Below are 57,671 nucleotides of genomic sequence, written 5' to 3'. Positions count from 1 at the left end.
AGGAGGATTGACTTACGGATTAGGTGTTCGTTATTTAGGAATGTCATTAGGTAATTCAATCACTTTAGGATTTTGTTCTGCTTTTGGAGCTTTGATTCCGCCAATTTACTATAATTTCAGTCCAACAGAAGGGAAGGAGTCAATTAGTGACATGTTTGCAAATACAGGTGGACAAATGGTTCTGGTTGGTGTACTTATATGTATTATCGGGATTGCCATTTTAGGAAAGGCTGGAATGCTGAAAGAAAAAGATTTTGCAACAGGACACGAAGATAAAGACAAAGACTTCAGCTTAGTAAAAGGTTTGATTATTGCTATCGTATCAGGTATTTTAAGTTCATTCTTTAATTTCGGAATTGAAGCAGGAAAACCAATGGCAGATGTAGCTAATGAAGCATGGAAAACATTAAATCCAAATCAGGGCGAATTCTTATTCCAAAACAACGTTACCTATATAGTTATACTTTGGGGCGGATTAACGACCAACTTTATATGGTGTATTTACCTTAATTTTAGAAATAAAACTTTTGGAAACTACACAGACACCAAAACACCGATTTCAAAAAATATACTTTTCTCAGCTATTGCAGGTACCATGTGGTTCCTTCAGTTTTTCTTCTATGGAATGGGTGAAAGTAAATTAGGAAACGGAGCAAGTTCATGGATTTTACACATGTCAACTATTATACTTACTGCCAACTTCTGGGGATTCTATTTAAAAGAATGGAAAGGTGTGGCTAAAGTAACGTTCAACACATTTTTGCTGGGCATCGGACTTATCATGTTATCTATTGTGGTAGTCGGAATTGGGAACTCTTTATAATAATCAATTAATATATTAAAATGTCAAATATAAACACAAAAAACATGACTTTTCAGCACGTAAGCTACCTTTGGGATGACGCTAAAGCTGCAGCATTAGCAGGAGATGAAGTAGCTCTTTTTATCTATCGCTCTAATTTATTGGGAGCAGATTTAAGACTTACAAACTATGGAGGAGGAAATACTTCGGTTAAAATTACTGATAAAGACCCATTGACAGGCGAAAGCTCTGAAGTAATGTGGATTAAAGGTTCTGGTGGAGATATCGGAACATTGACAAAATCAGGGTGTGCTGCTCTTTACTTAGACAGATTACGCAATCTTGAAAATGTATACAGAGGAATTGAATTTGAAGATGAAATGGTTGAATTATTTAACCACTGTATTTTTGATTTAGCTTCTAAAGCACCTTCTATTGATACGCCATTACACGGTTTCCTACCGTTTAAACATATTGATCACCTGCACCCTGATGCCGCTATTGCAATTGCAGCTGCTAAAGACGGAGCAAAAATCACAGAAGAATTATTCGACGGAGAAATCGGTTGGGTAGGATGGCAGCGTCCAGGTTTCGACTTAGGGCTTCAGTTAAGAAGCTGTCTGGAAGAAGCTGAGAAAAAAGGAAAAAAATTGCGTGGTATCATGTTAGGTTCTCATGGTTTGTTTACATGGGGAGATACTGCTTACGAAAGTTATATCAACACACTTGAAGTAATTGAGAAATGTGCTGAATACTTAGAAAGCAACTACGGAAAAAAACGTCCTGTTTTTGGAGGTAAAAAAATAGACAGCCTTCCGGAAGCGGATCGTAAATTAAAAGCAGCAAAAGTAGCTCCAATTTTAAGAGGTTTCTGTTCATCAGAGCGTCAGATGATTGGTCATTATACTGATGATGCAAGAGTTTTGGAATTCATCAATTCTAATGATTTGTCAAAATTAGCTCCGTTAGGAACTTCTTGCCCTGATCACTTTTTGCGTACAAAAATCAGTCCTTTGGTTTTAGAATTAGATCCAAATGAAGATTTATCAGACGTAGATGCAATCAAAGCAAAATTGACTCCTGCTTTTGAAGCTTACAGAGCAATGTACAAAGACTATTACAATGCTTGTAAAAAATCTAATTCGCCTGCAATGCGTGACCCGAACCCAGTTGTAATTTTATATCCTGGAGTTGGTATGTTTACGTTTGCCAAAGATAAAACAATGGCTCGTTTAGCATCTGAGTACTATATCAATGCAGTAAATGTAATGAAAGGCGCTGAAGCGGTTTCTGAATACACTTCTTTACCACATCAGGAAGCTTTTGATATCGAATACTGGTTGTTGGAAGAAGCAAAATTACAGCGTATGCCAAAACCAAAAGCACTTTCAGGAAGAGTTGCTTTAGTTACCGGTTCTGCTGGTGGAATTGGAAAAGCTATCGCTAAAAGATTTGCTGAAGAAGGAGCTTGTGTGGTAATCAACGATATCAATGAAGAGCGTTTAGAAGGTGCAAAAGCAGAATTCATCAAAACATTCGGTAGAGATGCTGTTTCAAGTACATTATTAAACGTTACTGACGATGTAAGTACAGAAAAAGCTTTAGATGCTGCTTGTTTAGCATTTGGTGGTGCTGATATTATCATCAACAATGCAGGTATCAGTATTTCAAAATCAATCGCTGAACATACTTTTGAAGAGTGGGACAGATTATATGATATTTTGGTGAAAGGACAATTTATTGTTTCTAAAGCCGGAATCGAAGTAATGCGTAAACAAGGTTTTGGTGGAGATATCGTAAACATTGTTTCTAAAAATGCTGTAGTGGCTGGTCCAAACAATCCTGGATACGGTTCTGCAAAAGCAGCTCAGGCACATTTAACACGCTTGATGGCTGCAGAATTAGGTGCTGATAAAATTCGTGTAAACACAGTTAATCCTGATGCTGTAATCTCAGATTCTAACATCTGGTCTGGTGGATGGGCTGAAGGTCGTGCAAAAGCTTACGGAATTACCGTTGAAGAATTGCCTGCTTACTACGCGAAACGCACATTATTAAATGAAATTATATTGCCTGATGATATTGCAAACGCATGTTTCGCATTCGTAGGAGGACTGTTGAATAAATCAACAGGAAATGCCCTGAATGTAGACGGCGGAGTAACAATGGGCTTTTACAGATAAGTTGTTTAGTTTTTTTTAAGTTTATTTAACAAAGTGGTTTTTGTTTTCTAACGTTCGATTTCGGTCGGACGTTAGATTTTTTATGACAATTCTATTTTATAAATAAATTTCCTAAACACATTAAAAACAAACAAAAAAACACAAAAAAGTAACGTATAACAAGGGTTTGGTTTATAGAAATAGCCTTATATTGTAAACCCTATTTAAAAATAAATAAGTATGTTAATTCAATCAAACATTATCGCATCTCATAATGATGGTTTATTAAAAAAACATCAGAATAAATTGGTTTTTACAGCTTCAGAAATTGCAGAAAGTGAAGCTATCATTCAAAAATTAATCGATTTTCAAATCGCAATTCCATCCTGGGCTTTAGGAACAGGAGGAACAAGATTTGGACGTTTTGCAGGTGGAGGAGAACCTCGCTCATTAGAAGAAAAAATCGAAGATGTAGGTTTGCTTCATAAATTAAACAATGCTTCAGGAGCGATTTCTTTACATATTCCGTGGGATATCCCGACAGATTATAATGCTATCAGATCTCTTGCCGCACAACACGGATTGAAGTTTGATGCTATGAATTCAAACACTTTTCAGGATCAGGCAAATGCTGAGCATACTTACAAATACGGTTCTTTGCAAAACGTAAATAAAGCAGTTCGTAAACAGGCGATTGCTCACAATATTGAAGTTATTAAGCACGGAATTGAATTAGGATCTGATTCTCTTACTGTTTGGTTAGCAGATGGTTCTAACTTCCCTGGGCAATTAAACTTCCGTAAAGCATACCAAAATACATTAGAAAGTTTAGAAGAAATCTATGATGCATTACCTTCAAACTGGAAATTGTTTTTAGAATACAAATGTGCTGAACCAAACTTTTACTCTACAACTGTAGCAGATTGGGGACAGTCTTATTCATACGTTCAAAAATTAGGTGATAAAGCCAAAACTCTTGTTGACTTAGGACACCATTTACCAAACGCAAATATTGAGCAGATTGTTTCTATTTTATTGATGGATAATAAATTAGGTGGTTTCCACTTTAATGATTCAAAATATGGTGATGACGATTTAACTGCAGGAGCATTAAAACCGTATCAGTTATTCTTGATTTTCAACGAATTGGTTGAAGGAATGGACGCTCGTGGAATGAACCATGCTAAAGATTTAGGATGGATGATTGATGCATCTCATAACGTAAAAGATCCTTTAGAAGATTTATTGCAATCTGTTGAAGCAATTATGATTGCTTATGCTCAGGCTCTTTCTGTTGACAGAAAAGCATTAGAAATTGCTCAGGAAGAAAATGATGTGGTAAAAGCACAGGAAATTCTTCAAAATGCTTTCCGTACAGATGTTCGTGCTTTGGTTGCTGAGGCTCGTTTGCGTTCAGGTGCAGCGTTAAACCCGGTTGAATTGTACCGTAGTCTTGACGTTAGAGGAAATCTAATTGGCGAAAGAGGATTAAAAACCGTAGCTACAGGATTATAATAATTATGAGTTATGAATTATGTGTTATAAGTTTAAAAGACAAAAGACTTTGCTTCATAACCATGAATTTTTCGAATAGAAATTAACTCATAATTTATAACTCAAAACTCAGAACTAAAGAAATGAACGTAGTTGCAATTTTTGATATTGGTAAAACCAACAAAAAGGTATTTTTATTTGATGAAAATTATAAAATCGTTTGGGAAAAATCAGTAAATCTGGACGAAACCGTTGATGAAGATGGTTTTCCCTGCGAAAATATTGATGTACTAAGAAACTGGATTCTCGAACGATTATCAGAAATAAAAGAACTAAACAATTATGTTCTGAAAGCTATTAATTTCAGTACTTACGGAGCTAGTTTTGTTTATATTGATGAAGAGGGAAATTCATTGACACCTTTATACAATTATTTAAAAGATTATCCGGAAGAACTGAAAAACGGTTTTTACAAAAAATATAAAGGAGAAGAAGTTTTTGCAGTAAAAACAGCTTCTCCTGTTTTAGGAAGCCTGAATTCCGGAATGCAGATTTACAGGTTAAAAGAAGAAAAACCGGAATTATTTGAAAAAGTAAAATATTGCCTGCACTTGCCGCAATATCTAAGTTTTCTGTTAACCGGTGAAGCTTATACAGACATTACAAGCATTGGTTGCCATACAAATCTTTGGAATTTTAAAAAGATGAAGTACCACAAATGGCTTAAAAATGAGGGTATAAAGGATAAATTGGCACCACTTCATTATGGCAAAGATGTTATAAAGAAAGAAGATGATTTGGCTATCGGAATTGGTTTGCACGACAGTTCATCGGCAATTATTCCTTATACGATAAACTTTACAGAGCCTTTTGTTTTATTGTCAACCGGAACATGGAGTATTTCCCTGAATCCTTTTAACAATAAACCTTTAACGTTTGAGGAGCTTAAAAACGACTGTCTGTGTTACATGCAATATACAGAAAAACCTGTAAAAGCAGCCCGTTTGTTTTCAGGGAACGAACATGAAGTGCAGGCAAAAAGACTGGCAGAGCATTTCAACGTGCCGTTTGATACTTTTAAAGAAGTATATTTTGATAAAAAAATAGTATCGAATTTGAGAGCGGTAAATTTTCAGATTGTATACCCGAAAAAGTACGATTTTGATATTCTTAAGGAATGTCCTTTTCAAAAGAGGGATCTTTCTACTTTCAAAACCTACGAAATTGCTTATCATCAATTAATGTTGGATCTCGTTGAACAACAGGTTTTTTCAACTAATTTAGTGATTCATAACAGCCCTGTAAAGAAAATTTTTGTGGATGGAGGTTTTAGTAAAAATTCAATTTTCATGAATTTACTGGCCGAAGCTTTCCCGGATATAGAGGTTTATGCAGCGTCAATGGCACAGGCAAGTGCTTTGGGAGCAGCATTAGCAATTCATCAAAACTGGAATCCTAAACCTATCCAGAACGATTTAATTGATCTGAAGTTTTATAAACATTAAGATAAATTAGCAGATTAAAGGATTAGAAAAAAAATCTCCTAAATCTGCAAAATCTGCGGGAGTATTTTGTTTCTCGCAGATTTTGCGGATCAAGCAGATTTAATTTTAAAATAAACTGCGTAAAAAAAGATTACCGCAGAAAAAATATAGATTTTGTTTGACACTGATTCTGCAAATTATAGCAAATTAATTTTAAAATAATATATGTAAATCAGCTCAAATCTTTTTAAAAATCTGCGTGAAAAAATTATAATTACCAAGAATATGAAAATTGGATTATTCATACCCTGCTACGTCGACCAATTTTATCCTAAAGTAGGAATTGCAACTTATGAACTATTAATGAAACTGGGATGCGATGTCCGTTTTCCGATGAAACAGACTTGCTGCGGTCAGCCAATGGCTAACAGCGGTTATGCACATTTAACCAAAGGCTGTGATGCGAACTTTATAGCTAATTTTTCAGAATTTGATTATATCGTTTGCCCTTCAGGAAGTTGTGTTTTGCATGTAAAAGATCATTTGCATGATGAAAAACAGGAAGAACTGGCGGCAGAAATGCGCAAAAAAGTTTTTGAATTAACAGAATTTATTACTGATGTACTTAAAGTAGATCACATCGAAGGAAATTTTCCGCACAAAGTAGGGATACATCAAAGCTGCCATGGACAACGCGGGCTTAAGCTTTCGCAGATGACCGAATTGAACGCACCATATTTCTCTAAACCTGAACAATTACTGAACAATATTAAAGGTCTGGATTTGGTTTCATTAAGCAGAAAAGACGAATGTTGTGGTTTTGGAGGTACATTTTGCGTAACTGAAGAAGCGGTTTCTGTAAAAATGGGTCAGGACCGAATCAAAGATCATGAAAAGCACGATGTTGATTATATTACAGGAGGAGATATGTCTTGTCTGATGCATTTGGAAGGAATTTTGAAAAGGCAAAAAAGCCATATAAAAACGATTCATATTGCTGAAATATTAAACTCTGGAATAGAATAGTTTAATAAAATAGGACAAAAATTTAAACACATAGAAACATCGTTAAATTAAGATTGAATAAATGACAAATCATTTACACATAGCTATGTGTTTTTTAGCAAAGTAAAACGCCTTTTTAAAGCTTTAAAATCTATGTCTCTATGTGTTAAAATAGCTTACTTATGAAAAAATTGACGCTCGGTTTTGTATTAATACTTTCGATTATTTTTTTATCGTTTAAAAAAGATCCGTCTTTGGTAACGTTAAAAGAAGTAGTGGTAAAAGCGCCTTTTGAAATGCCGGTTATAAAAATTCCGGATTTTAGTAAGTGTAAAGAATTTTCGATTGTTGATTTTGGAGCTGTTAAGGGAAATAAAGACAAAACTTCTGATGCTATAAATAAAGCAATCGCCAAAGCAAGCAAGGCAGGTGGAGGAATTGTGGTTATCCCCGAAGGCGATTGGCTGACAAAGAAATTTCACTTTAAAAGCAATGTGAACCTTCACTTGAATAAAGGAGCTGTTTTACTTTTTTCAGAAGATCCAAATGATTATCTACCAGCAGTAAACTCAACCTGGGAAGGATATGAATGCTTCAATTATTCACCATTAATTTATGCCTATAAGTGTAAAAACATTGCCATTACAGGAGAAGGTGAACTGAAAGCCAAAATGGATATCTGGAAACAATGGTTTACACGTCCAAAATCACATATGGAAAGCCTGAAAAAATTGTATAATCTGGCTTCCTACAATAAACCGATGAAAGAAAGACAAATGGCAAATGATACTGCCCGTTTTCGTCCTCAGTTCATTCAGTTTAACCGTTGCGAAAATATTTTGATGGACGGTGTTTCGATTACAAACAGTCCTTTCTGGACGATTCATCCCTTTTTATCTAAACATGTAGTGCTCAGAAATCTTAAAGTTTATGCACACGGACATAATAATGATGGAGTTGATCCTGAAATGAGTCAAAACGTATTAATTGAAAATTGTGTTTTTGATCAGGGAGATGATGCCATTGCCATAAAATCAGGTTGCGGAAAAAATGCATGGTTATTAAATACACCTTCAAAAAATATTGTTATTCGTAATTGTATCGTAAAAAATGGTCATCAGCTAGTAGCCATCGGAAGCGAATTATCCGGTGGAATTGAAAATGTTTTTATTGATAATTGTACGGTTGTCGATGGTGCAAAACTGAATCATCTTCTTTTCATAAAAACAAATGAACGCAGAGGAGGGTTTGTAAACAATATTTATATGAGTAATATTGTTTCTGGTAAAATTGATGCAGGAATACTTGGTATAGATACAGATGTTTTGTATCAATGGCGTACTTTAGTTCCGACTATTGAGCGTAGACTTACGCCAATAAAAAATGTATATCTGGATAATGTTAAAGCAACAAATGTAAAATTTATTTCGAAAATTTCAGGACAGAAAGAACTTCCGGTGGAGAATATATTTCTGAAAAATGTTGCTGCTGATGCTGTTCAGGAAAACCAGAACATTCATGAAAATGTTTTGAATTTTGTAAATAAAAATTGATTCTAAATTGACCCCAACGGGTTTGTTTTAAAATAATAAAAAATGTCTTCAGAAAAAACAATACCACATAGCGAAGCGGCTACACGTTTTAACAAAGATGTTGAACGTGTAAATTGGCATGATGAAACACTTTGGTTTGTTCGTGAAAAACGTGACAGGGCTGCACATAACATTCCGGATTGGGAATTGCTTAGGGAAACGGCTTCACAAATTAAGCATAATGTGCTCTCCAATATTCATGATTATTTAATTGAATTTGAAGAAAATGCACAAAAAAACGGAATTACTGTTCACTGGGCAGCCGATGCAAAAGAACATAATGAGATTGTACATTCGATAATGGCGAAGCATGATGTAAAGCAAATGGTAAAGTCAAAGTCAATGCTTACTGAAGAATGCCATTTAAACGATTATTTGGCAGAAAAAGGTATTGAAGTTATTGATTCCGATTTAGGTGAATACATCGTACAGCTGCGTAAAGAACCGCCAAGCCATATTGTTTTACCTGCTATTCACCTTAAAAAAGAAGATGTAAGTGAAACGTTCCACGAACATTTGGGTACTGAAAAAGGAAATTTTAATCCTCAATATTTAACAGAATCTGCACGCCAAAGTTTAAGAAATACTTTTTTAACCCGAAAAGTTGCTTTAACAGGGGTAAATTTTGCTGTTGCAGAGACTGGAGAATTTGTAGTATGCACGAATGAAGGAAATGCAGATATGGGCGCACATCTCGCAGACGTACACATTGCCTGTATGGGATTCGAAAAACTTGTTCCACAGCGTAAACATCTGGGAGTTTTCCTCAGATTGTTGGCCAGAAGTGCTACCGGACAGCCAATTACTACTTTTTCAAGTCATTTTAAAAAGCCAAGAGAAGGTCAGGAGATGCATATCGTTATTGTGGATAACGGAAGAAGCAAACAATTAGGAAGAGAAGAATTTAGAAACTCGTTAAAATGTATTCGTTGTGGTGCCTGTATGAATACATGCCCGGTTTACAGACGAAGCGGTGGACATAGTTATCATAATGCAGTTGCTGGGCCAATTGGTTCTATTTTGGCTCCAAATCTGGATATGAGTAAAAATGCCGACTTGCCTTTTGCCAGTACGCTTTGTGGATCTTGTACCAATGTTTGTCCTGTAAAAATTGATATTCACGATCAATTGTACAAATGGCGTCAGGTATTGGTTAAAGAAGGCCATACGCCAACAGCAAAAACAATAGCCATGAAAACTATGGCAACTGTTTTGGCTAATCCAACGATATTCAATATTGCAGGAAAATCAGGAAGATTTATGATGAAAAACGTTCCTGCAGCAGTAAATAATAAAATGAACAAATGGTATGATCAACGTGAAATGCCGGCCGTTCCTGAAGAATCTTTTAGAGAATGGTACAAGAAAAATTCACGTGAATCTAAAGCGAAGGATAATGAGCAGTAAAGCTGAAATATTAAAGAAAATAAAACAAAATCAGCCTGATTTTGTGACTGATTTACCCGATTTAGAGGTTTTGGGATCAGAAAACCCGAATGTTTTGGAAACCTATAAAACAGTTTTGAAAAATATTGGTGGAGAGAGTGTTGAAGTGGCAAATTATAGTGAAATTTTAGATTTTATCAGAAATAATTATGCACTTGACAGAAGAATCATAACTACAATTCCTGAGCTTTCTGAAGTGGCATCATTAGATTGGAAAAATGATGATCCGCATACGCTTCAGGATGTGGAATTAGCGATAGTAAAAGGTCATTTTGGTGTTGCCGAAAATAGCGCCATCTGGGTAACTGATGATATATTAGGACAGCGTGTAGCTCCTTTTATCGCACAATATTTAGCAATTATCGTCAATAAAAATGATATATTACCAATGATGCATCAGGCTTACAAAAGAATTGGAAATCTGGAGTACGGTTTTGGGACTTTTATTGCAGGACCTTCAAAAACAGCAGATATTGAGCAATCTTTAGTGTTGGGCGCACACGGCGCAAGAGGATTAATTGTATTTTTACTGGATTAAAAAAACTAAAAACTAAAAAATTGAAAACAGATTTTACATTAGAAGGAAAAGTAATAATTGTTACAGGAGCTACCGGAGTTTTAGGTGAAGCCTTTGTTAACGGTATCGCTGCTGCTGGCGGTATAGTTGGTGTTTTGGGAAGAAATGAAAAAGTTGCCAACGAAAGAGCGGAATTAATTATCAAAAATGGAGGACAAGCAATAGCCTTAATTGCGGATGTAACCATCGAAAGTGATTTGATAAAAGCACGTGACCTTGTTCTATCAAAATACGGAAAAATTGATGGTTTGGTAAACGCTGCCGGAGGAAATATGCCAGAGGCTGTAATTCAGTCAGATCAGGATATTTTTAAATTAAACATGGATGCTTTGCAAAAAGTGATGAACCTGAATTTATTCGGGACACTTTTGCCAACTCAGGTTTTTGGTGAAGTAATAAAAAACAATGAAAGCGTTGGAAGCATCGTAAATATTTCATCTGTAGCAACTGAACAGGCAATCACAAAAGTTTTAGGATACAGTCTGGCAAAATCAGCTATTGACTCTTACACCAAATGGTTTTCTGTTGAATTGGCAAAACGATATGGAGATAAAATCAGAATGAATTCGATCGTTCCAGGGTTTTTCTTAACAGAACAAAACCGTACTTTATTAACGAATCCTGATGGAAGTTTGACTGAAAGAGGTAATTTAATCATAGCAAATACACCTTACAAACGTTTTGGAAATCCGGACGAATTAATTGGAGCTTTGGTTTGGTTACTAAGCGATGCTTCAAAATTTGCTACAGGTTCAAAAGTGACTATAGATGGTGGTTTTACAATCTTTAGCGGTGTATAATTTTTAAGAAAAGAACAATATGAACAGAATGATACAAACCTGGAGATGGTTCGGACCAAATGATCCGGTAAGTTTACAGCATATCAAACAAACCGGTGCTACCGGAATTGTAACAGCCCTGCACCACGTTCCTCACGGAGATGTATGGACAGTTGAAGAAATCAATAAGAGAAAAGCCGAAGTTGAAGCATATGGTCTGACATGGGACGTTGTAGAAAGTATTACGGTTCACGAAGACATTAAAACAAAATCCGGAGATTATCAGCTTTATATCGAAAAATACAAAGAAAGCATCCGTAATGTTGCGGCATGCGGAATCAAAATTATTACCTATAATTTCATGCCGGTTAATGACTGGACAAGAACGCAATTGGATTACGTAATGCCTGACGGCTCTGAGGCTTTGTATTTTAACTGGGTAGATCTGGCTATTTTTGATATTTATATCTTAAAGAGAGAGAATGCAGAAAGCAGTTTTCCTGAAAGCATTGCAGCTAAAGCAAAAGAACGTTTTAACACATTAAACGAAGAACAATTGCAAGCATTATCAGATGTTGTAATGTTTGGAATTCCGGGAGAAAAAAAGATGACTGTTGCCGATATGCAGGCAAAATTGAAACCGTATAAAAATATTGACAGAGCAGCTTTAAGAGAAAATCTGAGCTACTTTTTGAATGAAATTTGCCCGGTTGCAGATGAAGTTGGAGTAAAATTAGCTATTCATCCGGATGATCCTCCTTTTGATATTTTAGGATTGCCTCGTATCGTAAATTCAATGGAAGATTATGATTTTATTCTTTCAAAAGCACCTTATAAATCAAACGGAATTTGTTTCTGCACTGGTTCTCTTGGAGCATCAGAAAAGAATGATTTACCTGAAATAGCAAAAGCTTTAGGCGACAAAATACATTTTATTCATTTGAGGAATGTACGAAGAGACGAAGAAGGTAATTTTTTTGAAGCAGATCACTTAGACGGAAATGTTGATATGTATGCAGTAGTTAAAGAATTATTGTTGATTCAAAAAAATAATAATCTTTCTATTCCGTTCAGACCTGATCACGGACACCAAATGCTGGATGATTTAGGAAAAGTAAACAATCCGGGCTATTCTGCTATTGGAAGATTAAGAGGTTTAGCTGAATTAAGAGGACTTGAAGAAGGGATTATTCGATCACTGTAATTGGTTTATCTTCAAATAAATAATTGGGAAATAATAAACTTTCATTAAAGTAGAAAATCTTCATTTAGTGTAGATTTTAGAATAAATAAGTCATATAAGTACATTTAAAAATAGATGAACTTATATGACTTATTCATATGTACAAGATTGTAATTAAAAGATAAAAACATGAAAATTAAAAAAATACACCCTGTTTTAATGATGACTATTTTGGCTTTAAGCATCATTAATCCTGTTCAGGCACAAAAAGGCAATATCAAAAATGATGTTTTTTGGAATACAAAAGACGGAAAGCCACTAAACAGTCAGGGGGGAGGTATTTTTAAATTTTCAAAACCCGTTGCAGGAGTACAAAAATATTACTGGTATGGTGTTCAATATGAAGAAGCGGATATCTACAGAAATGCTCCACATATCACTTTGCCGAATGCTACATTTAAATCGGTTACCTGTTATAGTTCTACAGATTTAGTTAACTGGACATTTGAAGGAGATGTTGTAACCAAAGACGATGTGAATAAGTCAGGTAAAACATGGGTAGGGCGTTTAGGAGTAGCGTACATAAAAGAACTGAATAAGTATGCCATGTTTGTGCAGCATGGTAGTGAAGTACTGATTATGCTTGCAGATTCTCCAACAGGACAATTTAGCTGGCATCAGAAAATCAATATGGAGAAAATGATTGGAACCAGTAATACCGGAGATCAGACTGTATTTACTGACGAAGATACCGGAAAATCGTATTTAATTTATTCTTACGGAAAAGGAAGGAATAAAATATATGTTTCAGAAATTGGTATTAAAGAGGGTAAAGTAAATCTTTTAGACTGTACTCAGATTTTCAAAGGCGAGAGTCGTGAAGGAAACTGCATGTTCAAGTACCAAAACAAATATTATATGTATGCATCTAATATTTATGGCTGGGATGCTTCGTTTGCCTATTATTTAGTTGCCGATGATATCAGGGGACCTTATCTGCCTACAAATGAAATGCTGATTACAAACGGGGCTTCAGATGATTTTGCACACGTATCTCAAACCGGTTTTTTCTTTTCTGTAAAAGGAAGCAAGCAGGAAACCATATTATATTGCGGAGACCGATGGGCTGATTTTGCGGGCAATGGTTTAGGTTATAATCAATGGTGTCCAATGTCTTTCGATGGAAAAACACCTTATTTTAATTCACTTAGTTCGTGGAATATTGATGCTAAAACAGGTGAGTGGAATGTAGCCAACGATAATAATTATGTAAAAAATGGAAGTTTTGAAGCAGATCGAAGACATATTCCAAGTCCTGTAAAACCAATACAAACAGAATTAACAGGCTGGACTAATGAAGTTATTGAAGGTAATAAAATAAGTTTGGATACTTTAACTTCTCCAGTAATCAATTATTTCAATACACAAGATGACAGAGAAGTTGTAATAGGCGAAAAAAGTTTAAATATTCAAGATAAAGTTGGTTTTAGAAGAAAAATTTTTCAAAACATTACTTCATCACCTTACGTAAAATTAGAAGACGGATTTTACATTCTTACCGCTAAAATAAAGAACACTAAAGGTTTTAAAAACTTAGAAATGTATGCTTTAAGTAAAGGCATAAAACTACAATATAAGATTGAAGACGAAAATTCAGACTGGAAAACAATTTCGATAAAAAACATACCTGTAAAGGATGGCAAAGTTGAAATTGGTTTTCAGTGTGATGGTGAGGCAAATGCTTCCTGTCAGGTTGATGATATTTCGCTGGTTAGAAAATAATGTAACCTTTGGGTGAAATTAAAAATGAGTGTCAGGCTGAGTCCATTCGACTTCGCTCAGGATAAACTTAGTCGAAGCCCTTTCGTATTCAAAAGCCTTCGCTTACTAAAATTCATTAAACTTTGATAAAATACTATTAATTCCGGTGCTTTTAAAAAAGTATATTTATAAACTTTACACAACCATCAAATTAACCGGAATTATTTATGAAATCTATTGCTATTAATCGATTTTTCTTCTGTTTTGTTTTTTTTGTATCTTTTTGTATTTCAGCACAAAATCAGGCTGAAAGAGACCAGATTTTAATTGATAAAGACTGGCGTTTTTCATTTGGTCATTTATACGATACCCAGAAAGATTTTAATCATGCAACAGGATATTTTTCCTATTTAACTAAAACCGGATTTGGAGACGGACCAGCAGCTCAAAATTTTGATGACCGTGCATGGCGAAAATTAGATCTCCCGCATGATTGGGCGGTTGAACAGTTGTTTAGCGAAAAAGGCAGTTTCAGCCATGGATTTAAAACAGCCGGAAAAGGCTTTCCTGAAAAAAGTATCGGCTGGTACCGAAAAAAAATCACTATTCCCGAGAGTGACAAAGGCCGAATTATTTCACTAAAATTTGATGGTGTTTTTAGAAATTCGAAAGTGTTTTTCAATGGCTATTTTCTCGGAACAGAAGAAAGTGGCTATAACGGATTTGAATATGATGTTACTGCTTATGTAAATTACGGAGGAGAAAATACGATTGTGGTGCGTGCAGATGCTTCGATGGAAGAAGGCTGGTTTTATGAAGGAGCCGGAATTTACAGACATGTGTACCTAAAGAAAACAAATCCAATTCATGTAATTGCAAACGGAACTTATGTAACCTCCGAAATAAAAGAAAACAATGCTGAAGTCACCGCGGGAGTTTTTGTTGAAAATAAAGGCAATTATAAAGGTCAAATTGAAATTCTCCAAAGTATTTTAGATGCTGAAGGAAAGCAAATTGCAACGGTTTCTCAAAATGTTATTGCTCCTGATTTTTATAAAACATCTAATTACAGTTCGAAGTTACAAGTCAGTAATCCATTATTGTGGGATATTGAAAATCCTAATTTGTATCGTTTGATTACTGAAATTAAACAGGAAGGAAAAACAATTGACCGTTATGAAACTTCTTTCGGAATCAGAACGATAAAATTTGATGCAGAGCAAGGTTTTTTTCTTAACGGAAAATCGCTAAAATTAAAAGGAACCAATAATCATCAGGATCATGCCGGAATTGGAACAGCTTTACCGGATGAACTGCAATATTATCGAATCAAAAAGCTGAAAGAGATGGGTTCGAATGCCTATCGCTGTTCACATCACCCGCCTACACCAGAATTACTCGATGTCTGTGACAAACTCGGAATGCTGGTTATTGATGAGACCCGTTTGATGGGAATTAACGACTATCACCTCAATGATTTAAAACGAATGATCGAACGTGACCGAAATCATCCAAGTATTTTTTGCTGGTCGGTTGGAAATGAAGAATGGAATATCGAAGGTGGTATAGTTGGCGAACGTGTTACGAATGTGATGCAGGGATTCACAAAAAGTATTGATCCTACAAGACCAGTAACTGTTGGAATAAGCAGTGGTTTTAAAAGCGGTATTTCGTCTGTAGTCGAAATTATGGGCTATAATTATCTGGGTAACGGAGATATTGATGCACACCGAAATCAATTTAAACAACAGCCGGGAATGGGAACGGAAGAAGGTTCTACGTTTGCAACACGCGGTATTTATTTTGATGATGAAGCCAAACATTATAAAAGTGCTTATGATAAAAAACCACGTCCAACATTTTACAGTATCGAAGAAGGATGGAAGTTTTATGCCGAAAGACCTTATTTAGCAGGAATGTTTATCTGGACAGGTTTTGATTATCGAGGCGAACCTACACCTTATGGCTGGCCATCGGTTACGTCATATTTCGGAATGATGGATGTTTGCGGTTTCCCGAAAGACAATGTATTTTACCTGAAATCATGGTGGGGAAAAGAACCGGTTTTGCATATTATGCCACACTGGAACTGGAGTGGAATGGAAGGGAAAGAAATTGATGTCTGGGTACATTCAAATTGTGAAGAAGTGGAACTGTTTCTGAACAAAAAGAGTCTTGGCAAAAAGAAAATGACACAAAATAGTCATTTAGAATGGAAAGTAAACTATGCACCAGGAACTCTTGAAGCAATTGGATATAAAAACGGCAAAAAAGTACTTTCTGAAATTCAAAAAACTACTGAGATTGCCCAAAATATAAAACTTTCTGCAGACAAAGAAAATCAGCCTAACGGAAATGTTGTAGTTGTGACTGTGGAAACTACAGACAAAAAGGGATTACATGTGCCAACTTCGAATCATGAAATTGCATTTTCTGTAAAAGGAGGAAAGATTCTGGGTATTGGAAACGGTAATCCAACTTCATTAGAAAAAGATCAGTTTATAGATAATATAGAACTTGTACCGATTACCAATTTTGAAGAAAAGAAATTAGCCTCGGCAAATACTTCAAACCAAGTATCTTCTGATGATAATAACTGGAAAGAAGCCTTCAAAGACCGTGATTATAAAAAGCAGGCTCCGTCGTATGTGTATCGTGGTAAATTTGAATTGAGTAGCAATTTAAGTACAAATTCAGTTAATTTCTTTTATAAAAAAATAGGTACAGATGCGGTTGTTTTTGTAAACGGAAATAAAATTACTGCCAGTACAGAAGATGATCAAAAGTATGTTTTGAATAGCAGTGTTTTAAAGGAGGGAACAAACACCATTCAGATCATTGCGCCGCCTTTGCAGAAAGTAAAGGATTGGGACGTAATGAATACTGATCCAGGAATCATTCAGGTGATTACACCCGCAGAGCCATGGAAAAGAAAGCTTTTTAACGGATATGCTCAGATTATCATTCAAAAAGAAGAAAACGTTACAGAAGTAGTTTTATCAGCTACAGCCAATGGTTTAAATGCAGGTGCTTTAGTTCTGAAAAAGTAGTTTTGAATTTCTGGTTTTTGTAGTGTAAATAACTTGAAACCTGAAACAAAAGAAACCTGAAACAAGTAAATTTTGTTTGTTTGATTTTCATAACTTTGCAAAATGAATAATCAGGCAGAAACTCAGAATTGTGATTTTAATACTTCAGATTTAAAGCTAAAAGGTTTTAAAGTTTATGAAGTTGGTGGTGACGTAAGCAAAATACCAACTTATAACAGAAGGGATTTTTATAAAATATGTATAAATACGAGTAAAAGTCTTATTCATTATGCTGATCGCGGAATAGAAACTGACGGAACTATTTTGTTTTTTGGCAATCCGATTATTCCGTATTCATGGGAAATAGTTTCTCCTGAATATGAAGGTTATGCCTGCGTTTTTACCGAAGAATTTTTAAAAGTAAAAGACCGCTCAGAAACGCTTCATGAATCACCTTTGTTTAAAATAGGTGGAACCCCAATTTTTACATTAACACCTGAACAAAAGGTTTTTATCGATTCTTTGTTTCAGAAAATGATCGAGGAACAAGAAACGGATTATGTTTTTAAAGATGATTTAATGCGCAATTATATCAACCTGATTATTCATGAATCAATGAAAATGCAGCCTTCGGAGAACTTTTTTAAACATAAAAATGCCTCTTCAAGAATTACTTCTTTATTTTTAGAGTTATTAGAAAGACAATTTCCAATAGAAACCAAAGACGAACCGCTGGCTTTAAAAACGCCTCAGGATTATGCGCAGAGTCTTGCTGTTCATGTAAATCATTTAAACCGTTCGGTAAAAGAAATTACAGGAAGACCGACTACAGCACATATTACTGAAAGAATTATCAACGAAGCTAAAGCTTTACTACAGCATACCGATTGGAGTATTTCAGACATTGGTTATTCGCTTGGATTTGAATACCCGAGTTATTTTAATAATTATTTTAAAAGACTTACAGGAACAGTTCCGAAATCACTTCGAATGTAAATTGTTTCAATTTCATAATTTTTTGTTTGAATATTGTTATTTTTAAGAAGCATTCCTGATCTAATTTTGCTTCTGAAATTACAGTATTAATACTTTATCAGTTTTTAACAGACTAAATAATACTTCATAAAGCGATTTCTGGCTTTCTCAAAATTTAGTTTTCTGATTCTGATAATTCCAAAACTAGAAATTTATGAAAACATCAGATAATAGATATAATGAAGCCATTTTTCCTAAAGGAGATTTAGCACCGTCGGAATATTTTACAGGAAAAGCCTGGGTTGAAATGCTTGTTCCTAATGATCCTGTTTTGAATACTGCAGTTGGAAATGTTGTTTTTGAAGCAGGAGCCAGAAATAACTGGCATACACATCCAGGCGGACAAATTTTAATAGTTACCCACGGAACAGGATATTATCAGGAAATCGGCAAACCAATTCAATTACTGCAAGTTGGTGACGTTGTTAACATTCAACCCGGAATAAAACACTGGCACGGAGCCACTCCTGAAAGTGAATTTACTCATATTGCTATCAGTACCAATACAGAAAAAGGAATTGTAGATTGGTTAGAACCTGTTAGTAATGAGGAGTATAATAGTTTTAAATAAAATCGAACTTAAAAAATAACTAAATTTATGTCAACAAATTATTCAGCCGTTATCGAAGAAGGAAAAGTCCCGAATACTTATATGACGGGTGATGTTTCCTATAAAAAACAAACTAGTGACATTCATCCGGAAAATACTGTTATAAAGGAAGTTACTTTTGAACCTTGTGCGAGAAGTAATTGGCATAGCAATGCAGGTCTGCACATGCTGATTGCAAAAGAAGGAATGGGATATTATCAGGAAAGAGGAAGAGCCGTTCGAAAACTTCAAAAAGACGAAGTAGTGACAATTTTACCAGGAGTAGAGCATTGGTATGGAGCAACTCCTTTTGATAAATTCTCCTACGTTGCCATTATTACCGAAGTAGATAAGGGGCACGGAGTATGGTTAGAAAAAGTAACAGACGGAGAATATTTTCTGTTAAGCAGCAGATAAGTTTTCTAGAACTTGAACTTGAAACAAAGAAAACCTGAAACAAAACAAACAAAAAACGATATGGAAACAAAAAACATAAAAGCTTTTGGTACAGAAGCTGCCGAAGCACCATTGCAAACATTAGATATTAAACGCCGTGAAGTACAGGCACACGATGTAGAAATTGAAATTTTGTATTGCGGAATCTGTCACTCAGATCTTCATTCGGCAAGAAACGAATGGCATGGAACAATTTACCCGATAGTTCCGGGACACGAAATTGTTGGACGAGTTGTAAAAGTGGGGGATCACGTTAAGAATTTCAAAGTAGGTCAGTTAGCAGGAGTAGGCTGTATGGTTGATTCATGCAGGGAATGTGAACATTGTAAAAGCGATCTGGAGCAGTTTTGCGATGAAGGAAGTATATTAACATTTAACTCTCCTGACAAACATTTAGGTACACAAACTTTTGGCGGCTACTCGGAAAGTATTGTAGTTGATGAGAATTATGTATTACATATTTCAGATAAACTTGATCTTGCCGGAGTTGCTCCTTTGCTTTGTGCAGGAATTACAACTTATTCTCCTTTGAAACACTGGAAAGTTGGTCCCGGTCAAAAAGTAGGGGTTGTAGGTATTGGCGGTTTAGGACATATGGGAATAAAATTAGCGAAAGCAATGGGAGCTCATGTGGTAGTTTTTACAACTTCATTGTCTAAAACCGAAGATGCTAAACGTTTGGGAGCAGATGAAGTAGTTCTGTCTACTGATGCGGAACAGATGGCACAGCATACCAGAAGCCTGCATTTTATTTTAGATTGCGTATCGGCAGAACATAGTATTGATTCTTATCTGAATTTATTAAAAGTAGATGGAAATCTGGTTTTAGTTGGCGCTCCAATGGAACCGCTTCCTGTAACATCTTTTAGTCTTATATTAGGAAGAAGAAGCTTTGCAGGCTCTGCTATTGGTGGTATTGCAGAAACTCAGGAGATGCTTGATTTTTGCGCTGAACACAATATTACAGCCGATATTGAATTGATTGGCGTGAACGATGTTAATGATGCTTATGAAAGGTTATTAAAAGGTGATATCAAATATCGTTTTGTAATTGATATGGCTTCTTTGAAAAGTTAAACTATAAAATACCTGTTTTAAAAAAAGCTGCATTTTTAAAGATGATTAATGCAGCTTTTTTTTATAATTATTAAAATCACTATGTTTTTAAAAGCATATTAATTCTAAAAGTTCCTATTGAAAAAACCCCTGTGTCTTTGAATTTTTTACTTAATTCTTCTCTATTTTTAGTTTTTTGTGAGTAAAATACAATTTTTGTTGTTTCATTTTATAAAATGAAACAACTTGAAACCCTAAAAAATAGGAGTATTACTTCTGTATTTTTAAATTTGCTTTAAAAGGATAAGAATATTCCTGTTTCAAATTTGTTACATTTTTTGGCATTTATCAAATAAATTATTCTAACTTTGAATGTATTGTGTTGTAATATAGATATTTATGTTTTGTTTAATAAATATTTAATACTATTTAACCTTCATTTTTATTGTTCATAATTTTAATAATTTCTCGTTAAAACTAAATTTAATTACTAATTTAATAAATAACAAAAGATGAATATTAAAAGAAAGAATCTTCGTACAATTACAGTGTTTTTATTGGGTTTGTTTTTCAGCTGTTCTCCAACAGTAAATGTCACAAAAGATTATGATCACGCAATCAACTTTAGTGAATTCAAAACTTTTGCAGTTTTTGATTTAAAAGCTCAGGAAGGTCAGGTAAACCAATTAAATGTTGATCGTGTAGCAAAAGCAATTCGTGCCGAAATGACCGCAAAAGGTTTTACAGAATCTACAAGTAACCCAGATTTAAAAGTAAATGCGGTTTCTATCTTAAAAAACAAAACTTCGGTTTCAGCTAATTCAAATTATTATGGCTACGGAGGTATGTATCGCCCATACGGATATTGGGGCGGTGGTGGTATGATGGCCAGCGGTACTACAACATTCAATACTTATGATTATGTTGATGGCTCGCTGATTATTGATATTGTTTCTACTAAAACAGATAAATTGGTTTGGCAGGGAATCGGTAATGCCGAAATTGACAGTAAGCCTGATAATCCTGAAGAATTTATAAATGGTGCTATCAAAAAAATTCTGGAAGGTTTTCCTCCGGGAGCAGAAAAAAAATAGCTTATTAGTTTAGTACATAAATAAAATGCACAAGGTATTTATACTTATTTGTGCTTTCAGAAATAAGTATAAAGCCTTTGATAGTTCAGGTTTCTCAAATTTTAAATAGAGAAATATATTGTAAAATCAAGATTAAAAGATTATGCTGGATATTGTACTTTCTCTTTTCTTTTTTATAGCAGCAATTGTTGGATTTGCTACATCATTTATGGTTCTTTTTTCGAAAAAAAACTATTCCAAAAGCTTTTTTTTAGGTCTGTTTCTATTTAGTCTTGCTGTTGTAAGTGTTTATAATTTTTACTTATGGGCTAATATCTTTAAAAAGTTTCCAGATCTGTTAATGATTACAAAATCTTTTATTTTTTTAGTAGCGCCTTCTGCTTTCTTATATGTCAGAAGTGTTTTATTTTCAGACAGGATATTTAGAAAATATGACTGGCTGCATATTTTACCGTTTATATTCTATTTTAGTCTCACATTCATTGTTTGGGCTTGCAATTATATTGATGTTCCTGGTATAGAATATTTATCGGTTAAAATAAATAATCCTTTTTCTGTCTTAAGTATTAGTATTTGGCTAATTTATGCCTTTTGCCAGACTATGATGATTTTAAATTATGACTTGAAAAGTTTTAAATCAAATCAGTTTAACAGAATAAAAGTCTTCAGGTGGATAAAGCTTTATAATTTGATAATATTGTTTTTGTTTTCTACACTTTTTGTTCATTATTTTTTGATTAGTAAAATTAAAGGAGGGGATTTTGTATGCTATATTTTGATATCATCTGTTTTGGTTTTTACTGTAGGATGGCTCTATTTTAAGCCACAAATTTTTCACAATGATTCATTGGAAAACTTAGATATGATAAAAGATGATTCCCATGATAATAAAACAGATGAAAACATAAATACTCTTTCATTAGTTAAAGAATTAACACCAGAAAAAAAAGAAGAGTATCTAATAAAACTGGATAATGTTTTTAGAAACAAAAAACTCTTTTTAAAAAAGGATTTTGTAATTCGTGATTTGTCTGATGAAACCGGAATCACAGTGCACCATCTTTCAAATCTAATTAATTCAGAATTCAATCTTCACTTTCAGGATTACGTAAATCTTAAAAGAATAGAATATTTTAATGAGAGAATTAATGACCCGGAATGGAAAGATTTATCTCTGGAAGGAATGGCTTGGGGTGCAGGATTTAAATCAAGGACTACTTGTTTCAGAGCTTTTATAAAGCATACCGGAAAATCTCCATCAGAATATTTTAAACTGATAAGAGGAAATACCGATAAAGCAAATAACGCTATAGCTTAAAAAATAAATTTGCTATAAATAATCTTATTGTTTTCAAATGAATGGATGTGAAATGTTAAGATTCTATGTATGAAAAAAACAAAGCGTTTTCAAAAAATAGCTACCCTAACAAGTATTTTTTTTCTTTTGTCATTAAATGTGATGTTGGGACAAAAAGACGAGCGTGTTAGCTTAAAAGATTCTCTTGATGGCGCATTTGATTTAAGTGATTACATTATATATGCACATGGTTTTATTGTAGTACCTACTATTATAACAGAACCGGCAGTAGGAGGTTTTGGAGGAGCAGTCGTTCCTGTCTTTCTTAAAAAACATGCTCCGGTAATTGATGAAAACGGAAAAAAAAGATTCATAAATCCTGATATTACTGGTGGAATAGGAATGTATACAGCAAACAAAAGCTGGATGGCTGGTGCTTTTCGTTCCGCTACTTTGATAAAACCGAGAATATTATATCGTGTTATGGCAGGTTATGGCAATATGAACTTATCATTTTATGCAAATAATTTACCAAATAAAAACGACGAGGAATTTAAACTCAATTTTAAAACATTTATATTTTATACCCAATGGTTGAAGCAATTTAATAATGCAAAATGGAGTGCAGGGCCTCAATATCTTTTTTTAAATTCTAAAATCAATTTGCCAAATATAAATATTCCTCCACCTTTCGTACAGCCGGAAGATATAAAAAGTACTGTAAGTCAGCTTGGAGGAGCGATTCAGTTTGACGGGCGGGATAATATTTTTACACCTGATAAAGGAATAAGGATACAATCAGATTTTTTCTGGTCAGATAATGCAATCGGAAGTGATTATGATGCCTGGAGGGTAAATTTTTCAGCAATCGGATATTATCCGATTACAAAAAAGTTAATAGGTGGTTTGAGGATTGAAGGAGAGCGGGCCTTTGGGAGTCCTCCTTTTTATCTTTTGCCAGGAATTAATTTAAGAGGGGTTCCTGCGGCCAGATATATGGGAAAAACAAGCTTAGTTACCGAAACAGAATTTAGATGGGATTTATACAGAAGATGGAGTCTTATGGGATTTGGCGGTGTAGCCAGCGCATTTAATGATTGGGACAAAGCGTTTGCTAAACCTGTAGTCTACAATTATGGAACAGGTTTCAGGTATTTAATAGCCCGTAAATTCAAATTAAGAATGGGTATAGATGTTGCTAAAGGTCCTGAAGAATGGGCTTACTATATTGTTTTTGGAAGTAATTGGATGCGATAAGATTTATAATAAATTTTGTTGTTTTTTGATGTTAAAAGCTACCGCTCAGTAAAATATTATTTTCCAATTATTTTTCTTCTTCCGGCAGAATCACTTTTTCTAAAGCTTCTTTTTCTGCTCGTTTTTTTGCAGCTTTTCCTTTTCCTATTGGTATTCCTGCTGTTATATAAAAAGATCTGTTGTATTGGTTTGGACTTGAATCTCCTTTCATCAAAGGAACTAAGCCATAATAATATTGAGCAGTTATGTTTAAGCCATTTCCAACATTCAGATGATATCCGGTGCCAATGGCAATACCGGCATCTATGACATGTATTTTATCTCGTATGTTGTTTTTATAAGTTACATCATCACCATCTACTTCTTTCCTAAATTCATCAAAGGCTTTGGCTAATAAACCAAATTGCGGACCGGCTTTCAAATAAATATTATTTCTAAACTGGTATTTAATTAAGATGGGAACATTAAAATAACGAATTTCCCGATCAATACTTCCGCCATCAAATGTATTGTCTAAATCTTCATTATCTAAAGAATATACAGGAATACCTTTAGCTCCCATTGGTGATTTAACAATTACCCCTGTATTGATCATCCAGGCTGGGTTCTTTTTGGATTTAAAATCGAAATAAAAGCCAAGGTTAAAACCGACATTAGTTCCGGAAGTTTCCTGATTTGAAATAGTTGAAAAATTAGCTCCGCCTTCTAAACCGAATTCCAAAAAAGGAGAATTAAGTTTATCTCCAAAAAGTAAGGAAATCAAAACCTGTGATTGTGCCGAAGCAAAACAAAAGAAAGTAAAAGTGATTAGCAAAACCTTTTTCATATGACTGAATTAAAGTCCAAAACGGTATTGTAAACTTCCTAATACCTGAGTACGGCTGCCTAAGAAACCACATTCTGCACGAAACATAAAATGTTTATTGTATTGGTATTGAGAGCCTACAATAAAATTCCACATATCTTTTGGTCTTTTTTGAAGTGAGTATTGTACAGATGAAGTTTCAACCGTACTCAAAGCTCCGTCTAAAGAAGTCAAAATATTTCCTGCACTTTCTAAAGCTCTGTTTGCTGTATTGTGTTTGGCAACATTGACCGGATTTTTTTGCTCTGCAGGGGTTAAGCCATCCCACCAGTTATCTACTTTTGTTTGGTTTTCGGCCACTTTTGCAAAACCGTCATCCACTTTTTGCTGGGCATTATCCAGATTTATAAAATCTGATAAAGGCAAGTCTCCATTTGTATCTCCTGATATATGTACTCTGAAACCGCCAACCCAAACGGCAATATTTTGTTCAGGTTTATTAAATTTAAAAGTCTTACCCAACCTTGGTCCAAAAATGTATGAAAAAGCAGGTTTGTCCAGAGAACTAATATCCGTCCATGCCATATTCATATCGAGAGCAAACCACCCTCCGCCAATGCCAATTGTGGGAGTCATACCAAGACCAAAAGTTGTAGCATTGAAGTTTGCCTGGGTATTAAAACTTGTAATTTTCGACCAGTTATTATCTGCATCAGGCACCCAGATTCCGGCACTAATTTTAGTAGAGGTGTTAGCTTTTCCAAAAATTCCGTAAATATTTAAAAAAGGAAGCAGCCAAATGTCAGGTCTTATGGTTAGTGCGCTTGCTTCAACATAAGATTTTTCAAATCGAACAATTTCATCCAGATTATATTTTGTTCCGCCATTAAAACCTACGTCAAGATTATTAATAACAATTTCAGATTTCTGCCAAAACCAGTTCACAGAAACTCCTGCAGAATAAGGAAGTTTATAGCCTTTTTGTGCTACTTTTTCTCCCCAGATAGGTAAAGCATATGGATAATCTTCAACTTTTAAGCTGTCAATAAGCTCCTCATTTTTTTTACCAACTATTTTGTCAGTATAAACTTGGGCAAAGGATTGAAAAGTTAAAACGAAAAAAACGAAAAACATCAATTTACTTACTTTCATAGGTTCTTTTTTTAAAATGAATATTCTACAAAGGGCGGGTAATCTGAAAAAGTGTAATCTTCTTATTTTTAGAATGTTAAAAACATATGCGATCTGTATATGCTAAAATTACGTTAAAAAATCTGATTAAAAAAAAAGTTTTTTCAGTTTTCTTAAGAATTCATTATAAAAGTTTTTTTTGAAGTAAGTATCTGTAATAAAGGTTGTTGTATTTTTTTGTTTTATTCCTGAGATTCGCTTGTATCGGTTTCAATTTTTTTAATTTCAACCTTTTCTTTTTTAATAGTCTGTCTTAATAAAGCAAAAAAACTCATGTAAATATTTGCCAAAAATACAAGCGAAAATCCAGCTATAATATAGCCCCTCCAATCTGGTATCAGAAGCCTGAAGTTGCAAAAAAGAATAAAAAACAGAGTAATGTAGTGACTGAAACAATATTCACAGGTAAAGAGATAAAAAAACTTCCTGTTTAAATATTTCCTGTTGTTTTGAGAATGATTTATACACCATTCTCTAGGTTCACGAAATACTTCTTCGTTAGTAACTGTCCAGCTGATGCATGCAATGGGTATAGCCAGGGTAAATAGCCAGAAGATTTGCGTTGAAATATCCATCATCATCCTTAAATTTAATGTAGTAAGTAAATATAAGGATGATAAAACGGATGTATTTATATAATTTTAAGCTCTTAATTATATAATTTGAGTATTGTGTTCTAAAAAATCCCGAAACCAGATTCCGGATTGTTTGATGGTTCGTTTTTGGGTTTCAAAATCAATATGAACCAATCCGAACCTTGCATTGTAACCTTCTGCCCATTCAAAATTGTCGGTAAGACTCCAGACAAAATAACCGTCTATTTTACAGCCTTCTTTTTTTGCTTTAAGTAATTGCTCTAAATGATCTTGTATATAATGAGTTCGTTTAATATCATATACTTTTCCGTTAGTAACAGTATCAGGAAATGCAGCCCCGTTTTCGGTAACAATTAGTTTTTTAATTTCTCCATAAGAATTAAATTTCTGAAGAATATGATAAAGGGCAGGAGGATAAATTTCCCAACCCATTTCAGTCGAGATAACGTTTCTTTTTTCGGCGCTCACTAATTCGGCACCTATGTAGGGTATAAGCAGGGATGATTTTACAATCTCACGGGTATAGCACTGAAGCCCTATGAAATCAAAGTCAAAAGCTAAATTACTAAGGTCCTCTCCCTGAATATAACTATTGAGTTTTTTAAGGACAGGAAGATCTTCCTGTGGGTATCCGCGCCCTAAGATAGGTTCTATAAAAGTTCTATTTAATAAGGTGTCGACACGTTTTGCAGCCTGAACATCTGCTGGTTTATCTGAAAATGGTTCAATATGAGTGCATGAGAACGTAGTACCGATATTGGCATCAGGAATGTATTGTCTTAGTTTTTTTGCGCCGGCAGTTGTAGCTAAAGTTACGTGATGGATAGCTTTCAAGTAATTGGTAATACCTTTTTTTCCGGGAGCATGAATGCCGAGAAAATATCCTGCACCCGTAAAAACAGAAGGTTCGTTTATGACCATCCAGTTTTTTACACGATCACCAAAATGCTGAGCACATACTTCTGCGTAATCAGAAAACCAGGATGCACATTCTCTGTTTGTCCATCCTCCTTTTACTTCAAGGGCATGCGGCAAATCCCAGTGGTAAAGTGTCACCCACGGTTCAATATTACATTCCAGTAAAAAATCGATTATTTTATTGTAGTAATCTATGCCTGCCTGATTGACAGGATACTGACCAGTAGGCATTATACGTGACCAGCTAATAGAAAATCTAAAATTTGGAATGTTTAATTCGCGGATTAAATGGATGTCGTCTTTATAACAATTATAAAAATCACAAGCATTTATGGCATGGTGACCATTTTTTATTTTACCTTTTTGTTTGGTAAAAACATCCCATATTGAAAGACCTTTTCCGTCTGCATCATGTGCACCTTCTATTTGAAAAGCGGCAGTCGAAACGCCCCATAGAAAATCAGAACCAAATTGATCCTTATTTAAAAATGACTTCTCTAATTTATTCATTCAAATGTATTTTCCTTGATTTTGAAAATTAATGAATGAATGAAGAGTGCATTGCTCTTAGAAAAAGCCATTCTTTGAATGAAACCAGAAATTTTAAGCTGAAGAATTTCATAATATTTGTTTTATTCAAAATAAGAAAACAAATATAAATTTATAGTAACTTAAATGTTATCAAATAGTTAATAGTTTTTGTTTTATTTCATAAGTGCTGTTTTGAAAGATTTATCATCCGGAAATAAAACACTATTTAGATGTGTGTCTCTGTCATAAACATCAGGAAAAAAATTGATTTGACCTTCTCTGTCTACCCATGCAGTAAAATATCCGATGTATATGGGAACTTTTGTGGTAAGTTTACAGGTAATCTCTTTTTCACCATTCATAGCATCGTTAATTTTTTCTACCGGCCAGTCTTTATATTCTTTTAGCATAGAAATTGCTAATTCTTTTGCTTTCATTACATTAATACATCCATGACTAAATATGCGCTTTTCAAAAGTAAAAAGACTTTTGGCGGGTGAATCATGCAAATAAATATCATTTGGATTAGGAAACATAAATTTTACAAGCCCTAAGGAGTTTTTTGGACCGGGTTTCTGTCTGACTCTGCCATTATTCCATTCCATATTGTGGTCGGCCAAATAATTTTTGTCTTCTGCCATTTTTAGTTTCAGTTCGTTTTTGATAATGCTCGCCGGAACGTACCAATAAGGGCTAAATACAATTCGGTCTATCTGACCGCTAAAAATTACTGTTTTTGTTAGTGGCGTGCCAATAAATACATTCGATTCAATTTCAAAATTGCCATTTCTAACATAATAAAGCATAAACGAAGGAATATTTACCATTACATATTCGTGCCCCTTTTCTAATGATGGCGGAATCCATCGGCAACGTTCCATATTGAGCATAAGTGTTTTTATACGGTCGCTTACGGGTTCGTTCATTTGATCAATATGGTCTTTTGTAATTTTATAATTAAGGATCAGTCCATATCTTTTTTTGTATTTTAATACTCCTGCCATTAATTCTTCATCATAAATATTGCTTTTTGAATCTCTTGCCAGATCGCCTACAACTGTTAGCCTTTGTCTGATTTGCGCCACTGTATTTGAGGTATCATCAGGTCTTAATTCTTTGAATGGAATATCCATAGTAATAGTTGTCCAGGTGTTATTTTTTTCTATTGCTCTGTATTTTTTTAAGACCTCATGAAGTTTGTAATATTGACTAAAAAGTACCTGATTATTTTTATTCAATAGTTTAGGATTAATAATTAATGAGTCGAGTAAAGTTGAGTAAGAAATATCTTTTTTAGGTAAAAACCAGCCCAAATCACTAACCGTTTTTCCGTCAAGTCCTTCATAAACACTTTTAGCGTAAATAATATACATACTGCTTAAAAATAATTCTGTATCTGTTTCAGAAATTTTCTCTTCGGCATTTTCATTAAAAATCTGACCGATTATATTTTTATAGGGAAAATTAATTTCAACTCCTTCGTCATTGACCATATTTAATTTATGATACAATAAATACCCCAATTCATTGATTTCATTAGATTCGTACCAAATCGACTGATAGGCTTTGTCTTTATAAAGTGCCGTGACTTCATTTTGATATTTTTTTAAACTGGAATATTTTTTGAAAAATGCGGCTAATATTCCATCATTAATTGTTGGAGTATCATAGCTGTATGCTTTGGTTTTTCTGTTTTCAGTAGAAAAAGTGTCTTTAGAAATTGCAGTTGTTACAATTAATAAACAGATAATTAAGATTGCGGAAAGTGTAAAGCTTTTCATTTTTTCTAATTTATAAATGATAAAAACAATAAAAAAAGGAGTTTTGTGAATGGAAATTTAAGCTCCATATTTGACAGTTAAATTTAAGAAAAATAAGATAAAGTGCTCATAGTTAAATGATTAAATATTCTTATTAGATTCTATAAAGATTTTTTTGTATTTAACTTTTATTAACAACAGGCAAAGCTTCATTAATTTATATTTGTAAGACAAAAAATATAAAAGTTCAAAATTCATGAGATTACACGTTTTTACAATATATGTTTTTCTTTTTCTGGCTTTTTCATTTACGGCCTATAGTCAAAATGTAAAACTTATAAATATTGATCAGCTGAATGAAAGGATAAAAACCGGAAAAGACAGTACTTATGTTGTAAACTTTTGGGCGACCTGGTGTGCACCTTGTATTAAGGAATTACCTCATTTTGAAAAACTGGGTGCAGAATATAAATCAGACAAATTAGTTGTATTGCTGATTAGTGTAGATTTTAAATCAAAGCTGAGTTCTGCCGTAGTGCCTTTCGTAAAAAGAAAAAACCTTAAAAATGAAGTCTTTTTACTGAATGAAAGCAGTCCTCAGGAATATATTGATCGAATTGATCCTTCATGGTCAGGAAGCATTCCGGCAACTATTTTTATCAAAGGAGACAAACGAAAATTTGTCGAAAGTGAATTTACCTACGAACAATTATTAACTGAATATAAAAAACTGTAAATCTATTAACTATGAAAAAAATAATCATTTTATTGGTGCTGGCTTTTTCTGCCTTCTTTTCTCAGGCACAAACGACAACTCTTAAAGCCGGAGATGCTGCACCGGATTTCAAATTGAAAAATGTAGACAATAAAGAAGTTTCTTTTGCAAGTTTTCCAAAAGCAAAGGGATTTATTGTTGTATTTACCTGTAATACATGCCCATATGCGGTTGCTTATGAGCAGAGAATTATCGATTTAGATAATAAATTCAGACCTCAGGGATATCCGGTAATCGCAATCAATCCAAATGATCCTGAAGCCCAGCCGGATGATACTTTTGCTAAAATGCAGGATTTAGCAAAACAAAAAAAATACCCTTTCCCTTATTTATTTGATGCAGGACAAAAAGTGACTGATCAATTTGGTGCAAAACGTACACCACACATTTTTATCGTTTCTAAAACTTCAAAAGGAAATGTTGTTGAATATGTAGGAGCAATCGATAATGATCCGGAAGGTACTAAAACTGAAAAAGTAAAATATGCCGAAGATGTTATTGCTTCATTAAAAAACAATCAAAAACCTGCTATCACTCAGACAAAAGAAATTGGCTGTACAGTAAAGAGAAAAGCTAAAGCTTAATTTTAAGTTAGCCTCTAAAAATAAAGCGCCTCGATAATCGAAGCGCTTTTGTTTTTTATAAACTTTTCAGTTTTTTCATAAAGACCGGAAAAACTTCGTTTAACTCATCAAATAAAGGATTTTTACGGTATTTAAGTTTTATTTCGCTGAATAATTTTAGTCCAATTGCAAACTGAGTTGCTTCAGATGGATCGTCAAATAAATTTTTGTCTTTCATTCTTTGAATGATTCCAAAAATTTCATCATGATTGCTAAATTCTATTCCTAGTTCTTTTGCGGGTTCTGTTTCGCCATTTGCATATTCCTTAAGACTTAAAGTCAGGTAATATTTGTTTGATCTTTTTTCCATGATAATCTAATTCTGTTTTTATTTTAACCATCTGTCAACAATGGTTTTAAAGGCTTCTTTGTATTGCTCACCAACCGTAATTTCTGTTTTTCCAATTAAAATAGAATTTTTAGTGATGGCATTTATTTTGTCAAGTGAGACAATAAATGACCGGTGAATTCGCATAAATTTTGCCGATGGTAATTTTTCTTCTAATGCTTTTAATGAAATAAGAGAAAGGACAGTTTTTTGAGAATCAATAAGATGCACCTTTACATAGTCTTTTAAACTTTCGATATATAGAACATCTTTCAAAGAAATTCGTACCCACTGATATTCAACTTTTAAGAAAAAAAACTCATCATCTGCAGCAATGGGCTGGTAGTGATTTGAAGCCTCTTCGGATATTTGGAGTACCTTATTGGCAGCCCGTAAAAACTCTTCGTAACTAAAAGGTTTTAAGAGATAATCGACAGCATTAACTTTATAACCTTCTATTGCATAATGGTTGTATGCTGTTGTAAAAACGATTTTTGGTGTTGGTCCCTGATGTTCCTGTAAAAGTCTTGCGAGCTCCATTCCGGTAAGATTGGGCATATTGATATCGAGAAAGACAAGATCGGGTTGTTTTTCGCGAATTAAACTCATTGCTTCAACGGCATTATCACAGCTTGCCGCCAGTTCAAGAAAAGGAGTCTGGCCAATAAAAGTTTCTACGAGTTTTAATGCGAGAGGTTCGTCATCGACTGCTATACATTTTAATACCATGATTATGCTAAATTTAATTTCAGTGTTACATTGTATTTACCATTTGCAGCAATACCGGCTTCTAAGGTATGCTTGTGCGGATAAATTAAGTGAAGTCTTCGTTTGGTATTCGTTAAACCGATTCCGCCTACGTCTGATACAGCCGATTTTTCGAAATACGTATTTTCTACCTCAAATTCAAGATTGCTAACGTTCTGTCTGAGTTTGATATGAATTTCACTTTTGTCAGTCGCATGAATTCCGTGTTTAAATGCATTTTCTACTAAAGGTAATAATAACATCGGAACAATTGGATAATCGTGTATTTTTTCGGGAATGTCTGTTGTAATGGTTAATTTGCTATTGGCGCGAAGTTTCATTAGTGCTATGAAATCCTTCATAAAATCAGCTTCTTTAAGTAATGTCGTAGTTTCTTCTGTACTGTAAAGCAGGTATCGCATCATTCGGCTTAAAGTATGAAGCGCATTTCTGGAATCTTCGATATCAGTATAAGTAAGCGAATAGATACTATTTAGCGAATTAAAAAAAAAGTGCGGATTAATCTGCGCTTTCAGCATTGCCAGTTCGGCTACTGTTTTATCCTGTTCCAGTTTTTGTTTATGCTGTGCAGCTTTTTGCCAGTATTGCAACATCGCCCAGCTCGTACTGATCCCCAAAACCAGTAAAGTCAACATTAAAACATAGTTATCAAAATAAGGATTTCGGTATTTTTTAAATCCTAAAACCAAACTCACTTTAGTATGAAGATCAGTTTGCGAAGTATAAAAGTAAGCGATAAGCTGCATGGCAAAAACCGTAAGAAATGCCCAAACCAAAAATGGCGAAGTATTGTCTCTAATAATGGTTTTCGGTACGATGATTTTTGCATTAGAATAAAAAACAATAATGAGCAGAAACAAAATAATCATCTGCCATAACCAAAACACGCCAGGAAGTACTACATTCCAGGTTAAAGGGATGTAAAACAGCATAATAAATCCCAATAATAACCAGCCAAGAATATGGATTCCGGTAAATAAATAAGGCCTGTAAATGTTTGTTGCCATAATGAATTGTCGTTATTTGAAGGCAATATTACATTTTATTTAAATACAATAATTAACCAATCGCCCAAAATAGGGTTTGAGTCTTTAAAAACCATTTTAGAGCCGATAACATCTAAATTAAACGCTTGTTTAATTTTTGTAAAATATCCATCGGGTGTGAGGATATCTCTATCGATTGTCTTTTGCTGTTCGTCTATTGTAAATTTTTTGTGTATTCTATTTTAGTTCTTTTGCTTAGAAATAAATAGATAATTACACATTTTTGACAATGAATAAGCAATCATTTTTAAGTATTTTAGCAGTGTCTCTTATTATCGTTTCATGCGGTAAGAAAGATGATAAATCGGCTCAGGCCGGTGGAGCGCCACAGATTAAAGAGTATAAAACGCTGACATTACAGCCGGAATCTGCCACTTTATACAGCGATTATCCTGCGAGTATTCAGGGACAGCAGAACATAGAAATCCGTCCAAGGGTTGAGGGTTATATCGATAAAATATTTGTAGATGAAGGAGCAGTGGTAAAAGCAGGTCAGCCTTTGTTTAAAATCAGTGCTCCCGAATATGAGCAGCAGGTTCGTACAGCTGCAGCAAGTATTAAAAGTGCTCAGGCAGAAGTTAGTGCTGCAAAGCTGGCAGTTAATAAAGTGAGACCTTTGGTAGAAAAAGGAATTATTAGTAAATACGATTTAGAGTCGGCACAATATACTTATGAATCAGCTATGGCTACATTGGCTCAGGCAAATGCAAGTCTGGTGAATGCCAAAACCAATTTAGGTTATACAACAGTTACAAGTCCGGTAAACGGAGTTGTAGGTTCAATCCCGTTTCGTTTAGGAAGTTTGGTTGGTTCAAACACAGCTGAAGCATTGACTACGGTTTCGAGTATTGGAAATGTCTATGCTTACTTCGCTATCAATGAAAAGAAACTTTTAGACTTTACACAAAGCAAAGCTCCTGGAGTGACTTTGGCTCAAAAAATTCAAAATATGCCTGCGGTTTCCCTTGTGCTTTCTGACGGTTCAGCTTATTCGGAAAAAGGGCGTGTTGAAACCGTAAACGGATTAATCAATACAGAAACGGGTTCAGTTACTTTTAGAGCGCGTTTTGCAAATCCAAGAAGTATTATCAGAAGCGGAAGCAGCACTACGGTTCGAATTCCAAATGAAGTAAAAGATGCTTTGATTATTCCACAAAGTGCTACTTATGAACTTCAGGATAAATTATTTGCAGTTGTCGTTGGAAAAGATGGTAAAACAAAAAGCACAAATATTTCGATTTTAGATAACAATGCCGGAAATTACTATGTAGTTACAGATGGTTTGAAAGCAGGAGATCAAATCGTTCTGGAAGGTGTGGCAACACTAAAAGACGGAACAGAAATTAAGGCTCAAAATCAAAATGCAGAAACGGTTTACGCAGATTTAAAATAAAAACACATGTTTAAAAAATTTATACAACGACCTGTACTCTCGACGGTAATATCTGTTATTATCGTTATTTTAGGTGTTTTAGGCCTAATTGAGCTACCTATATCGCAGTATCCGGATATTGCGCCGCCAACTGTAAATGTTTCGGCAAGTTATACAGGGGCCAACGCTGATGTGGTACTGAAAAGTATTGTGATTCCACTGGAAGAGCAAATCAATGGTGTAGAAAACATGACTTACATGACTTCTACAGCAACAAACGACGGGAATGCCTCAATAAAAATCTATTTTAAAGTAGGTACAAATCCTGATTTGGCAGCGGTAAACGTTCAGAATAGGGTTTCCAGAGCAACAAGTTTATTACCTTCAGAGGTTACTCAGGCGGGGGTTACAGTAACCAAAAGTCAGAGTAGTAACTTATTGATTTTCTCTTTGTATAGTGATGACAAAGCGTACGATCAGACGTTTCTTCAAAATTACGCTAAAATTAACTTAGTGCCTCAGATTCAGCGTGTAGTTGGAGTAGGAGATGTAACCGTTTTTGGTTCAAAAGATTATTCTATGAGAATCTGGCTGAAACCGGATGTAATGCAGCAATATAAATTGATTCCGAGTGATATTTCAGCAGCTTTGGCTGAACAAAATATCGAAGCAGCGCCAGGTAAATTTGGAGAAAACGGCAATCAGGCTTTCCAATATGTAATAAAATACAAAGGTCGTCTGACCAGTGCCAAAGAATTTGAAGATATCGTAATCAAATCTGTTGGAAATGGACAGATGCTGAGACTTAAAGATGTGGCTAAAGTGGAGTTAGGATCTTTAAGTTATTCTTCAACAATTAAAACAAACGGAGTAGAATCGGCGGCTATGGCTATTAGTCAGACCCCTGGATCGAATGCACGTGACGTAATTATCAATTCTAAAAAATTGATTGAAGAAGCGGCGAAGAGTTTTCCAAAAGGAATGAAATATACCATCATGGTAGATGTTAACGAAAATCTGGATGCTTCGATTGAGAAAGTAATCCATACCTTGATCGAAGCTTTTATATTGGTTTTCATTGTAGTATTTATTTTTCTTCAGGATTTCAGATCAACTTTGATTCCAGCCATTGCGGTTCCGGTTGCGATTGTGGGAACATTTTTCTTCCTGAATTTATTCGGTTTTACGATTAATCTTTTGACGCTTTTTGCAATGGTTCTTGCCATTGGTATTGTGGTTGATGATGCGATTGTGGTTGTCGAGGCGGTGCATGCCAAACTGGATCACGGTTATAGATCGGCTAAAAAAGCGACAATTCATGCAATGGATGAAATTTCCGGAGCAATTATTTCGATTACACTTGTAATGGCTGCCGTATTTATTCCGGTAACTTTTATCAATGGATCAACAGGGGTTTTTTACAAACAATTTGGTATTACACTGGCGGTTGCGATTATCCTTTCGGCAGTAAATGCTTTGACGCTGAGTCCGGCTTTGTGTGCGCTTTTATTGAAACCTCATGCAGATGATCATAAACACAAAAGTTATTTACAGCGGTTTTACACTTCATTTAACGTTGCATTTGATAACGTTACCGAAAGATATAAACGATCAGTAAGTTTTCTTTCCGTAAAAAAATGGATTGCTTTGGCTTCTATTGTGATTGCAGGTATAGCATTAGTTTATATGATGAAAACTACGCCGTCTGCGTTCGTTCCTTCGGAAGATCAGGGAACTGTTTTTGCGAACATCAGCTTACCGCCATCAGCTTCTATGGAACGTTCTGATATAATTGCGAAAAGAGTTGACAGTATTGCAAAAACAATTCCGGGAGTTAAAAATACGCTCCGTATCGTAGGACAAAACTTTACAGCCGGAGCAGGTAGTGCTTATAGTATGGTTATTGTGAAATTGAAATCATGGGATGAACGTGATTTAAGTGTTGATGATGTAATTGGACAATTGTTTGCCAAAACAAGCGGAATCCGTGAAGCAAATATCTTCTTTATTTCACCACCAACGATTCAGGGATTTGGACAAAGTGGAGGATTTGAATTCCAATTGCAGGATAAAGGAGGTCATACAACAGCTGAGTTTTATAAAGTCAATAATGAATTCTTAGCCAAATTAGCTGAGCGTCCTGAAATTCAATATGCGACAACGCCATTTAACCCTGGTTTCCCTCAGTATATGATGGATATTAATTTAGCGAAAGCGAAAGATGCAGGAGTTTCAGTAAATACGATTCTGTCAACTATGCAGGGGTATTACGGAGGATTGTACGCTTCGAATTTTAATAAATTCGGAAAACAATACCGTGTTATGATTCAGGCTTCTCCGGAGTTTAGAACCAATACTCAGGGGCTGAATAAAATCTTTGTTCGTAACAGTGCAGGAAATATGGCACCGATTACGGAGTTTGTAAACATGACCAGAGTTTTTGGACCGGAGTCTATTTCGAGATTTAACTTATTTACCTCTATTTCCATTACGGGAGCGCCAAAACCGGGTTACAGTTCTGGGGATGCAATTAAAGCAATTCAGGAAGTAGCAGCAGAAAACCTTCCGGCTGGTTATGGTTATGAGTTCTCAGGTCTAACGCGTGAAGAACTGGCTTCAGGAAGTGAAACAATATTTATTTTCATATTGTGTCTGGTATTCGTTTACTTCTTACTGAGTGCACAATATGAGAGTTACATTTTGCCTTTTGCGGTATTATTCTCAATTCCGTTTGGATTGGCAGGAGCCTATTTATTCTCGATTATTTTCAAACTGAACAGTAATATTTACCTGCAGATTTCCTTAATCATGTTAATCGGACTTCTGGCGAAGAACGGTATTCTGATTGTCGAATTTGCTTTAGACAGAAGACGAAAAGGATTACCGATTGTTCAGGCTGCAATTGAAGGAGCCGTGGCACGTTTACGACCAATTTTGATGACTTCATTTGCCTTTATCCTCGGACTTGTTCCTTTGATGTTCGCCACAGGAGCAGGAGCTGTAGGAAATAAATCAATTGGAACCGGAGCTGTTGGAGGAATGTTAATCGGAACCATTTTAGGAGTTTTTGTGATTCCGGTTTTGTTTATCATTTTCCAGACTTTACAGGAAAAGGTGAGTGGACCGGCAAAGGACGGTTATGATGATGAAGATGATGAGGAAGAAATTCATTTAATAGAAGCTCACAAAGAGTAAAATTTAATTCAAAAGAAATGACAAATAGTTCAAATAAATATATTTTGATGGTAATGACAGCCGTACTTCTGAGTGCATGCGTTACCCAAAAATACGAACGTCCCAAAACTTTAAAAACAGACCAGTTATACAGAGATCAGGCTTCCGCCGATTCGACTACGATTGCTGATATGCCGTGGCAAAGTGTTTTTAAAGATGAAAAATTAAATGCATTGATTCAAAAAGGATTAGATAACAATCTTAATTTGAAAAATGCTATTGAGAATATTATTCAGGCACAAGCTTCGTTGCGTCAGAGTAAATTAGCCTATTATCCTACTTTACAATTAGATGCCAGTACAACACATTCGAAACAGTCAGAAGCTTCATTGAATTTTGGAGGAGCGAATATAAATACTTTAACAACAACCTATAAATTAGGTTTAAGTACTTCCTGGGAAGCAGATATTTGGGGAAAACTGAGCAGTTCTAAAAGAGCGGCTCTGGCAACTTATTTAGCATCGGATGCTGCAAAACAAGCGGTTCAGACGCAGTTGATTTCAGATATTGCTAATAACTATTTCCGTTTATTGGCTTATGACAGACAATTGGTTATAACTCAGGAAACATTAGAAAGCCGTATCAAAAATGTTGAAACTATTAAAGATTTAAAAGAAGGAGCAATCGTAACAGGTGCGGCAGTTGTACAAAGCGAAGCCAATCAGCATGCAGCAGAAGTTTTGATTCCGGATTTAAAACAAAGTATTCGTGAAACTGAAAACGCCATCAATATTTTATTAGGACAGGCTCCGGGGACAATTGACAGAGGAATTTTAGGAACACAGATTATTCCTGAAAATCTTGCCATCGGTATGCCTTCACAATTATTACAAAATCGTCCGGATGTGCGTCAGGCCGAATTTAATTTCAGAGTAGCCTTCGAATCGACTAATCTGGCTAAGACTTATTTTTACCCAAGTCTGACGCTTACTGCAAGCGGTGGTTTTTCGAATTTGGAACTAAAAGACTTTTTTACGAATTCTATTTTCTATTCGATAATTGGAGGGTTAACGCAGCCGTTATTCAATCAGGGAGTTAATAAAATGCGATTGACAACTGCCCAGTCTCAGCAATTACAGGCGTATAATAACTTTCAGCAAAGTTTATTAACGGCCGGACAGGAAGTTTCAAATGCATTGTATACATATCAAATGGCGGTAGAAAAAGAAGATTCGAGAACTAAACAAATTGAAGCTTTAATCAAAGCTGTTGATTATACTAAACAGCTTTTAGAATACAGTTCAGCCACAAATTATACTGATGTATTAACTTCAGAACAAAACCTTTTAGCAGCTCAATTGAGCGGGGTAAACGATAATTTGCAGAAACTGCAGGCTGTTGTTGATTTGTACAGAGCATTAGGCGGTGGATGGAAATAAAAATAAAAAAAATGATTGTTGATTGATTTGTTAAACCGAAGGGCGCCTCAGTTATTTGAGGTGCTCTTTTTTTTTTGAAATGTATATCGGCTAAAAAGTGGTTTTCGTCGATTTTTTTTACTGTTTAGTATAGTTAAGATGATAAACTTAAATATTGGCACTACTTTAGATTAATTTCTTATGAAATTAATTTTTAAAAACAAAAAAAGATGAAAAAGTTAGTATTTGCAATAGCAATATTTATGAGTGCATTGGCACATTCACAGGTTTCGGTTAATGTAAATATTGGTACACCGCCAAATTGGGGACCAGTAGGATATGATGACAGCAGATATTATTATTTACCGGATATTGATATCTATTATGATGTAACAGAAAGTCAATATATCTATTTTAATAATGGTGTATGGGTTCGTGAAAGAAGAGTACCGGCCAGATACAGAAATTACGATTTCTATTCAGGTTATAAAGTTGTTTTAAATGATTACAGAGGCAGCAAACCGTATAGTTATCATTCTAAACACAGAGCGGCTTATCCAAAAGGATATGTTGGGAAACCTCAAAAAAACAGAGGCCCAAAACCGGAGAAAAATTATAAGTCTCAAGGAAACCAAAAGTCGAACGGACATGATAATGGAAATGGTAAAGGCAAAGGAAACTCTAAAAATGAGCAAAACCATTCACATGGAAATGGTAAACATTAATTAAAATTTGTTTAATAAAGAAACGCCTCAGTAATTTGAGGCGTTCTTGTTTTTATATAAATAGCTGATTAAGCTGAAAAAGTCAATCCTTTAGCTTTAAAATTGCTAAACAGAACCTGACGTGTATTGCTTACAGTTTCTTCAGTACGATAAATACTGCACCAGAATTTCACCAGAATTTTATATTTGCCCTCAGAAATGGCACTGTAATAAATCTGAGGTGTTTTCTCCATATTGATCAAAGTTACACTTGTCAAAGCCTCCATTATTATTGCATTAATATTATCTGGAGTTGTGTCACCATTAATTTCTATTGAAATTTCTACCAGTTTAAAATTGTCAGTATAGGTCCAGTTTGTGATGTTTTGAGATAATAAATTTCCATTCGGAATAATAATTTCGGCACCGTTAGGAGCGTTGATTTTCGTAGTTCGTAATCCCATCGATTTTACCCTGCCGGATTCATCGCTGATTTCAATAACGTCTCCCACCTGAATCGGTTTATCAAAAATTAAAATTACACCTGAAACAAAATTATTTACGACATTTTGAAGCCCGAGTCCAACACCAACTCCTAAAGCCCCTAATAGAATACTCAACTTATCCAAAGGCATTCCGGATGCGGCAACTGCCAAAAGATAACCGCCAATTAATACAAGCAATCTGGTAATTAGTAATTTTGAATGCTGCCTTTTATTGATATTTTCTTCGTTTTCATCATCAATTTCACCAAAAAAGTAGGCCACATATTTTTGGAGCAAATGAGCAACCCAGATAATAATAAAAAAAAGTACAATATTTCCTAAAGTAAAAGTGATACTTCCAATAGTATTTGGATGGCTTAATAAGCTTCCTAAAGAAGAATGCAGCGATTCCCAAATATTCAAATTTGAGGCAATAACCACCAACCACATGTAGCTAATTACAATAATAAATGGTTTTTTTAGTGTATCAGATAGGTTTTCATGATCAAAAATCTTTTCGAAACCACGTTTAATACGTGTGGTATAAATTTGTAAAATAATGATTTCTAAAATGATTTTCAAAAGAACACTTAATGCCACAATCTGCGTAAGCGAAATAAAAGCGGTTAAACTTAGCATGTTCGAAAGCGATACTCTTCCAAAAAGATTATAAAGTATGGATAAACCATTTAATCCAATAAAAATAATGCTGGCCCATTTAAAGAAACCTTTAATATACAATTGCTCTTTGAGACTTTTAATCTGAACCAGGCCATAGCGGATTCCACAAATATTAATAAAAATAAAAGCGCATCGCTGTAAAAATCCAATTTCTATAAAAAGATCAAGAAAACAAAGTGCGAAGAACAATCCTAAAAGAAAAATCCAATTTTTCATGGAAACATTTGACCATTGATTTTTGAAAAGTACGGTCAGGAATCCGAGCAGTAAAAGCTGAAGCAATTCTAAAAACAGAGCAGGGGCATACAAATTGCTGACAACGGCAATGCTGAGCCCAATTACACCCACAGGAACTATGACACCTCTGTTTAAATACTTAAATTTAAAAAGCGAGAGATTATCAGTGTATCCGTTGGTTTTCAGGAACTTTAAATTTCGTGAAATGTACCAGCCTAGAAGTCCCATAAAAAATAGTAGCGTAATCAGTCCGCCAATTCGATAACTCAAATAATATTCTGAAACACTTTCTTCTATTACTATTTTGGCTCCTATATTGTGTTTTATTGCTTTTTTAGGAATAGATTCATTGACGCTCCACAAGAAAGGATATTCTTTATGAAGCATACTGATTCCTGATTTTTCCAGATTGTTTTCGACAGTGATCAAAGCATTGGAAACGGCAATTTTTCGTTGTACTGTTAATCTTTTCTTTGCATTTAAAATCCCCTGATTTTTAGTCATTAAACTGTCTGTTGCAAGATATCTTTTTTTAAGATTTGCAAACTCTTTTTTGAACTGTTTACGCCGGATAGTATCTTTTAAAAGCCCCATCAAAGTTTTATCTTTTCGGAGTTCAATAAATCTGGCTTTAATTTTTTCCAGATTCTCGTTGCGCAAATTAATAGCAGTATTCTGTTCATCCAGTTGCAGCTGCAACTCTTTTAAAACAGTATGATACATTTGCTGGTTACGCACGTTTGGATTGGCGCCTTTTAAACTTGTCAAAATAAGGTCAAGTTTTCCTTGTGTTCTTTTGATTTCGCCAAACAAATGGTGAGAAGCACTGTCAAAATCGGCATCATTGTAGGCAGATTCCATTACTTCACCGGCCTTTTCAATAGCGATCAGATAATCACTGTCTGTAGTCGTTTCTTCGAATAATTTTGAGCGGGTTTCTTTTTTGGGAGACGTCGTTTGTGAACTGGCAGCCGAAGCAAAAAATAAGATAATTAATACCGCAGGCAGATGGAGAAAATTTCTTTTTTGAAACATAATTTTAAATATGAATTGGGTTCTCAAAATTAATTTTTTTATACTAGGTTTAGTACTCTTTACAGGTAAATTATTTAAAAGGTTAACTAAAATTTATCGAAATTAATTTAGCTGAATATTTTAAACAATAAAGCATCTGATAAGATAGATATTTTATAATTTTTAAGTAATATCTTATAAAGAAATCTGCTCTATGTGTTTTTAAATTTGAGGGTAAAAATTTAAACAAAATAAAACCATGATACACATAATTGACACAGCAGATAACGTTGTTGCTTTTAGAGCCCTTGCAGAAGTAACAAAAGAAGATTTTCAGGCACTTGTAGTTCCTGCGATTGATAATTTGGTAAAAAGAATCAATGAAATTAATTTTTTACTGGTATTGGATACTGATATTGGAAACGTTACTGCAGGAGCATGGCTGCAGGATGTCTTAATTGGACTGAAACATTTAGGAAAATGGAACAGAGCTGCCATTGTAACTGATACAGAAGAGATAATTTCATTTACAAATGGCTTTAGCTATATTGTTCCGGGAGAGTTTCGTGGTTTTAGAAAAGTTGAATTCAACAAAGCATTGAATTGGGTTGAAGGAAATATTTAATTTGTTTTGTTAAAAGTCTAATTATTAAATTTATATGTGTTTATTTTAAAGTTTTAGTTTGAGTAGCTAAAACAGAAATCGATAGGTCATTTTTATCAGGAAGGTATTAGTTGGTTTTCTGCCTAAAATTTGTGAGTTTAATTCTGATATCAGTTTTTCATTTGGATTTCCGTTTGAAGTGATTCCCTGTGACCACACAAAAAAGATTTCAGAACCCGGGATATATTCCCAGCGTGCCACCAGATTAGAACGGAACTGCACAAATGAAAAGTCGGGGTTGTGTATTGTATAATCTGTTGAACCGTTTGTGTCTTCATCCACTTCATAACGATTCTCACTTTCATTAAAATTGATCTGGTCCTGATCAAATAAACTTACCCTGTCTTTATAATACGCTGCAACCGGATTGATCACTTTATTAAATTGATTGTATTTTCCTTTCGAAATAAAAGGCTGACCGTAATACTGAATAGTGAAATTCGGATTTATATTGTAATCTAATCGTATTGAGGTACTAAAAGTATTCTGGTCTAAATTGGCAGTAATGTATCGCGGTTCTGTATTAAAACTGGTTTGTGTTATGTACTGTAATTTGTTTTTATTGGAAGAAAGTGAAGGATTTACAGAAAGTGTAAGAGCGTTTACAGGCTGATAGATTAGACCAATATTGATTTCAGAGTATGAAAAAGAATTATTTTTGGCCTTATTGTTATAGAAAGCCATGCTGTATCTGAATTTTTTTCTGCTATCTGAAACGATAGTAATCGATTTGAAAAAATCTTCGGAGTAACGAAATCTTGGGCCGCCCTGAAGCATCGAATTCGAATAATTTACAGGTTTATAGATAGCTGAAACAATCAGGTTCCAGTTGTTTTTGAACACGGCATCAGAACCCAGCATATACTGCATTCTGTTATAATTTCCTTCAAAATCAAAATTTGAAGTCTGGTCGAAATAAGTGGTTACTTTTCGAAAACGGCCAAAAGGCTTTAAGGTTTCATAAGACAAAAATGTGTATTGTTTGATTTCATCAGCCTGTCTTAAAAATCCAATATCATTTAGTTCTAATTCAGGAGATCGCCACACTAAATATCCCCTGTAACGCCAGTTGCCAACGCTTGATTTACCTATTTCAAATTGTCCGCCTGTTCCCGTAAGTGATGTTCTTTCAGTATCAACCTGCAAATGTCCAGCATCTGTTCTCTGAAATAAATGTGTCATGTTTCTTTGGGTTGCCGTAATGGCTTCTTGGCTTCCTTCAATTTTGCTGGTCACGAAATTGCCTCTAAAATAATATTTTCTGTTGTTCCAGTTGTGCCTAAAATCTATTCCTGCTGTATAAGCTGATGTATGCATAAAATTCAGAAAATCAGTTTCTAAATTTCGATTGGTTGCTGTAAAAATACCTCCGATGTAACTGTTACGATTATTAAAATCTTTCTGTACACGACCAACCAGATAATTGGTTAAAGGCTCAACTAAAACTTCTCTCTTCAAATTGTTTTCCTGAATTTTAGCATATTCTTTGCCTGTTACGCTTTCAAGAACTCCTATTGACCAGCCGTTTTTGGTTTTTCCGCTAAATTTTGCAGCACCCAAAATCGTAGTATTGACAGGAATAGTCATAAAAGCATCTTCCGGAAGATTAGGCTGTCCGTTGGGGTTTCTTCCAATTCTGCGGGAATAAAATAAATTGTCCTGATCATCAGCAAAAGTGTAGTTGAAAATGTTCCTGTTTTCGACAAAAAAAGGTCTTCTTTCATCATAAAAAACCTGAAAACCATCCAGTACAATAGCAGCGGGATCAGCTTCAACCTGACCAAAATCAGGGTTAATGGTTAAGTTTAAGGTCAGGTCATTTGTGATTCCGATCTTTGCATCCAAACCTCCGTTCACCTGAAAATCATTACCTGTTTTAAAAGGATTTCCTGCTTCTTTTGGATATGTTTCTAATTTAGTTAGCAAAAATGGCTGGACTTCAATTTGTCTTTTTGGAGATAAACCTTTCAAACCATGCAGCTCTCCAAACTCACTTACCCAGCCCGGAGCATCAAGCGGAATTCGCTGCCAAAGAGAACGTTCTTCTGTCCTGAAATACCGGCGTGTAGACTGAAGCCCCCAAACCTGTTCAGGGGCATCACTAAATTTTAACTGGCTCAGCGGAATTTTAATTTCTGCAGTCCAGCCTTCATTATCTATATTGGTTTTCAGATACCAGATCGGATTCCAGTTTCCCTCCCAGGTTTTTCCGTTATCAGAAATGAAACCATCGCTTTTTACACCCGCTACCGATGCAGCAAATGAAAAAGCCGTAAGCTGATCATAATGACTGCTGATATTGATTTCAATCCAGTCGCCTTCAAAACCATCACGTCTGGATAACCTTTTTACGATTCCTTTCGGATCTTTGTCATAACATCTGAAACCAAAATAGATGAACTCTTTATCGTATAGTACTTTAAATTTCGTTTGCTCAATGGGTTCCGTATTTTCGTCAGGAAGGTTTTCTATATAATCGCCTGTCCATTCGACAATATTCCAGCTTTCGTCGTTTAAAATGCCATCTATAACCGGCGGAGGGAGTGTTCCTGTCGATTTTGTGTTATAAACCTTCCGATTTGGTTTTGGTGCCTGCTGGCCATAACTTAATTGGAGAACGAAAAATACTAATGGCACTATTTTTTTTAAATAAAACATTTCCGGATTATTTATTTAGTTCTAAAACCCACATTTTCATAGCCGGAATTGTAGTTTTATTTAATGATGAAAAAACTTCATCTGTTACTACATTCTTTGCCGAATTAAAACCTTTTGTTCTTTCGTCATATTTCTGAAAATCAATTTCTTTATCACTGTTACTTGTATTCATGATACACATAATAGTCTGCTTTTCATCATACCTGAAATACACATATAAACCTTCTGTCGGAATGTAATGCATCATTTTTCCAGTGGTAATTGCCGAAGCTGTTTTTCTGAAATTAGCCAGCTTTCGAACCAAATCCTGAGTAGATTTTTCATCTTCGGTAAGACCTTTTCCAGTGAAGGCATTTTTGGTATCCGAACTCCATCCACCGGGAAAATCAGAGCGCACCAATCCGTCGGGAGCTTTAAAACCTTTTACCAATACTTCTGATCCATAATACAATTGCGGAATGCCACGACAGGTTAAAAGCCATTGAAAGCCCATTTTTTGTTTTTCGACATTTTCACCAACAACAGAGAAAAATCTTGGCTCGTCATGATTGTCTAACAGCAATACTTTCTGCATCGGATTTTTGCTCAAAAAATCACTACTAAGTGTGTAGTACAATTTGTTTACGCCATCTGTCCATCCAAAAGGCTGGGTGAGGGCAGGAATGATTCCGTAATACAAACTCTGGAAATCTACTACCGATGGAAGGTTGCTTTTAAAACTGGTGTCAATAGTATTCTGTTCAAAATAAGCCTGGTTTGCAGCTCCGTGTACCATAATTTCGCCAAAAATGGTGATTTTAGGAAATTCATTCAGAATTGCCTCGTTACAGCGATTGGCAAAATTTAAATCATTGTAGGTGTAAGTGTCAAGACGAATTCCGTCGATGCCAAAGGTTTCGACATGCCAGATACAATTCTGAATTAGAAAATTTGCCATATAAGGATTGTCCTGATTGATGTCCGGCATTATTTTGTCAAACCAGCCGTTGCTCATTTTTTTCTGATCTGATTTTGCACCATAAGGATCAAATAAAGGCTGCTCTCTGTAATTGGTCTGAGTATATTCCGGCCAGCGATGCACCCAGTCGTTATCCGGTGCGTCCTGTTCCAGAAAATGATAAAGCCCGAAATGATTGTAAACCGCATCAAAAATCAGTTTCATACCACGCTGATGCAGGTTGTTGCTTAATTTTTTATAAGCCTCATCACCGCCATAACGCGCATCAATTTTGTAATGATCTGTAATGGCATAACCATGCTCGGTTCTGTTGACCATATCGTTTTCCATAATTGGGGTAAACCATAAAGTTGTAACACCTAATCCGTGTAAATAGTCAAGATTATTAATTACACCTTGCAAATCTCCGCCATGGCGATCGTACATTTGGTTTCTATCCAGAGATTGATCTCTCATTCCTTTTATACGATCGTTTGTAGCATCTCCGTTACTGAAACGATCCACCATAATCAGGTCAATAAAATCAGCTGAATTCACGCCCTGTGCATACTGAGTTCCGTTTCCTGCTCTTCGTTTATAAATTGGCCAGTTGATTTTTTGTTTTTTTCCTTGCTGACTGACTTCAATTACCACTTCACCGGGAAGGGTTTCGGGAGCGATTAAAATATCAACAGCCAGATACTTTTTGTTTGAAAAGGGATGTGTTTTTAAAATGGTAATACCCGGATAATTAATACTGACATTGTCAGATGTAAAAGCATTTCCGGTGCTTCGGATTAATAACTGGATAGAATTGGTTTTCATCCCGGTCCACCAGTTTGTTGGATAGACATCATTTTTAGCATTTGCGGTAAACGCTAAACCCATTAAAATAAAGAAAAAAAAGAGTGTTTTTTTCATCTTTGGTTGTTTTTAAGTTAGTTTTATGAGCGAAAGATATTTTTCTTTAACCCTTCAAAAAAGCAACTTATTTAAACAGCATGTTTTGCATGGTAAACAGCAATTTTCGTTTGAAACAAAAGCACTATTTTTACATTTAGGCAAAACATTACAAAAATGAATCTATTGACATACAATCCTGAAAACAGGTTTCAGCTAATTAAACTCTATGCACTCTACTGGCTGGGTTATATTTTGCTATTCAGCCTGATTCAGGGATTGCCAGAAGGAGATTTTATTGTAGCCTGGCGAAATGAATGGTATAGTGTACTGCCCAAAATATGTTTTGTAACTATTGTGGTTGATTTATTAATGCCGAAATTGTTATTCAGAAAAAAAACAGTTGCCTTTTTTATGGCTTATATCGTTATGATTTTGCTTTTTGCTTTTCTACAGCGGTTAATTGACAATTATATCATTCTTCGTTATTATTTAACTTTCTGGAAGACTGAACCACTTTTGTCTGCTCCGGTGTTTTTATACAATGTGAGTAAATTGCAGTTTGTAGTTACCATTCCGGTTGCTTTTCGGTTGTTTTATCATTTGGCTGAAGAAAAAAATAAGGTACAGACTATACTATCAGAGAAATTACAAGCCGAATTAACTTCGCTCCGCAACCAGTTTCATCCTCATTTTTTGTTTAACGTCCTGAATAGTCTGTACTCTAAAATTCTAAGCAAATCAGATGATTCGGCAGAGATTGTACTAAAAATATCAGACTTGCTTCGGTTTTCGATTTATGATGTAAATAATAAAAGTATCTCTCTGGAGAATGAAATCGATTATCTTAAAAATTACATTTCGCTTCAGCAACTGCGTTTCGATGATCGGCTTCAATTGAGTTTTAGTGTTTTTGGAGAAATCGAAAATCATTCCATAGAGCCTTTTTTAGTACTGCCGTTTATCGAAAATAGCTATAAATATTGTCTAGACGAGAATAATCAGGGTTGGATTACTATTGCAATCAGTATAACAGATGATTGGTTTGTGGTTAAAATAGAAAATAGCCTTCCTGAAAACTTTAATGCTTCAATTAAAAATACAAGCAGAGGAATCGGAATTGCAAATGTGAAAAGAAGACTGGAATTACTCTATCCGGGCGAACATATTCTGGTTATTAAAAATGAAACAACCAGTTTTTTTGTTTCCTTAAAACTAAAGATGAAAGATGGCAGCCATTAATTGTATTATAATCGAAGATGAATTACCAGCTTCTATATTATTAGAGCTTCACATCGCAAAATTTGATTTTTTAGAGTTAAAGGGAAAATTCAGCAGTGTTTCAGGGGCACAAAATATTTTGAAATCACAAAAAATCGATCTTATATTTTTGGATATAAACCTGCCGGGAAAATCAGGAATTGAATTTGCACGGAATATACCTCCCGAAACGGAAATCATTTTTACAACCGCCTATACCGAATATGCTGTTGAAGGTTTTGAATTAGATGCGGTCGATTATATTTTAAAACCAATTTCTTATGAACGTTTTGCAAAAGCGATAAATAAGTACAGTAAAATGAGGGAACTAAATGAAATAGTGCTGCTTACAAAAAAGACGGAATCAGAAAACCCATTCATTTTCGTAAAATGCGAACGAAAAATGCTGAAACTCTTTTTGGATGAAATTGACTATTTTGAATCACAGGGAAATTATTTAATGATTTACACTGAAACAAATAGCTATAAAACCTATCAGTCTATCTCAGAAATGGAGGAGAAGCTGCCTGAAGGATTATTTTGCAGAATACATCGTTCTTTTTTAGTTGCTATAAGTAAAATTGTAAGTTTTAATGGAAATATAGTTCAGGTAAAAGACAAACAACTGCCCATAGGAAGGCTTTATAATTCAGCCGTTTCCAATTCATTAAACTCATTAACCGGAAAATAATTTCTAAAAAAATCAGTTTTAATTTTTTTCTTTAGTTACAATATTATATTTTTACGCAACCGATTGTTTTTGTTGTTTTATTTGTGATAATGTATTTTTTAGAATAAAATTTTAATAAATCTATTATTCATGTATAAAATATGCGTTTCATAATTTAATCGAATGTTTAAAAAAAGAATAACTTAGTAAAAGATGATTTCATTACGATTAATTTTCCTTGCATTTATAGTTTCCTTTTCTGCAACAGCACAAAAGGATTATAAATTATGGCTTCAATATGATAAAATAACCAACACTGGGCTGGCTTCAGAATATAGAAATAAATTACAGGGAATTGTTTCTTTGGGAAATTCTGAAACTTTAAAGATTTCAATAAAAGAGTTAGAAACCGGGATTTTTCATATGTTAGAAAACAAACCGGAGGTTTTTTCAGAAATCAAAGGAGAGAATAAAATTATTATAGGTTCTAAAACCTCATTAAGTTCCGAAATTCAAAAAGTTGCTGGCTCTGATTTTAATAAAATAAGCGAAGAAGGATTTATAATCAAATCCATTTCACTAAAAAATAAAAAGCACATACTTATTACCGGAAAAAATGATATTGGAGTTTTGTATGGTGTTTATAATTTTTTGAGACTGCTTCAGACGAATAAAACAATCGATAATTTGAATATCGCTGATGCCCCAAAAGCAAATATTCGAATTCTAAATCACTGGGATAATCTGGACAGAACAGTTGAGCGCGGTTATGCAGGTTTCTCTTTGTGGAACTGGCAAAAACTCCCTGATTTTATTGATCAGCGTTATATTGATTATGCGCGTGCAAATGCTTCTGTAGGCATCAACGGAACGGTTTTGACTAATGTAAACGCAAATGCCCTGATCTTAACACCTCAATATTTAGAGAAAGTTGAAGCTCTGGCAAATGTATTCAGGCCGTACGGAATAAAAGTCTATCTAACAGCGCGTTTTTCGGCACCAATCGAAATTGGAGGATTGAAAACGGCAGATCCAAAAGATGCTGATGTGGCTAATTGGTGGAAAAATAAAGCTGCTGAAATTTATAAACGAATTCCGGATTTTGGAGGATTTTTGATAAAGGCGAATTCAGAAGGACAGCCGGGACCGCAAAATTACGGAAGAGATCATGTTGACGGTGCCAATATGCTGGCTGATGCCGTAGCTCCTTTTGGAGGCGTGATAATGTGGAGGGCTTTTGTATATTCTGAACATGATGCAAATGACCGTGCGAAACAAGCTTATGCCGAATTCCAACCGTATGACGGAAAATTCAAAGATAACGTAATCGTTCAGGTAAAAAATGGAGCGATTGATTTTCAGCCTAGAGAACCTTTTCATCCTTTATTTGGAGCAATGCCGAAAACACCTTTAATGATGGAATTTCAAATTACACAGGAATATTTGGGTTTTAGCACACATTTAGTTTACCTGCCTAAATTATATCAGGAAGTTTTAGAGTCAGATACGTATCAAAAAGGAAAAGGTTCATTAGTTGCAAAAGTGGTTGACGGTACTTTGGATCATCATAAACTTACCGGAATTGCAGGAGTTTCCAATATTGGCAACGATTTAAACTGGACAGGACACCCTTTTGCTCAGGCAAATTGGTATGGTTTCGGAAGACTGGCCTGGGATCCTTATCTGGATTCAGAAACTATTGCAGATGAATGGCTGCGATGCACTTTTTCAAATAATGAAAATTTTATCAAACCGGTTAAGGAAATGATGCTTCAGTCACGTGAAGCAGTCGTAAATTATATGACGCCTCTTGGTTTGCATCATATTATGGATACGGGACATCATTACGGTCCGGGTCCTTGGGTTTCAAACTTGTCCAGACCCGAATGGAATCCGGTGTACTATCATAAAGCAGATAAAAACGGAATTGGTTTCGACCGGTCAAAAACAGGTACAAATGCGACAGCACAGTATGCCTCAGAGGTTGAGAAAATTTTTGATAACACAGAAACATGCCCTGAAAAAGATTTATTATGGTTTCATCATGTTTCTTGGGATTATAAATTAAAAAACGGGCAGACGCTCTGGAACGGAATGGCGCTTAAATATCAGGAAGGTGTTGATCAGGTAAAAGAAATGCAGAATACATGGAATAAAACGAAACCTTATCTTGATGCAGAACGATTTAAGGAAGTTGAAATGTTATTGAATATTCAGTATAAAGAAGCAAAATGGTGGCGCGATGCCTGTTTGTTATATTTTCAGCAATTTTCAGGTAAAGAATTACCAAAAGGAGTAGAAAAGCCAACGGAAACATTAGAGTATTTTAAATCACTAAAGTTTCCGTTTGCTCCGGGTAATTGATCCAATTTAAAAACTAATTAATAATAGCATAATGTCATATTTTAAAATGAAACAAAACGATGTATAGAACTTGTCTTCAGTAGTTATTGATGACTTTGCTTCTTTTGACTTTGCTTCTTTTGACTTTTGACTTTTAAACTTTTGACTAACTTATTAACCTAAAATATCACAAAATAATGAAACTAATCAGTCCTTATTTACTGGCAGTCACAGCAGTGCTGTTTGTAAATTGTACGTCAAAAAAGGCAGTTGCTTCTTTGGCAGATTCTTATAAAAAAGATTTTTATATAGGAACGGCTTTAAATGCTGACCAGATTGAAGAAAAAGATACAAAAGCTGATGCAATTATTCGAAAAGAGTTTAATGCAATTACAGCCGAGAATATCATGAAATCAATGTATATGCATCCTCAAAAAGACAAGTATGATTTTGCTTTAGCTGATAAATTTGTGGCGTTTGGCGAAAAAAATAAAATGTTTATTCATGGACATACTTTGATATGGCACAGTCAGTTGGCACCATGGATGAGCGAAATTAAGGATAGTACTGAAATGAAAGCGTTTATGAAAGATCATATCAGTACGATTGTTTCTAAATATAAAGGAAAGATTGATTCCTGGGACGTAGTCAATGAAGCTTTGAACGATGACGGAACCTTAAGAAAATCAGTTTTTTTGAATACACTTGGCGAGAGCTATCTTGCAGACGCTTTTAAACTGGCAGAAAAAGCAGATCCTAAAGCTCAATTATATTACAACGATTACAATATTGAAGAGCCGAAAAAAAGAGAAGGTGCTTTAAGATTGGTAAAATACATTCGTGAGCATGGCGGAAAAGTAGATGGAGTAGGGATTCAGGGACACTGGAGTCTGGAAGGACCTTCATTAGAAGAAATTGAAAAAACGATTTTAGCTTATTCTGAATTGGGTCTTAAAGTAGCTTTCACAGAACTGGACATTACTGTTTTGCCAAATCCCTGGGATTTAAAAGGTGCTGAAATCAATCAGAAATTTGAAGGAAGTGCCAAAATGAATCCATATCCCGATGGTCTTCCTGAAGCTGTTCAGCAAAAATTGGCTCAGCGCTATTCGGATATTTTTAAATTATTTTTGAAGCATAAAGATAAGATTAGCAGAGTGACATTTTGGGGAACTTATGACGGTCAATCATGGTTGAATGACTGGCCAATAAAAGGAAGAACCAATTATCCTTTATTATTTGATACTCAGCTTCAGCCTAAAAAAGCATACGATGCCCTGATTGATTTAAAGAAATAATCGATCTTACTATAAAAGCTTAGATTTCAGAATATTAAATTTTTGAAATAAAGCGGTAATAAGGCAAACTAAATTTGGTTGCTATACTTTTTTTTATAATTTTACACAACCGATTGTTTTGTTATTTTTCTTAGTTTTTTAACATAAGACTTTATAACTGATAATATTTAATGCCAAAAAAATAAAACAATATAATTTACTAAATATAACTAACCTAACTAACCACGATTAGAATAATGAATTTATCTTCTCAAAAATTATCCATTAAAGAAAAAATAGGATATAGCCTTGGAGATCTGGCTGCTAACTTAGTTTTTCAGACATTGATGACATATCTGGCTTATTTTTATACCGATATTTACGGTTTATCACCAGCGCATTCCTCCATAATTATGTTGGTTGTGGGTTTAATCGCTGCTTTTATTTTCAATCCTGTTATTGGAGCATTGGCAGACAGAACGAATACCAAATGGGGTAAATTTCGTCCCTGGATTTTGTGGACATCAGTTCCTTTGGGCATTATTGCACTTTTGGCTTTTACAACGCCTGGATTCTCGTATCAGGGAAAAGTAATTTATGCTGTGATAACTTATTCATTATTGTTATTGTTGTATGCAGCCAATAATTTGCCTTATTCTGCTTTAAGTGGCGTTATAACAGGGGATATGGGCGAGCGAAACAGTATGTCGGCATATCGATTTGTAGCTGTAATGTTTGCGCAGTTTTTTGTACAGGTTTTTATGCTTGGAATTATCAAAAGTGCCGGAAATGGAGACAAAGCGATAGGAATAGAAAAAGTGATGACAGCACTCGCAATTATCGGAACCATTATGTTATTGATTACTTTTCTGACGACCAAAGAACGCATTGTACCAAAGCCGGAACAAAAATCAAGCGTAAAGGAAGATTTAAGCGATCTGATAAAAAACAAACCATGGATTATCATGCTGACGCTTACTCTCCTTGTGTTTGTAACACTGGCAATGAAGGGCGGCTCGTATGTATATTATTTTGAAAACTACGTAAACAAAGATGAATTAGCTGTTTTTATTCAGCCAATTTTAGATTTTCTTTCTAGTATAGGTTTAAACACTTTTGGAGACGATCCTGTTTCTGCTGGCTTTGGATTGTTTAATGCCGGCGGAATTATTTTTATGATAGTTGGAATTACATTATCAAAAAGATTCGCTGACAAATACGGTAAAAGAAACGTTTTCGGATTATTTCTTTTTATTTCGACCTTATTTATAATTGCTTTTTATTTCTTATCGCCAACTGCTGTTGGACTGATGTTTTTTTCTCAAATTTTTCACGGTTTTTTCTATGGCATCACAATTCCGCTTCTTTGGGCGATGATTGCTGATGTGGCAGATTATTCGGAGTGGAAAAACAACCGCCGTGCTACCGCAATTATATTTTCTGCAATGATGGTGGGGCTAAAAGCCGGATTGAGTATTGGTGGTGCTTTGACTACGTCTCTTTTGGGGCACTTTGATTATGTACCAAATGCCGCTTCACAAAGTGATATTGCCATTAACGGAATCAAATTACTGGTAAGTGTCTTTCCTGCAATACCTTTTTTGATCGGTGGCGGATTGTTGTTTTTCTATGAAATTGACAAGAAAATGGAAGTGCAGATAGAAAGTGATTTAAAAGAAAGAAGAGCATAAATTATTATCATTAAAACAAAATACGACTATGCCTGAAGATAGCATTGAACAAATTAATTTTGAAACGATAGACAAAACAGCGATATCACAGCCTTTAGTAAAACACATGTATACAGCCGATCCATCAGCACATGTATTCAACGGCAAAATTTATATTTATCCATCACATGACATTGATGCGGGAATTCCGTTTAATGACAATGGAGATCATTTCGGAATGGAAGATTACCATGTGTTTTCTATGGAAAATATAGAATCTGAAGTAGTCGATAACGGACTTGCTCTGCATGTAAAAGATGTAAAATGGGCCGAGAAACAAATGTGGGCTCCTGATGCCGCCTGTAAAAATGGTAAGTACTATTTGTATTTTCCGGCAAAACGTGCAGACGGAATTTTTCAGATCGGTGTAGCGATTAGTGATTCGCCAACAGGACCGTTTATGGCAGAACCCGAAGCAATTAAGGGAAGCTATTCTATTGATCCGGCTGTTTTTGAGGACAATGACGGAAAATTTTATCTCTATTTTGGAGGTATTTGGGGCGGTCAGCTTCAAAAATACAGAAATAATCAATTTTCTGAAGATAACGAAGAGCCACATAAAAACGAACCGGCATTAGGACCTATCGTAGCATTATTGAGTGATGACATGAAACAATTTGCTGAAGTTCCAAGAGAAATTAAAATTTTGGACAAAAATGGTGATGTTTTATTGGCAGGGAATAATGAGCAGCGCTTTTTTGAAGGTCCATGGATACATACATATAATGGTAAGTATTATTTTTCATATTCTACTGGAGATACACATTTTATTTGTTATGCCATCGGTGACAGTCCTTATGGACCGTTTACGTATCAGGGACGAATTTTAAACCCGGTAATTGGCTGGACTTCTCATCATTCTATCTGTGAGGTAGAAGGAAAGTGGTATCTTTTTTATCATGATTCGAGTCTTTCAAAAGGTGTTACGCATTTGAGATCGATAAAAGTTACTGAAATCACATATAATGAAGATGGTTCAATCAATACGATTGATCCTTATGGAAAAGAAGAATAAATAATTTCGTCAGATTTTAATTGAATATTTAGTGAGTATGTTTAAAAAAGAAACTATATATCTTAAACTTATAATTGGAGCTGTTTTATTGGTTTCTATTTATTCATGCAAAAAAATTTCACAAAAATCACAATCGGTTGTTTATGCCGATTATGCTTCATTTGACTGGTTTGAGTATAAAGGAAAAGATGATGCTTATACCAATATTGTAAAATCAGACAATGAATATCTAAATCCGATATTGACAGGGTTTTATCCAGATCCAACTATTTGCAGGGTTGGAAATAAATTTTATCTGGTCAATTCTTCGTTTTGTTATTTTCCTGGGTTACCAATTTTTGAAAGTACTGATTTGGTAAACTGGAAACAGATAGGCAATATTATCAATCGTCCTGAACAGGCTGATTTTGGGAATTCACGTTTGTCAGGCGGGATGTATGCACCAACTATCCGATATCATAAAGGAATATTTTATGTAATTTGTACTAATGTGAGCGGTGTTGGTAACTTTATTGTTACTGCTAAAAACCCAGCCGGACCATGGTCAAATCCGATTGTACTTCCACAGGTTAACGGAATTGATCCGGATATTTTCTTTGATGAAGACGGAAAAGTTTACATTACACATAATGGTCCTCCGCCCAATAATGTTTCGCTTCACGATGGCCATAGGGCTATTTATATGCTGGAATATGATTTAGAAAAACAAAAAACGGTTACTGAGCCTAAATTAGTGATTAACGGAGGAACAGATTTGTTGAAAAAACCGGTCTGGATTGAAGGTCCGCATGTAATCAAAAAGGGCGGATTTTATTATATGATTTGTGCACAGGGAGGAACCGGTTTTAATCATTCGGAAGTCGTTTTTAGAAGCAAAAGCATTTACGGGCCTTATGAAAGCTATGCCGGTAATCCGATTTTAACACAGTCACATTTAGATGCAAATCGTAAAAATGAAGTTTCCACAACAGGTCACGCTGATTTTGTAGAATTGCCAAACGGAGACTGGTGGGCTGTGTTTTTAGGATGCAGACCTTACGGAGAGGATTTATACAATACAGGAAGAGAAACTTTTATGATGCCTGTAGAATGGAAAAATGACTGGCCGGAAATTGTGGGAGGAAACCAACCGATTCCAATGATTCATCAACGTCCGAACCTGCCGGTTTCAAAAACTAAGGCAGAATCTTTAAACGGAAATTTCGTTTCGAAAGATGATTTTAATTCCAGTGAATTAGATTTAAAGTGGAATTTTATCAGAACACCAAAAGAAAAATGGTACGAGCTGATTAATGGAAAATTGTTAATCAGACCAGGATCAGAATCGATTCATACTGAAACCAATTTTTCTTTTATAGGAAGAAGACAGCAGCATTTAAAATTTGAAGCTTCAGTAAAATTTGAATTTACGCCAAAAGATAATCTACAGGTTGCAGGTTTGACTGCTTTTCAGAATGAAAAACATTATTTTTTGATCGGAAAGCGATTGAATTCTGACAATAAACCTGAGGTTTTTGTAGAACGTACAGCTGCTAAAATCAATAGCGGTAATTCGGAAGTTATTTCTAAAAAAGAACTTTTAGATACTGATAAATCATTGTTTATTAAAATAGAAGGAAACGGAAGATGGTATAGTTTCTATTATAAAACAACAGAAAAAGGGGATTGGAATTTATTGACAAAAGATGCTGAC

44 protein-coding genes (2 of these 44 only partly in view) are annotated in these 57,671 nt (G+C 34.7%); 33 read left to right on the top strand and 11 right to left on the bottom strand.

What is annotated here, in order from left to right; translation table 11 throughout:
• From rhaT to GWR14_RS02300, 19 genes are all read left to right on the top strand, one after another.
• Window positions 1-823: the 3' portion of an L-rhamnose/proton symporter RhaT gene (rhaT, locus tag GWR14_RS02390; protein WP_163407371.1), read on the top strand. It extends 248 nt beyond the left edge of the window; only the last 823 of its 1,071 coding nucleotides appear in the window; the start codon falls outside the window, past its left edge; the stop codon is at window positions 821-823.
• A 20-nt stretch (window positions 824-843) separates the two neighbouring features.
• Complete coding sequence (locus GWR14_RS02385; RefSeq protein WP_163407370.1) at window positions 844-2,985, top strand: bifunctional aldolase/short-chain dehydrogenase; 2,142 nt, start codon at window positions 844-846, stop codon at window positions 2,983-2,985.
• A 219-nt stretch (window positions 2,986-3,204) separates the two neighbouring features.
• Window positions 3,205-4,479: a TIM barrel protein gene (locus tag GWR14_RS02380; RefSeq protein ID WP_163407368.1), complete on the top strand. Its 1,275-nt coding sequence runs from the start codon at window positions 3,205-3,207 to the stop codon at window positions 4,477-4,479.
• A gap of 122 nt (window positions 4,480-4,601) precedes the next feature.
• The gene (locus GWR14_RS02375) at window positions 4,602-5,963 is read left to right on the top strand and encodes an FGGY-family carbohydrate kinase (protein ID WP_163407366.1); all 1,362 of its coding nucleotides are present in this window, start codon (window positions 4,602-4,604) and stop codon (window positions 5,961-5,963) included.
• A gap of 264 nt (window positions 5,964-6,227) precedes the next feature.
• Window positions 6,228-6,968 (top strand): (Fe-S)-binding protein, encoded by a 741-nt coding sequence (locus tag GWR14_RS02370; protein ID WP_163407365.1) that lies wholly within the window; start codon window positions 6,228-6,230, stop codon window positions 6,966-6,968.
• A gap of 161 nt (window positions 6,969-7,129) precedes the next feature.
• On the top strand, window positions 7,130-8,500 hold the full coding sequence (locus tag GWR14_RS02365) for a glycoside hydrolase family 28 protein (protein WP_163407363.1): 1,371 nt from the start codon (window positions 7,130-7,132) through the stop codon (window positions 8,498-8,500).
• Between the two features lie 42 nt (window positions 8,501-8,542).
• On the top strand, window positions 8,543-9,946 hold the full coding sequence (locus GWR14_RS02360; protein WP_163407362.1) for a lactate utilization protein B: 1,404 nt from the start codon (window positions 8,543-8,545) through the stop codon (window positions 9,944-9,946).
• Complete coding sequence (locus GWR14_RS02355; protein WP_163407361.1) at window positions 9,936-10,523, top strand: LutC/YkgG family protein; 588 nt, start codon at window positions 9,936-9,938, stop codon at window positions 10,521-10,523. Before GWR14_RS02360 ends, GWR14_RS02355 begins: the two co-directional genes overlap by 11 nt.
• A 20-nt stretch (window positions 10,524-10,543) precedes the next feature.
• Window positions 10,544-11,362 (top strand): SDR family oxidoreductase, encoded by an 819-nt coding sequence (locus tag GWR14_RS02350; RefSeq protein ID WP_163407359.1) that lies wholly within the window; start codon window positions 10,544-10,546, stop codon window positions 11,360-11,362.
• 28 nt (window positions 11,363-11,390) lie between these two features.
• Entirely contained in the window at window positions 11,391-12,545 is a 1,155-nt protein-coding gene (gene uxuA / locus GWR14_RS02345) for a mannonate dehydratase (protein ID WP_223150956.1), read from the top strand.
• A 168-nt stretch (window positions 12,546-12,713) separates the two neighbouring features.
• Complete coding sequence (locus GWR14_RS02340; RefSeq protein ID WP_163407355.1) at window positions 12,714-14,306, top strand: family 43 glycosylhydrolase; 1,593 nt, start codon at window positions 12,714-12,716, stop codon at window positions 14,304-14,306.
• Window positions 14,307-14,512: 206 nt separating this feature from the next.
• Window positions 14,513-17,335, top strand: a complete 2,823-nt coding sequence (gene galA / locus GWR14_RS02335) for a beta-galactosidase GalA (protein WP_163407354.1) — start codon at window positions 14,513-14,515, stop codon at window positions 17,333-17,335.
• Window positions 17,336-17,437: 102 nt separating this feature from the next.
• A complete protein-coding gene (locus GWR14_RS02330; RefSeq protein WP_163407352.1) occupies window positions 17,438-18,310 on the top strand; it encodes a helix-turn-helix domain-containing protein in 873 nt (290 codons plus the stop codon).
• 193 nt (window positions 18,311-18,503) lie between these two features.
• Window positions 18,504-18,920 carry a (R)-mandelonitrile lyase gene (locus GWR14_RS02325; RefSeq protein ID WP_163407351.1) on the top strand — a complete coding sequence of 139 codons (417 nt, stop codon included), beginning with the start codon at window positions 18,504-18,506 and terminating at the stop codon, window positions 18,918-18,920.
• Window positions 18,921-18,947: 27 nt separating this feature from the next.
• On the top strand, window positions 18,948-19,355 hold the full coding sequence (locus GWR14_RS02320; RefSeq protein ID WP_163407349.1) for a cupin domain-containing protein: 408 nt from the start codon (window positions 18,948-18,950) through the stop codon (window positions 19,353-19,355).
• 60 nt (window positions 19,356-19,415) lie between these two features.
• Window positions 19,416-20,471 (top strand): NAD(P)-dependent alcohol dehydrogenase, encoded by a 1,056-nt coding sequence (locus GWR14_RS02315; protein ID WP_163407347.1) that lies wholly within the window; start codon window positions 19,416-19,418, stop codon window positions 20,469-20,471.
• 491 nt (window positions 20,472-20,962) lie between these two features.
• A complete protein-coding gene (locus tag GWR14_RS02310; RefSeq protein ID WP_163407346.1) occupies window positions 20,963-21,544 on the top strand; it encodes a DUF4136 domain-containing protein in 582 nt (193 codons plus the stop codon).
• An 847-nt stretch (window positions 21,545-22,391) separates the two neighbouring features.
• On the top strand, window positions 22,392-22,862 hold the full coding sequence (locus GWR14_RS23835; RefSeq protein ID WP_246236262.1) for a helix-turn-helix domain-containing protein: 471 nt from the start codon (window positions 22,392-22,394) through the stop codon (window positions 22,860-22,862).
• 69 nt (window positions 22,863-22,931) lie between these two features.
• Entirely contained in the window at window positions 22,932-24,098 is a 1,167-nt protein-coding gene (locus GWR14_RS02300) for a BamA/TamA family outer membrane protein (RefSeq protein ID WP_163407341.1), read from the top strand.
• Window positions 24,099-24,165: 67 nt separating this feature from the next.
• Here the strand turns inward: GWR14_RS02300 and GWR14_RS02295 are convergent, their stop codons facing one another.
• The 5 genes from GWR14_RS02295 to GWR14_RS02275 all read right to left on the bottom strand — a co-directional run bounded on the left by GWR14_RS02295 (window position 24,166) and on the right by GWR14_RS02275 (window position 29,920).
• Window positions 24,166-24,924, bottom strand: coding sequence for a porin family protein (locus GWR14_RS02295; protein ID WP_163407340.1), 759 nt, complete (start codon window positions 24,922-24,924; stop codon window positions 24,166-24,168).
• Between the two features lie 9 nt (window positions 24,925-24,933).
• On the bottom strand, window positions 24,934-26,055 hold the full coding sequence (locus GWR14_RS02290) for a hypothetical protein (protein WP_163407338.1): 1,122 nt from the start codon (window positions 26,053-26,055) through the stop codon (window positions 24,934-24,936).
• A 221-nt stretch (window positions 26,056-26,276) separates the two neighbouring features.
• Complete coding sequence (locus GWR14_RS02285) at window positions 26,277-26,672, bottom strand: hypothetical protein (RefSeq protein ID WP_246236261.1); 396 nt, start codon at window positions 26,670-26,672, stop codon at window positions 26,277-26,279.
• A 75-nt stretch (window positions 26,673-26,747) separates the two neighbouring features.
• Window positions 26,748-28,118, bottom strand: coding sequence for a GH1 family beta-glucosidase (locus tag GWR14_RS02280; RefSeq protein WP_163407336.1), 1,371 nt, complete (start codon window positions 28,116-28,118; stop codon window positions 26,748-26,750).
• A 194-nt stretch (window positions 28,119-28,312) separates the two neighbouring features.
• Window positions 28,313-29,920, bottom strand: a complete 1,608-nt coding sequence (locus GWR14_RS02275) for a L,D-transpeptidase family protein (protein ID WP_163407334.1) — start codon at window positions 29,918-29,920, stop codon at window positions 28,313-28,315.
• A 235-nt stretch (window positions 29,921-30,155) separates the two neighbouring features.
• On the opposite strand from GWR14_RS02275, the gene GWR14_RS02270 reads away from it, so the two are divergent.
• A complete protein-coding gene (locus tag GWR14_RS02270) occupies window positions 30,156-30,635 on the top strand; it encodes a TlpA family protein disulfide reductase (protein WP_163407332.1) in 480 nt (159 codons plus the stop codon).
• A gap of 11 nt (window positions 30,636-30,646) precedes the next feature.
• A complete protein-coding gene (locus GWR14_RS02265) occupies window positions 30,647-31,258 on the top strand; it encodes a thioredoxin family protein (RefSeq protein WP_163407330.1) in 612 nt (203 codons plus the stop codon).
• Between the two features lie 55 nt (window positions 31,259-31,313).
• On the opposite strand, the gene GWR14_RS02260 is transcribed toward GWR14_RS02265, so the two are convergent.
• The 3 genes from GWR14_RS02260 to GWR14_RS02250 are packed head-to-tail and all read right to left on the bottom strand — an operon-like array spanning window position 31,314 to window position 33,400.
• Window positions 31,314-31,607 (bottom strand): DUF3861 domain-containing protein, encoded by a 294-nt coding sequence (locus GWR14_RS02260; RefSeq protein ID WP_163407328.1) that lies wholly within the window; start codon window positions 31,605-31,607, stop codon window positions 31,314-31,316.
• An 18-nt stretch (window positions 31,608-31,625) separates the two neighbouring features.
• Complete coding sequence (locus GWR14_RS02255) at window positions 31,626-32,354, bottom strand: LytR/AlgR family response regulator transcription factor (RefSeq protein ID WP_246236260.1); 729 nt, start codon at window positions 32,352-32,354, stop codon at window positions 31,626-31,628.
• 2 nt (window positions 32,355-32,356) lie between these two features.
• Complete coding sequence (locus GWR14_RS02250; RefSeq protein ID WP_163407326.1) at window positions 32,357-33,400, bottom strand: sensor histidine kinase; 1,044 nt, start codon at window positions 33,398-33,400, stop codon at window positions 32,357-32,359.
• 268 nt (window positions 33,401-33,668) lie between these two features.
• Between GWR14_RS02250 and GWR14_RS02245 the strand changes: the two genes are divergently transcribed.
• The 4 genes from GWR14_RS02245 to GWR14_RS02230 all read left to right on the top strand — a co-directional run bounded on the left by GWR14_RS02245 (window position 33,669) and on the right by GWR14_RS02230 (window position 40,128).
• Entirely contained in the window at window positions 33,669-34,832 is a 1,164-nt protein-coding gene (locus GWR14_RS02245; protein WP_163407324.1) for an efflux RND transporter periplasmic adaptor subunit, read from the top strand.
• 6 nt (window positions 34,833-34,838) lie between these two features.
• The gene (locus tag GWR14_RS02240) at window positions 34,839-38,006 is read left to right on the top strand and encodes an efflux RND transporter permease subunit (RefSeq protein ID WP_163407322.1); all 3,168 of its coding nucleotides are present in this window, start codon (window positions 34,839-34,841) and stop codon (window positions 38,004-38,006) included.
• A 17-nt stretch (window positions 38,007-38,023) separates the two neighbouring features.
• Window positions 38,024-39,424, top strand: a complete 1,401-nt coding sequence (locus tag GWR14_RS02235) for an efflux transporter outer membrane subunit (RefSeq protein WP_163407320.1) — start codon at window positions 38,024-38,026, stop codon at window positions 39,422-39,424.
• A 209-nt stretch (window positions 39,425-39,633) separates the two neighbouring features.
• A complete protein-coding gene (locus GWR14_RS02230) occupies window positions 39,634-40,128 on the top strand; it encodes a hypothetical protein (protein ID WP_163407319.1) in 495 nt (164 codons plus the stop codon).
• A gap of 68 nt (window positions 40,129-40,196) precedes the next feature.
• Here the strand turns inward: GWR14_RS02230 and GWR14_RS02225 are convergent, their stop codons facing one another.
• Complete coding sequence (locus GWR14_RS02225) at window positions 40,197-42,545, bottom strand: mechanosensitive ion channel family protein (protein ID WP_163407318.1); 2,349 nt, start codon at window positions 42,543-42,545, stop codon at window positions 40,197-40,199.
• A 238-nt stretch (window positions 42,546-42,783) separates the two neighbouring features.
• On the opposite strand from GWR14_RS02225, the gene GWR14_RS02220 reads away from it, so the two are divergent.
• Window positions 42,784-43,149 carry a SpoIIAA family protein gene (locus GWR14_RS02220; RefSeq protein ID WP_163407317.1) on the top strand — a complete coding sequence of 122 codons (366 nt, stop codon included), beginning with the start codon at window positions 42,784-42,786 and terminating at the stop codon, window positions 43,147-43,149.
• A gap of 66 nt (window positions 43,150-43,215) precedes the next feature.
• Here the strand turns inward: GWR14_RS02220 and GWR14_RS02215 are convergent, their stop codons facing one another.
• Both GWR14_RS02215 and GWR14_RS02210 read right to left on the bottom strand, forming a co-directional pair.
• Window positions 43,216-45,846 (bottom strand): DUF5916 domain-containing protein, encoded by a 2,631-nt coding sequence (locus GWR14_RS02215; protein WP_163407316.1) that lies wholly within the window; start codon window positions 45,844-45,846, stop codon window positions 43,216-43,218.
• A gap of 7 nt (window positions 45,847-45,853) precedes the next feature.
• Entirely contained in the window at window positions 45,854-47,704 is a 1,851-nt protein-coding gene (locus GWR14_RS02210; protein ID WP_163407315.1) for an alpha-amylase family glycosyl hydrolase, read from the bottom strand.
• A 156-nt stretch (window positions 47,705-47,860) separates the two neighbouring features.
• Here GWR14_RS02210 and GWR14_RS02205 point away from each other — a divergent pair, with 156 nt between their 5' ends.
• From GWR14_RS02205 to GWR14_RS02175, 7 genes are all read left to right on the top strand, one after another.
• Window positions 47,861-48,925, top strand: a complete 1,065-nt coding sequence (locus GWR14_RS02205) for a sensor histidine kinase (protein WP_163407314.1) — start codon at window positions 47,861-47,863, stop codon at window positions 48,923-48,925.
• The gene (locus GWR14_RS02200; RefSeq protein WP_163407313.1) at window positions 48,912-49,634 is read left to right on the top strand and encodes a LytR/AlgR family response regulator transcription factor; all 723 of its coding nucleotides are present in this window, start codon (window positions 48,912-48,914) and stop codon (window positions 49,632-49,634) included. Before GWR14_RS02205 ends, GWR14_RS02200 begins: the two co-directional genes overlap by 14 nt.
• Before the next feature lie 192 nt (window positions 49,635-49,826).
• Window positions 49,827-51,977, top strand: coding sequence for an alpha-glucuronidase family glycosyl hydrolase (locus GWR14_RS02195; protein ID WP_163407312.1), 2,151 nt, complete (start codon window positions 49,827-49,829; stop codon window positions 51,975-51,977).
• A gap of 176 nt (window positions 51,978-52,153) precedes the next feature.
• The gene (locus tag GWR14_RS02190) at window positions 52,154-53,254 is read left to right on the top strand and encodes an endo-1,4-beta-xylanase (RefSeq protein WP_163407311.1); all 1,101 of its coding nucleotides are present in this window, start codon (window positions 52,154-52,156) and stop codon (window positions 53,252-53,254) included.
• Window positions 53,255-53,490: 236 nt separating this feature from the next.
• A complete protein-coding gene (locus GWR14_RS02185; RefSeq protein ID WP_163407310.1) occupies window positions 53,491-54,924 on the top strand; it encodes an MFS transporter in 1,434 nt (477 codons plus the stop codon).
• A gap of 28 nt (window positions 54,925-54,952) precedes the next feature.
• Entirely contained in the window at window positions 54,953-55,978 is a 1,026-nt protein-coding gene (locus GWR14_RS02180; RefSeq protein WP_163407309.1) for a glycoside hydrolase family 43 protein, read from the top strand.
• Window positions 55,979-56,015: 37 nt separating this feature from the next.
• Window positions 56,016-57,671, top strand: partial view of a glycoside hydrolase family 43 protein gene (locus GWR14_RS02175; protein ID WP_163407308.1) — the 5' portion only. The gene runs 81 nt beyond the window's last position; the window shows 1,656 of its 1,737 coding nt (coding positions 1-1,656); it begins with the start codon at window positions 56,016-56,018; the stop codon falls past the right edge of the window.

The organism is Flavobacterium ajazii (assembly GCF_010614725.1).
GTDB lineage: Bacteria > Bacteroidota > Bacteroidia > Flavobacteriales > Flavobacteriaceae > Flavobacterium > Flavobacterium ajazii.
Note: the sequence above shows the minus strand (reverse complement) of the source record. Positions and strands in the feature narration are given on the sequence as shown.

Bases quoted from the DNA above. Each gene is read 5' to 3' on its own strand.
- GWR14_RS02285 (WP_246236261.1), bottom strand. From the start codon at position 26,672: ATGATGGATATTTCAACGCAAATCTTCTGGCTATTTACCCTGGCTATA.
- GWR14_RS02340 (WP_163407355.1), top strand. From the start codon at position 12,714: ATGAAAATTAAAAAAATACACCCTGTTTTAATGATGACTATTTTGGCT.
- GWR14_RS02235 (WP_163407320.1), top strand. From the start codon at position 38,024: ATGACAAATAGTTCAAATAAATATATTTTGATGGTAATGACAGCCGTA.
- GWR14_RS02370 (WP_163407365.1), top strand. From the start codon at position 6,228: ATGAAAATTGGATTATTCATACCCTGCTACGTCGACCAATTTTATCCT.
- GWR14_RS02190 (WP_163407311.1), top strand. From the start codon at position 52,154: ATGAAACTAATCAGTCCTTATTTACTGGCAGTCACAGCAGTGCTGTTT.
- galA (WP_163407354.1), top strand. From the start codon at position 14,513: ATGAAATCTATTGCTATTAATCGATTTTTCTTCTGTTTTGTTTTTTTT.
- GWR14_RS02280 (WP_163407336.1), bottom strand. From the start codon at position 28,118: ATGAATAAATTAGAGAAGTCATTTTTAAATAAGGATCAATTTGGTTCT.
- GWR14_RS02355 (WP_163407361.1), top strand. From the start codon at position 9,936: ATGAGCAGTAAAGCTGAAATATTAAAGAAAATAAAACAAAATCAGCCT.
- GWR14_RS02325 (WP_163407351.1), top strand. From the start codon at position 18,504: ATGAAAACATCAGATAATAGATATAATGAAGCCATTTTTCCTAAAGGA.
- GWR14_RS02270 (WP_163407332.1), top strand. From the start codon at position 30,156: ATGAGATTACACGTTTTTACAATATATGTTTTTCTTTTTCTGGCTTTT.
- GWR14_RS02255 (WP_246236260.1), bottom strand. From the start codon at position 32,354: ATGGTATTAAAATGTATAGCAGTCGATGACGAACCTCTCGCATTAAAA.
- GWR14_RS02195 (WP_163407312.1), top strand. From the start codon at position 49,827: ATGATTTCATTACGATTAATTTTCCTTGCATTTATAGTTTCCTTTTCT.
- GWR14_RS02185 (WP_163407310.1), top strand. From the start codon at position 53,491: ATGAATTTATCTTCTCAAAAATTATCCATTAAAGAAAAAATAGGATAT.
- GWR14_RS02360 (WP_163407362.1), top strand. From the start codon at position 8,543: ATGTCTTCAGAAAAAACAATACCACATAGCGAAGCGGCTACACGTTTT.
- uxuA (WP_223150956.1), top strand. From the start codon at position 11,391: ATGATACAAACCTGGAGATGGTTCGGACCAAATGATCCGGTAAGTTTA.
- GWR14_RS02260 (WP_163407328.1), bottom strand. From the start codon at position 31,607: ATGGAAAAAAGATCAAACAAATATTACCTGACTTTAAGTCTTAAGGAA.
- GWR14_RS02200 (WP_163407313.1), top strand. From the start codon at position 48,912: ATGGCAGCCATTAATTGTATTATAATCGAAGATGAATTACCAGCTTCT.
- GWR14_RS02220 (WP_163407317.1), top strand. From the start codon at position 42,784: ATGATACACATAATTGACACAGCAGATAACGTTGTTGCTTTTAGAGCC.
- GWR14_RS02250 (WP_163407326.1), bottom strand. From the start codon at position 33,400: ATGGCAACAAACATTTACAGGCCTTATTTATTTACCGGAATCCATATT.
- GWR14_RS02295 (WP_163407340.1), bottom strand. From the start codon at position 24,924: ATGAAAAAGGTTTTGCTAATCACTTTTACTTTCTTTTGTTTTGCTTCG.
- GWR14_RS02330 (WP_163407352.1), top strand. From the start codon at position 17,438: ATGAATAATCAGGCAGAAACTCAGAATTGTGATTTTAATACTTCAGAT.
- GWR14_RS02230 (WP_163407319.1), top strand. From the start codon at position 39,634: ATGAAAAAGTTAGTATTTGCAATAGCAATATTTATGAGTGCATTGGCA.
- GWR14_RS02240 (WP_163407322.1), top strand. From the start codon at position 34,839: ATGTTTAAAAAATTTATACAACGACCTGTACTCTCGACGGTAATATCT.
- GWR14_RS02385 (WP_163407370.1), top strand. From the start codon at position 844: ATGTCAAATATAAACACAAAAAACATGACTTTTCAGCACGTAAGCTAC.
- GWR14_RS02380 (WP_163407368.1), top strand. From the start codon at position 3,205: ATGTTAATTCAATCAAACATTATCGCATCTCATAATGATGGTTTATTA.
- GWR14_RS02275 (WP_163407334.1), bottom strand. From the start codon at position 29,920: ATGAAAAGCTTTACACTTTCCGCAATCTTAATTATCTGTTTATTAATT.
- GWR14_RS02210 (WP_163407315.1), bottom strand. From the start codon at position 47,704: ATGAAAAAAACACTCTTTTTTTTCTTTATTTTAATGGGTTTAGCGTTT.
- GWR14_RS02265 (WP_163407330.1), top strand. From the start codon at position 30,647: ATGAAAAAAATAATCATTTTATTGGTGCTGGCTTTTTCTGCCTTCTTT.
- GWR14_RS02300 (WP_163407341.1), top strand. From the start codon at position 22,932: ATGAAAAAAACAAAGCGTTTTCAAAAAATAGCTACCCTAACAAGTATT.
- GWR14_RS02290 (WP_163407338.1), bottom strand. From the start codon at position 26,055: ATGAAAGTAAGTAAATTGATGTTTTTCGTTTTTTTCGTTTTAACTTTT.
- GWR14_RS02180 (WP_163407309.1), top strand. From the start codon at position 54,953: ATGCCTGAAGATAGCATTGAACAAATTAATTTTGAAACGATAGACAAA.
- GWR14_RS02245 (WP_163407324.1), top strand. From the start codon at position 33,669: ATGAATAAGCAATCATTTTTAAGTATTTTAGCAGTGTCTCTTATTATC.
- GWR14_RS02365 (WP_163407363.1), top strand. From the start codon at position 7,130: ATGAAAAAATTGACGCTCGGTTTTGTATTAATACTTTCGATTATTTTT.
- GWR14_RS02315 (WP_163407347.1), top strand. From the start codon at position 19,416: ATGGAAACAAAAAACATAAAAGCTTTTGGTACAGAAGCTGCCGAAGCA.
- GWR14_RS02375 (WP_163407366.1), top strand. From the start codon at position 4,602: ATGAACGTAGTTGCAATTTTTGATATTGGTAAAACCAACAAAAAGGTA.
- GWR14_RS02310 (WP_163407346.1), top strand. From the start codon at position 20,963: ATGAATATTAAAAGAAAGAATCTTCGTACAATTACAGTGTTTTTATTG.
- GWR14_RS02215 (WP_163407316.1), bottom strand. From the start codon at position 45,846: ATGTTTTATTTAAAAAAAATAGTGCCATTAGTATTTTTCGTTCTCCAA.
- GWR14_RS02205 (WP_163407314.1), top strand. From the start codon at position 47,861: ATGAATCTATTGACATACAATCCTGAAAACAGGTTTCAGCTAATTAAA.
- GWR14_RS02225 (WP_163407318.1), bottom strand. From the start codon at position 42,545: ATGTTTCAAAAAAGAAATTTTCTCCATCTGCCTGCGGTATTAATTATC.
- GWR14_RS02320 (WP_163407349.1), top strand. From the start codon at position 18,948: ATGTCAACAAATTATTCAGCCGTTATCGAAGAAGGAAAAGTCCCGAAT.